Origin of the sequence: Lentzea sp. NPDC051208 (assembly GCF_040682435.1) — a bacterium.
Taxonomy (GTDB): domain Bacteria; phylum Actinomycetota; class Actinomycetes; order Mycobacteriales; family Pseudonocardiaceae; genus Lentzea; species Lentzea kristufekii.
The window spans coordinates 278,304-320,137 of record NZ_JBFBAW010000008.1; the positions used below are offsets into that span (position 1 = coordinate 278,304).

The window sequence follows — 41,834 nt, forward strand, 5'->3', positions numbered from 1 at the left end:
TGCCGGCTTTCACCCGGACCTGCCCGGCCCGACTCCGGTCATCGGCCGTCGGGCCGGGCAGCCGGTCACTCGACGTCCGCGGCACCCAAGCCGATGCCGTCGTTCTCCGGCGGATCGCTCGGTGGCCGCTTCGACACCTCGACCTCGGTCTCGGTCAGGGGCGCCCCGCTCGCCTCCTCAGCGGCGCCACGTTCCGTCTGCTCGTTCTCGCTCGGTTCAGTCACTGCACACTCCTTCCCGGACGTGTCCTTCGTGCGTGCGGCATACCCGGCGCCGACGCTTCGAAGCCGGCCCGCGGAAGTTCACACTGCGGCATGTCCCAGCGGACGCCGGGTGCTCGCCGCCATCGCGTCCCGCTTCATGAAGGTGGTGCGTGATGGTGCGAGTCCATGTCGGTGCGACGTCTGCGATCTGACCTCGGCCACAGGCGACCGCCCGTCCGGGTGACTCACCCGGACGGGCGCAAAACGGCCAGTGCTCACCTGAGAGGAAATGCCGCCTGGCTGGCACGACCGGGTTCACGCGCGGTGCTGTGCCGGCTCACTCCCGCAGCGAGCGGGAGCCCTCCAGCGGGCTCCCGCTCGCTGCCCTGAGCATCGCCATCAGGAGGGCCGGGCTGATCGTGCCCGCTCCGAGGCCGATCTCGACGAGGTCGTCGAACGCGCGCCGGCCGTCGCGTGCCGCGCTCGTGGCCAGATCCACGAGCGCCGGTGTGCGGGTGAGCCGGGCCAGTGCGTCGGTGTGCCGCAGGTGCTTGCCGAGCACGCGGCGCAACGCCCGCCGGTAGCCGCTCGCGGGATCCGCTGTCATGGCGGCCGCACCGGCGAGGGATCCGGACAGGACGGCGTAGTAGATCCCCTCGCCCGTCAGCGGGTTGATCAGCGAGGCAGCGTCCCCCGCCAGCAGCACACGATCATGACTGATGTCCGGTCTGCCCGGCGACAACGGCAACCGGTGGCCGCGCAGCGTCAGCGGCGGGCAGTCGGGCAACAGCGCGTGCAGGCGCTCCGTCAAGTGCGCTCGTGTCGGCGGCTTCTGACGGATGAGCTCGCCGTAGCCGACGTTCGCGGTGCCATCGCCGACGGGGAAGACCCAGGCGTACGCGGGCCAGTGTGCGGTGGACATGACGAGTCGCTGTTCCGCCGCGGGCCACGGGTCCGCACTCGTGTATCCGCGCAGTGCGATGGCGGTGCTGCCCGCCTTCGCGCTCTTGGCGCCGCATTGCCGTCGCACGACCGACTCCGCGCCGTCCGCACCGATCACCGTGCGGGCGTGGAACCTGCCGTCGATGTCCACGCCATCCTCCGTCGGAGTGAGCGAACGGATCCGGTGCCGCCGAAACTCGGCACCCGCCGTGCACGCGGCCACGACGAGTCGGGCGTCGAGCAGCGCGCGGGGTATGACGCAGGCAGGCCGAGCGAACCGGCGGACGGCTGTCACGCCTCGCGGTGAGGTCAGCCGCAGATCGAGGATCGGGGCTGTGCCGGCCGTGAGGGCGCAGACGTCCACACCGAGTCCGGCCAGGACGTCCAACGCGTGCGGCGCGACGCCGTCACCGCAGACCTTGTCGCGCGGGAACTCCGCGGCGTCCAGCAACAGCACGCGAGCGGCCGGGTTCGCGCGCAACGCCGCGAGGGCGGCCGACGAGCCGGCGGGTCCGGCTCCGACGACGGCGAGGTCCCAAGTGTCGTGCCCGGCCATCAGCGAGCCAACTGGTGGACCGCGGCGGCGAACAGCCACGGCGCATGGATGGCGGCCGGAACGATCCGGCGCCCGAGCGCGGGCCTGTTCCTGGCCCACAGCAGGGACTCCGTCAGCCAGCGCGACCGGCGCGACGTGCGCACCCAGGCACGGTCGTAGTCCGCCGGCCGTCCGGCTCGCAGGCAGCGGACGAGCTCGGCCGCGGTGCTCAGCGACAGCGCGAGCCCTTCGCCGGTGAGCGCGTCGACGTAGCCCGCCGCGTCTCCCGCCAGCAGCACACGCCCGGCCACCCTGCCGGTCGTCCGCTGCCGCAACGGTCCGGCGCCGCGCACACGGGAGACCGGTTGTGCGTCCGCAAGTCGCGCCACCAGTTCGGGAAACGCGGTGAGCTGCTCGGTGAAGCCGCCCCGGACCGATGACAGGATCGCGACACCGATCATGTCCGGTGCCACCGGTGTCACGTAAGCCTCCGACCTCGGCGCCCACGTCACCTCCACCCCGCCGCTCCACGGCGTGAGCGCGAAGTGGCGGCGCAGTCCCCACCGCGGCGCGGAAGGCCTGCCGTGGGCGCCGAGGCCGACGAGATCGCGGATCGGCGAGTGCAGACCGTCCGCGGCGACGAGGTAGCGCGCCCGCAGCGCACCGGCTCGCACGTGGTCGTCGTACTGGAAGACCTCGGTGACCGAGGTGCTCGACACCGGCACCCCGGCGCGGCGGACCGCTTCGCTCAGCGCGTCGTGCAGCTGAGTTCGCCGGACGCCACGTCCGCTGCCACACCGGAACGGCGCGTGCACCGCCTGAGTGCCCTGCCGGTAGGTGATGCCGTCGATCGGATGTCCTGGCGGGTCCACGCCGAGTGCGGCCAACGCCCGCACCGCACCGGGCATCAGCCCTTCCCCGCAGGCCTTGTCGAGCACACCGGGCCGCTTCTCGCACACCACCACGTCCATGCCGGCCTGGGCGCAGCCCAGCGCGACGGCGAGCCCTGCCGGACCTCCTCCGGCCACCACGACGTCGTGCATCCGGTCAGACATCCAGGGACCTGAGCGCGTCGTTCTCCGCGCGGATGCGGACCGTCAGCAGAGCTGCGTTCAGCACGGTGAAGACCAAGGCGGTCAGCCACGCGTCGTGCACCAGTGGCAGTGCGAAGCCCTCGACCACGACCGCGACGTAGTTCGGGTGCGGGAACAGGCGGTACGGGCCACCGGTCACGCGGGGCAGGTCCGGCACGACGACGATCCGGGTGTTCCACTGACGTCCGAGCACCCGGATGCACCACCACCGCAGTGCCTGCGACAGCACCACGAGAGCAAGCATCGGCCAGCCGAGCAGCGGAACGAAGTCCCTGTCCGCCAGCCAGACCTCGGCCAGGCACCCGGCCAGCAGGCCGGTGTGCAGCACGACCATGAACGGGTAGTGCGCGAAACCCGTCTCGAGACCGCCGCGGGCGAGGCTCCACGCCAGGTTGCGCTTCGCCACGACCAGCTCGGCCAGCCGCTCTGCCGCGACCAGGCCGACCAGCACCGAGTACCACACCTGGCTCACCACCTCAGCAACACCAACTCGGCGCAGAAGCCCGGTCCCATGGCCATCACCACACCCCAGTCGCCGGGAGAGGCGGGCCTGGCCGCGAGCGTGTCGGCGAAGACGTGCAGCACTGACGCGGAGGACAGGTTGCCTATCTCGTGCAACGACCGCCACGTCATCGCGAGGTCGTCTTCGTCGAGGCCGAGCACCGACTGGATGGCCTCGATGACCTTCGGCCCGCCGGGGTGACAGATCCAGCGCGCGATGTCATCGATCTCAAGCCCGTGTGGTGATAACAGGCTTTTGACGTCATCGGCCAGGTGCTCGCGCACCAGCTCGGGCACTTCGGCGCCCAGCACGACCTTCAGGCCCGTGCTGCCGACATCCCACCCCATCGCGCGTTCGGAGTCCGCGTACAGGTGGCTCAACGAGTCCACGACCTGAGGACCGGCTGCCGCGCCGGGGTGCTCGGAGCCGACGGCGACGACCGCGGCAGCGCCGTCACCGAAGAGACCCGAGGCGATCATGTTGGCAGCACTGGCATCCTGCCTCTGCACGGTCAGCGAGCACAGCTCGACGGACACGAGCATCGCCACCGAGTTCGGCCAGCCGCGCAGGAAGTCGTGCAGCCGCGCGACGCCCGCGGCGCCGGCCAGGCAACCCAGGCCGATGATCGGGACTCGCTTCACGTCCGGCCGCATGCCGATCCGGGCCGCGATCCGCGCGTCGAGGGAGGGAACCGCGATCCCGGTGACCGTCGTGGACACGATCAGGTCCACATCGGACGGTCGAAGGCCTGCGTCCGCCAACGCGGCCAGTGCGGCCTCACAGCCGAGATCGACCGCCACGGAGAGAAAGGCGTCGTTCGCCGCGGTGAAACCGTCGAGCTCGTCGTACCGCTCGATGGCCAGCGCGAGGTGCCGCGAACCGACACGGGCACTGCTGTGGAACCGGGCGGCCACCGCGCGGGAAGCGGAATCCGGTAAACACAACCGCGCGAACAGGTTTGTCAGCCGCGCTTGTGGGTAGCGGTGCGGCGGAAGAACGCCGTGTACGGCCGAAATTGTCGTCACCTCCTTCACGGTACGGCTTCCGCCTACACTCGGCAGATGAGCGGCACAGCGGTCCACCGCGGGAAGTCGTTGCAATTGCTGCAAGGTCTCGCGCAGGCATGCCATCCCCTGCCCAGCCTCGCCGTCACGACGGTGGCCGTCCTGCTGGGATCGGGCGGCGGCCTCGACGTTCCGGGCACCGTGCTGCTCGGTGGCGCGGTGCTCACCGGGCAGCTCTCGATCGGCTGGTCCAACGACTGGATCGACGCGGCACGCGACCGTGCGACCGGACGCGCGGACAAACCCGCTGCCACCGGAACGGTTCCGGTGCGAGCTGTCGCGACAGCGGCCGTCGCGGCCGCGCTGGCGACGGTTGTGCTGTCGTTGCTGCTGGGCTGGTTCCCCGGCGTGGTCCTGATCCTGAGCGTCGCGGGCGGCTGGGCGTACAACCTCGGTCTCAAGGCCACGGTTTTCTCCGGCGCCGCCTACTTGTTCGCGTTCGCCGCGCTGACGATCGGCGTGCACGCGGCCGGGCAGGGTGAGCCGTGGCCGCCGTGGTGGGTACCCGTGGTCGGCGCGCTCCTCGGGTTCGGGGCGCACTTCGCCAACGTGCTCCCGGACCTGCGTGCGGACGCCGAGACGGGTGTGCGTGGTCTCCCCCACCGGCTCGGCCCGCGCACCGGGGTGATCGTCATGGCGTTGGCTCTCGCCACGGCGTCGATCGTGCTGGGCCTCGCCCCCGCCGGAGCGTCGGCGCTCTACTCGGCGGTGGTGGTGACCGTCGGCATCACGTTGGCCGCCGCCACCACCGTGGCCGCGATCCGCGCACCGCACACCGCGATCGCGTTCCGGCTCACCGTCGCGATCGCGTTGCTGGACGTGGTTCTGCTCATCACTGTCACCGCTTGACGGGGCCACCGTCCGTACGACGGGCCTTCGAGCGGTGCGCTGGTTGCCGACGATCAGTGCCGTGTTCCGCACTCAACGGCTTGCAGGTCACGCGCTAGCCGGGTTGCCGTCATGCCGGTGCACCCCACTGCCCGGGGTGCGGCAAGCACCTCGCGTCGTCAGACTCCACTGCGTGCGAAAGGATGCGAAGACTCATCGCGCTCCTGGCGCCGCACAAAGCTCCGGTGCCGCGTACGGTCGCCGCAACGCTGCTCTGGCCGGAAGCCACTGCGCGCCGGGCTGCAGCCTGCCTGCGGTCCTCGTCGTGGCGTCTGGGAAAGCCGGCACCGGTGATCATGGTGGTCGATGACCGGCAGGCACTACTTCGCGCACTCGAGGCGCTCAGCGAGCGTTACCTGGCCCGTGGCGATCACCACCACGCACACCAGGCCGCTCTGGCAGCCGTGCAGACCGACCCACTGAGGGAGAGCGCACACCGCACCCTCGCCGAACTGCACCTCGCCGACGGCAACCCCGCCCAGGCCGTCCGCCAATACCAGAGCTACCGAACCCTTCCGCGCGCCGAACTAGGCCTCGAACCGTCTCCCGGCGAGACAGTTGCACCGGGACGAGATCCCGGATAGGTCGCCCGTAGCCGGGTACTCGAAGCGGCATGATGAAACGCGCGTTGTGGGAAGGGCTGCTCGCCGGTACCGCCGGGGTGCTGGTGATGACGCTGGGAGAGAAGGCGGAACAGCGCCTGACCGGTCGCCCCGACTCCCACGTCCCGGCACGGGTCTTGCAACGGCTCACCGGCATGCGGGAACGACCCGGTGGCCGGCAGCCGGTGCCGGTCAACCTGGCGATGCACTTCGGCCAAGGCATGCTGCTCGGCGTGCTGCGCTCGGTCATGGCGCACGCCGGTCTTCGAGGCCCGTGGTCCTCAGCGAAGTTCGCCGTGGTCCGGCTGACCAACGACCAGATCCTGGAGAACGCCACCGGCGTCGGCGCGCCGCCACCCACCTGGCCCCGCCGCGAACTGGCGGTGGACCTGCTGCACAAGACCGTCTACGCCTTCGCCACCGGTGTCGTCGCTGACGCCTTGGCCGCCCGCTCCGGTCCCGGGCCCGGACAACGCCACGCCGCGATGCGGCCCGGCCGCCACGCCGGCGTCGGCCCACTGCCCCGCACGCGTGCCCATTCCCGGTAGCGACAACGGCTCACCGCATCACCGACTGGAGGACTGCTCGCCTGATGGCCGAATCCGCGGGGCACGCCCTACCGCCCTCTGCACCTGAACCCGCAACCCTGCCCGGAAGATCGATGGCCGTGTGCGCGTTGATCGGCGCGGCGCTGATGGCCGCGGTCGACGAGATCGTGTTCCACCAGATCCTGGCCTGGCACCACTTCTTCGACCGGTCCACCCCGGCGGCGGGGCTGGTGTCGGACGGGTTGCTGCACACCGCGGAGCTGCTGGGCTTGGTGGCCGGGTTCGTCCTGTACGCCGACCTGCGCCGTCGTCACGCACTCGCCCGGCCGCACGGCTGGGCCGGACTGTTCCTCGGGTTGGGCGGCTTTCAGCTGTTCGACGGGATCGTCGACCACAAGCTGCTGCGCCTGCATCAAGTTCGTTATGGCGTGGACTTGCTGGTCTACGACCTGGTGTGGAACGGCGCTGCGCTGGCGCTGTTGGCCGTGGGCGTCGTCCTCGCCGTGCGCGCGCGTCGAGGGGCCGGCTCGTGAGCGGTCCTCACCTGCACCACGCGCCCGCCGCGGCGCCTCCAGGACTGATCGGGATGGTCATCGCGGTGACGGCACTGCTGGCCGCGTCTGCTTACCTGGCAGGCAGCACCCGTCTGCGCCTGCGGGGTGACGCCTGGCCGAGGTGGCGAGACGCCTGCTTCACCGCCGGGTGCGCCGTCCTGGCATACGCGCTTCTGGGACCACTGCCAGGTGGCCCGTTCACCGCCCACATGGCCCAGCACCTCGTGATCGCCATGATCGCACCGGTGCTGGTGGTGCTGGCCCGCCCGCTGACTCTGCTGCTGCGGGTGCTGCCGGCGCGGCCTCGGCGCACGCTGCTGGCCGTGGCGCACTCGGTTCCCGCGACCGTGCTGGTCTTCCCTCCACTGGCGGCGACGCTGGATCTCGGCGGTCTGTGGCTGCTCTACCGGACCCCCCTGTTCGCCGGCATCCACCACCAGCCGCTGCTGCACGCCGCGGTTCACGTCCACGTCGTGGTCTCCGGGCTGCTGTTCACCTTCGCCGTGTGCCAGCTGGACCCGGTCAGGCGCCGCTGGAGCCTCGCCTGGCGCGCCACCGCCCTGCTGACCGCCGGTGCCGCCCACGCCGTCCTGGCCAAAGCTCTCTACGCGAAACCTCCGCCGGGCACCGCCTTCACCACCACTGACCTGCACACCGGAGCACAGCTGATGTACTACGGCGGCGACCTGGCCGAACTCGCCCTCGCCGCGATCATCGCCGTTCAGTGGTACACCACCAGCGGCCGCGCCCGCACCCACCAGCAACGCCGCGCGGAGTCGCCACCGCGCCGGTCAGCTCCGCGTTCCAGTGACCATGGCCGCCCAGATCCGCAGCGCACCTCGTCTCGAGTGGGGTGAAGCCCAAGCGGCAGAGCACCTGTTCTGCGTTTCCACGCCACGTGCAGGTGGCGTTCGATGGCGATTTCGTACATCCGCCCGATCGTCCCGGACACGACGTCGGAAAAGGCTACCGCCACGTCCAACGATCCTGTTGGAACGTCTACGCCGCCGAGGACCGGCCAAGCAGAATCTGATCACCGCAGCTCAGCGTATGAGTGCGGAGTTCTGGCACCCCACAGGCGGCGGTGCGCGGGACCGGTGTTCGGAATCGCGGTGTGCGGCGGGAACGCGACGGGCGCCGACGTCGTCCGATGGACGAACACCTGAGCAGGTCCTGGGGAGCGGAGGAGCCATCAGCAGGTCGAGCGTGCGGGTGCTGGGCCCTCTGGAGGTCTGGCGGAACGGCCGCAGGGAGAAATTCGGCGGCGTCAAACAGCGGGCCTTGCTCGCGCACCTCGCGCTGCACGCGAACACCGACGTCTCGCTCGACCAGCTGATCGAGGCCCTGTGGCCCGCGACTCGGCCGCGGTCGGTGGTGCAGAACGTCCGGACCTACGTCTGGCGGCTCCGGCAGCTGCTCGACGAGCAGCTGCGCACCCACGGCACCGGCTACGTGCTCGAACTCGAGGCTGACGAACTCGACGCGCTGATGTTCGACGAGCTTGTCGCGCAAGCCCGGCGGCGACCTGACGCGGCGCTGGGGTTGTTGCGGCGGGCGGAGTCCCTCTGGCGCGGCCGTCCGTTGGAGGACCTGCCGGGCCACGACGCGTGGGCGCCTGCCCTCGCCCGGCTCGACGAGGCCCGGCTCGCGGCTACCGAGCAGCGGCTCGGGTTGCAGGTGGCCTCGACTGGGTGCGCCGAGGCGATCCCTGAGCTCCGGGCGTTGCTGGCGGAACATCCTTACCGCGAGAGCGTGTGCGGGCAGCTCGTGCTCGCCCTGCATCAGGACAACAGGCGTGCTGAGGCGTTGCAGGTCTACGCGGACATGCGCGTGCGGCTCACCGACGAGCTCGGGCTGGAGCCCGGATCCGCGCTGCGAGAGGCCCAGCTCGCGGTGCTGCGCGACGAACCGGCGCCCGCTCCCCTGCGTCAGCTACCGCCGACGGTGTTCGACTTCTGCGGCCGCGCGGGAGAGATCGCGGTGCTGACGACGGCACTGCGGCAGGGCTCCGCACCGGCCGCGGTGACCGGGCCTCCCGGTGTCGGCAAGTCGACACTCGCGATCCGGGTGGCGCATCAGGTCGGTGACCACTTTCCGGACGGACAGCTCTACGTCGACCTCGGCGGCACCTCCGACCACCCGCGCGAACCGGGCGAGGTGCTCACGGAGCTGTTGCACGCCTTGGGGATCACGGGTGCCGGCCTGCCCGCGCAGGTCACCGCGCGTGCCGCGCTGTTCCGCTCCAAGCTCGCCGGTCGGCGGGTGCTGGTGGTGCTCGACGACGCCGCCTCGGTGAGCCAGCTCGTGCCCCTGCTCCCGGCCGACGCGGGCTGCGCGGTCCTCGTGACCAGTCGACGCAGGCTGTCGGAGCTGCCCGGCGCGCTGCAGGTGGAGCTGTCCCCGTTCTCCCCGGAGGAGGCGGCGGAACTGCTCACCGCCATCGCGGGTGAGGACCGGGTGTGGGCCCAGCCCGCCGAAGCGGCGGCGATCGCGGCGGCGTGCGGGCACCTGCCGCTGGCGATCCGGGTGGCGGGCGCGCGGCTGGCCGGGCGCGGGCGGTGGTCGATGCAGGTGCTGCGCGAGCGGCTCGTCGACGAGTCGACGCGGTTGCGCGAGCTCACCTCCGGTGAGCTGGCCGTGCGGGCGAGCTTCGACCTGAGCATCCGGCAGCTGTCCCCGCGCGAGTTCCAGGCGTTCGTGCGGCTGGCGTTGCTCGGTCCGCACGACTTCCCGAGCTGGGTGGTCGAGACATTGCTCGGCGAACCGGGCACCGAGCACCTCGTGGACGGGCTGGTCGACGCTCATCTGCTCGAGACCTTCGGCGCGGACGGCATCGGCCAGCCGCGCTACCGGCTGCACGACCTGTTGCGGTGCCACGCCCTGAACCACTCACTGCCGGACGGCCGGGCCGCGCTGGAACGGACGTTGCGCGCGTGGCTCTGGCTCGCGGTCACGGCCGCACGGCGGTTGCCCGTCACGTTCGGCACGACCATCGCCGACGTCGCGCCGGTCGTGGCACCGGAGCACCTGCTCGCCGAGCCCGTCGCGTGGTTCGAGGCGGAACGGCGGACGTTGTGCGGCGCGGTCGACATCGCGGCGGACGCGGGCCTCGACGAGGTGGCGTGGCAGCTCGCGGCGGCCTGCGTGCCGTTCTTCGACCTGCACAGCCACTACGAGGACTGGGCGCGCACCCACGCGCGGGCGTTGCGGAGTGTCCGCGCGGCCGGCAACGAGGTTGGCGAGGCGGCGTTGCTGCGCGGCCTCGCCCAGGTGCACATCTACCGCAGCGAGTTCACGGAGGCCGAGCAAGGACTGCTTGCGGCACAAGAGCTTTACCGCTCGCTATGCGACGACCGCGGCCAGGGCATCTCCCTCGCGGGCATCGGCGTGGTGTACCGGCTGCAGGCGGAGTACGAGCGCTCGATGGAGTTCTACGGCGAAGGCCTGCGGCTGCTGGAGCTCGCGGGCGATCTGCATTCCGTGGCACACGTGCGGGCGTCGATCGGCGGGGTCCACAGCTCGCTCGGCAGGCCCGAGGAGGCGCGGAAATGGCTCACGAACGCCCTGCGGCTCGCCGCGGACCTCGGTGACGCACACCGCGAAGCCCTGGTGCTGGTGCGACTTTCCGCGCTCTGCCGCAGCACGGGCGAGCACGAGCAGGAGCTGGTCAGCGCACGCCGGGCCGTGACGATCCTGACGGACCTGACCGACGAGCGGTGCACGGCGTTCGCCCAGGTCGAGCTGGCCGAGGCGTTGATCTCGAACGGCCACCCGCAGGAGGCGCACGCCCTCCTGCGGCAGGCGCTGGAAACCTACCGCCGCACCGGAAACCGGGAAGGCGAACCCGCCGCGCGGCGAGCTCTCGCACGCGCGGCGGGATCACTGGATCAGTTGCTGTTGCCGGGCTTCCAGCCGAGGTAGTTGCGGAAGTAGCCGGTCGAGCTGGCGTGACCGATCCTGCCGCCGACGCTGGTCGACCAGAAACCGCCGTTGCCGTCCGCGATGCCCACATGGCCGTACTGACTGATGTTCCAGAAGACGAACGCGCCCCTGGGCGGCGTGCCGGTGGTGCGGCGGGCGCCGTCCGAGGACCGCCAGTGGTCGATCGCCGACGCGTGGTGCGTCGCGCGGTCCCACGCCAGGCGGACGGCGCGCTCGCAGTAGCCCTCGTACGCCGTGCTGCCCCGGCGGTCGGACATCCACTTGATGGCGCCGGCCACCGTCTGCTGGATGGCGACGTCGCCTTCGACGGCGGACGCGGTGGCCGTGTCGTCGAGCCACGGCTGCGCGATCTCGACGTTCGGGCTGAACGCTTGCCCGCCGGCCGCGCCGGCCGGAGCGGCGGTGCCGATCAGGGCCGCGCCGAGCAGGCCGATGGCAGCGACCGTGACTTTGGTGAACCGCATGAGATCCCCTTTTCGCATGTCTGTACGTCCCCCACAGCATCCGGAGGTCTCATACACCGCTGATACATCGCCGATACACGGCGCCAGAGCGGGACGGGGCTTCCGTGACCGCGTTCGAACCAGGCTGCCGTCGTGGCACCGGGACGAGCAGGGCACTCAGACCCGGCTCGTCATCGGGGCCGTCGGCGCGGTCATCGGCGGGCATTTCCTGATGTGGGAGCTGCTGCTGCCAGGGCTAGGTGACCTGGTGGGACTCGTTCCCGTCGTCTCGACGGTCGCGGGCTGGCTCTTTTGCGGCGGCGCCATCGCGGCGACCGGGCCTGCCGAGCAGCATCGCTTCCGACGTGTCGCTGCCCCTCGACTACTGGGCGGGCCTGTTCGCGGGTGCCCGGGGCCTGCTGTCGCTGCCCCTGCTGGCGGGGTTGCTGGCCCTGGCGTGGGTGGGGATCGCAGGGTTGCTGCGGCGCAAGGCCCGGTGCTCCCGCACCACGGCGGGGTGGTTGTTCGTGGCCTACTCCGTCGTTCTGCTGTTCTGGGGTGCGACCTTTCTGCGCATGGTGTGAGGTTGGAGGCAGGGACACGTTCCCCAGCACCTACGGAAAGGCATGTCATGCGCGCGCTGGTCCAGCAGAAGTTCGGTGACCCCGCCGAGGTCCTCGAGGTGCAGGAGGTGCCCTCTCCGCAACCCGGTCCCGGAGAGGTCCTGGTGCGGGTGCTGCTCTCCCCCGTCCACAACCACGACCTGTGGACCGCGCGCGGAACCTACGGTTTCAAGCCCGAGATGCCCGCACGCTCCGGCACCGAGTTCGTCGGGGTCGTCGAGACGCTCGGTGAGGGCGTGGACGGCCTCGCGGTGGGCCAGCGAGTGGCGTCGGGTGGCACCTTCGGCGCCTGGGCCGAGTTCGTGGTCGCGACCGCCCAGACGCTCATCCCTGTTCCCGACGCCATCGGTGACGAGGCGGCGAGCCAGCTGGTGTCGATGCCCTTCAGCGCCATCGCGCTGCTCGACTCGCTGGAGCTCGCCGAGGGTGACTGGTTCGTCCAGAACGCCGCCAACGGAGCCGTCGGCAGGCTCGTCGCCCAGCTGGCGGCGGCCCGCGGCGTCCACGTCCTCGGCCTCGTCCGCCGTGCCGACGGCGTGGCCGAACTGCGTGCGCAGGGCATCGGCGATGTCGTCGCCACCGACGACGACGGCTGGCGCGACCGGGTTCGGGAGATCGTCGGCGACGCGCCGATCAGGGCTGGGGTCGACTCGGTCGGCGGTGCGGCCGCAGGCGACGTCGTCTCGCTGCTCGCCGAGGGCGGGCGGCTCGTGGTGTTCGGTGCGATGGCCTCCCCCACCCTCGAGATCAGCTCGGGTGACGTGATCTTCAAGCAGGTCACCGTCACCGGTTTCTGGGGAAGCAAGGTCTTCCCCGCGATGGCGGCCGGCAAGCGAGCCTCGCTGCTGGGCGAACTGGTCACGGGCATCGCCTCGGGCGCGCTCACCCTGCCAGTCGAGCACGTCTACTCGCTGGAGCAGATCGCCGAGGCCGCGCGTGGCAACGCGGCCCCGGGCCGGCGGGGCAAGATCCTTCTGCGTCCCTGACAGGTCCGGACCGCTGTTCGTGCGACGCGGAGCCGGATTTTTGGTCGAGCGCGTCGCGACCTCGTTCTCGAAGTTCCCGCGGTCAGTTCGGCAGCACGAGACGGTTGGCGATGTCGTACAGGTCGGCCGGTGGTACCTGGCCCGCGATGACGACGGGGGCTCCCTCCAGCGCGCCGAGGACCCACAGCCGGTGGTAGCCGTTCTCGTCGGTGTAGCGCGTCGCGCGGCCCTGCACCGGCTGTCCCGGCGTGCCCTCCGGTTCGCCGACGACGGCGCTGTTGACGTGGACCGTCGGCTGAACGGTGCACGTGCCGAGCGAGTAGCTCGTGGTGGCCCGTGGCCCGGGCCGGTCCGCGAGCTGCTGGACGTTGAAGGCGCAGATCCTCATTCCGGCGGGCAGGTCGCGCAGGCCGAACGCCGGGGTGACGGTCGTGGTGCCCGGGAACTGGATGTTCTCCGCGATCCGGCGGCCGTTGTCGACGAGTTGCTGCGCGGGTGCGGTGCTGCCGTACGCGGCGGACACGTGCACGTACATCGAACCGCCGTCGGGGTGCTCCACGTACAGCTCGTACCCCCCTGGCCCGGTGGACACCGAGCTCTCGACGGCGCGCTGTCCCTTGATCGTCACGGGGGAGCCCGGGCCCGACTTGAACATCGCCTGGTCCACCGGCACCATCCGGAACTGCTGGACGCCGACCTCCAGGACCTGGCCGTCGGCCGTGACGGTCAGCATGTACTCGCCGCCGTACAGAGGCGCTTCCGGGTTGCTCGCGCTGAACCCGACGTTGATCCGTTGTGCGCGGTAGGCGACCGCGCCCGGCGGGAGCCAGCCCAGGGTGTAGGGCATTTGCAGACCCGCCGGGGCCGGGGCGGTGGGGACCGAGGTCTGGCTCTCTTGGGAACCGTTGGCGGTGACGACGGTCTGGGACTGGTCCACCGGGTCCGGCCGGTTCAGCGCCACGGCGGTGACCGCGCCGAGGGTCAGCACGGTCGCCCCGGCGGCGACCGCCAGCGGCCGGCTCAGCCCGGAGCGCCTGCTGTCGATGCGTTGGCGGGCCGCGGCCAGCACCGCGTCGCTGTCGGGCGCGTCATGTTCGCGCGCCGTGAAGGTGTCCTTGATCAGGTTCTCGATGTTCATGTTGTCTCCCTGGCCTCCGCCATCTGCTCGACGGCCAAGCCGTTTCGCAGCGAGGCCAATGCTTTGTGGGCGTGTGCGCGGACGGTGGCCTGGGCGCAGCCGAGCAGCCCGGCGATCTCGTTGTCGGGCAACTGCTCGTAGTACCGCAGCACCACCACGGCACGTTGGCGCTTGGGCAGCCGCGACAGGCGCTGCCACATGTCCTTGCGCGCGGCGTGGTCCGACGCGAAATCGTCCGCACGTGCCTCCTCGGGGAGGTCGCCCGAGGCGATCACACGCGCGGACCGGCTATGTCGCCAAGACAGGTAGCCGTTGGTCACCATCCGCAGCACGTACCTGTCGGGATGATCCGCGCCGCTGATCCGGGACCAGTGCCGGTACACCTTCACCAGCACGTCCTGCACCAGATCAGCCGCCTGCTCCCGCTCGCCGGTGAGCATCGTCGCGTACCGCAGCAACCGCGGCAGTTGCGCTCGGGCGAAGTCGTCGTAGTCAGCCATCACCTTGGAAGACTCGCCTCGACGGCGATCCGTTTACCCGTCTCCCGAATGAACAAGTTGATCCACTTGACGAGTCGTGGGGGCAGGGAAATACCAGACGACGATCGGCCCGGACACAACATCACGGAACTGATCACCATGAAACGCCCGCTCGCACTTCAGCGTGTGCGGCGCTGTCTAGCGCGACGCCGAACAGCGGAAGCCCATCCACACTCCCGAACCTCGCGGCGCGCCTCGTGGCGGTTCATACTGGATGCTTCCGGGCTGGCTCATCGAGGCTGGTGGATCACATGCGGATTCCGGGACGTCGCCCGCGGCGAAGCGCGGCCGTGGCAGCTGCGAAGGACTCCGCCGCCGCGCGTCTGGTCGCGCTGCGGTCGCTGCTGGAAGTAGCCACCCGTGCGGTCGCACTCCAGCCCGCCGCCGAGCAGATCATCGGCGCCTGCGCGCAGCCTGGCGACGTCCCGGCGCAAGTGGCCCGCCGGGGCGGCCGGGTCGCGTCCGACTACTGCCGGCTGCACGGGTGGGCGATGGACCTCATCGGTGACGCCGACCGGGCGTCGCTGGAGTTCCGGGTGGCTCAACTGCTGCACTACCACGCCGAGATGATCGACACATGCCTCAAGCTCGCCTTCCCGAAGTTCCGCAGCCCCAGGCTCGAACAGCGGCGGCTGGCGTTACGCGGACTCGGCGAGCCGTCACGCACCCTGCGCGACGCGCAGGCGGCGCTTGCCCTGTGGATCTCCGACCTCGAACAGGCCGACGGCGTCGTGCCGCCACCCTGAACCGCCAGCCGCACTTCTTGCCGGCGAGCAGCAGACGCTTGGCGGACAGGCTCGCCTGCGTGGTGACCTATCTCGTGGGCGTGCTGTTCGACCTACCCGGCCTCGCGTCGAAGCTGCCCCAAAACTTGCCCGCTTTATAGTTGCGAGCCTTCCGTCAGTGCGGGGTCTGCTGCACGAGCGGCTTCAGCCAACGGGTGGTTCCAACAGTGCGTTCATGATCGGCCCCTGGGGTACGAGCACCACTGGCCACGCTCGCCTCGCCTACCTGGTGGCTGCGTTCGTGGAGCCCCGCCGCCTCGCTTCCGTTGACCGGTAAGCCGACGTTTCAGTTGGCGGTGGAGCAGGTCACGGCCGGGCGAGGGGGTTCAGGACCGGCGGCGACGAACCCGAACGAGGTGGTTGCCCCGGCAGCGAGCACGGCGTTGTGGCCTGCGTTGGTGACGGTCACCGCGGTCGCGTTCTGGGTCAGGGTGCCGTTCCACAGGTTGCCGATGGTGTGGCCCGCAGCCGGCTGCCACGTGATGGTCCAGCCGGTCAGGCCGCGTGCGCTGGTGTTGCCCACGGTCACCTCGACCTGGTAGCCGCCCGGCCACGAGTTGGTCACCTCGTAACGGGCAACGCAGGCGGTCGCGGTCGTGACCGTGGTCGTCACCGTGGTGGAGTTGGTCTGGGCGCTGCTGCTGGGCCGGTCGCCCTGCGCGACGGTGCCGATCACGACACCGGCGGCGACCAGGACGGCCGCACCGGCGACCATCGCGATCACCCGGCGTGGCAGGTGGCGCCGGACGAGCAGCATCCGCGTCCCGTTCTTCGGGGGCGCAGCGGGCAGCGGCAGTCCCTCCGCGACCGCCGCGAGCAGCTTGTGGGCCTCGGCCATCGTCGGCCGTCGGGCCGCGTCACGATGCAGGAGGCGCAGGAGCACCTCGCCGAGCGGGCCACCCGACCGCGGCGGCTCGAACTCCCCCCGGACCACGCGTTGCAGGAGCGCGTAGGGGTTGTCGTCCACACCGAACGGCGGCCTGCCCTCCAGCGCTGCGTAGAGGGTCGCGCCGAGGGAGAACACGTCCGAGGCGAACGTCGCCGCCTCGCCCGCCGCCACCTCCGGCGCCAGGAAGGCCGGCGTGCCGACGATCAAGCGGGCGTCGGTCACCGTGCCCTCGCCGACCGCGCGGGCGATGCCGAAGTCGGTGATCTTCGCGATGCCGTCCTCGGCCAGCAGGACGTTGAACGTCGAGACGTCCCGGTGCACGATGCCCTCTGCGTGCGCCGCCGCCAGCGCGGCGGCGACCTGCCTGCCCACGGCCGCGACCACGCCCGGCGGTAGCGCGCCCCGTTCGGCGATCAGCGCCGCAAGGCTGCGGGAGGGCAGGTACTCCAGCACCAGACAGGGCTTGCCGTCGTGCTCGACGACCTCGTACACGCTGATCACGTGCGGGTGCCGCAGCCGACCGGCGACCCGGCCCTCGCGCAGCATCTGCGCCACCGCGTCCGGGGACCGCCGGTCCGTGTTGAGCAGCTTGACCGCGATCACGCGGTCGAGCTGCTCGTCGCGCGCCTGCCAGACCACCCCCATGGATCCTTGCCCGATCGACGACACCAGCCGGTACCGCCCGGCGATGACCTCACCCTCTTCTGGCACATGCCGACGCTACTTGGCTGAGCCGGCCATCGGCCACCTTCGACTTCGCGCGAGCTGGTGTCGTTGTCAGCCAAGATCGGTACCAGCCAGCATTTCGTCAGCTTGCCGGAGGGCCGTGCACGCAGGCATCCACTCGCGACGATGACTTCACGAGCCCCACAGCCCCAGAACAGGTCGCCGGGGTCAGTCGCGATCAGCCAGATGGATTCCCAGGTCGGTGCGGCCGGGCGCGAGGTCCTCCCGCAGTGCGCGCGTGTTCGCGTAGTCACCGTCGCGCAGCCGCCGGAACCGACGCGCGTGTTCGCCATCGACGCCGCCGATCCTGGTCACCAGACGCTCAACCTGGTGTTCGACCTCTTCGGGACCGAGCGAATCGGCGTCGTGGACGACGTGCAGGTCCAGGGCCTCGATCCCGACGTACCAGAGCACGCCGTGGGTGATCGAGAAGAGCAGGGAATCGAGGTCCCCGCTGATCCCGCGCGGGCCGATGGAGCGCTCGTCCTCGCCCGCGGTGACCACGATCAACGCCTTGCGCCCGACCAGCCCGCCATCGCCGTACCGGCGCGGCACGCCGAGTTCGGAGTCGAGATCGCCGTAGGCGAACCCACTGGTGAGCACCCGGTCGAACCATCCCTTCAGGATCGCGGGCGGCCCGTACCACCACAGCGGGAACTGCAGGACGAGCAGTTCGGCCGCGGCGAGCTTGGCCTGCTCCTCGCGCACGTCGGCAGGCAGTTGGCCGCTGGCGTAGGCCTCCCCCGCCAGCTCGGCGATGTTGCCCGGACGTTCCGCCAGATCTCCCAGGTCGCGCTTGGACAGCACGGGGTCGAAGCCCTGGGCGTAGAGATCCGACACCGTTACCTCATACCGCTGCGACAAGGCCTTGGCCCCGGCTTGCAGGAGACGGTCGTTCAGCGAGTCACGGCGCGGGTGCGCGTACACCCACAGAGCGTTCCCCGGCTTCGGCGGATGAGCGATGGTCATACTTCACCTCGGTCTGCTGGTGACCTTGTGGTCGTACTCGCATTGAAGCCGCGAACGACGGGATCAGAAATAGGCGAACGTCCAACGTTCATACGTGCGCATCCACAGGGCTCTCTGGATCTACGAGGACTTCTCCTCGAGTGGGAACGAAGGGGTTGACGCTCCCCGCGTCGTGGACAAGCTCGTGGCGAGTTCGTGATTCCCGATGAGCCGAGGCCGCTGGCGGTCGTCGGGGAACCCGCCTGCAACCCCTGTCGCCGCACGAGTTCCCGGCCGGGCCCTGGTGTGGCCGATCGTCGAACCGTTCGTTGGCGCATTTGGGGTTGCGGCCAGTCTTTGAGGACAGTGCAATGCGTTCGGGGCCGTGCGCGGCACCGGTTGAGCACGGCTCGACGACGTCGTCGGTGGAAGGACCCGTGACAGTGGCGATCGGTTCGTACCTCGAACTGCTGTTGGCGTCGGACCCCGACGTCGGGGATTTCGACGAGCCCCTGGTTCGGGCCCGCGCGGACGGTGCGCCGCCGGACCGGTTGGCCGGTCTGGAACGGGAGCGGGCGCTGGCGCTGCGGGTCCGCGAGATCCTGATCGGGCACCGTCGCCACCAGGCAGAGTTGCAGTTGCTCAACGACACGGCCCATGACCTGGCCGCACTGCACGACCTGGACGCGATCCTGCAGGCGATCTCCGATCGGGCGCGCCGTCTGCTGGACTGCGACGTGGCCTACATCAGCCTCAGCGATCGCGACCGCGGAGACAGCTACATCAAGGCCGCGTCAGGCAACATATCGGGGCTGCTGCGCGAGTTGCGGTTGCCCAGTGGTGCCGGCGTGGGCGGCATGGTCGCCCGCACCGGCGCGCCTTACAGCGTGCTGTCCTACCACGACGACAAGTCGATCATCCACACGGCGGAGATCGACCGGACCGTGCGCGCGGAGAAGATGGTGTCGCTGCTCGGGGTGCCGGTCGTGCTGGGGCAGCACGTGATCGGCGTGCTCCTGGCCGCGCACCGGGAGCAGCGCACGTTCAGCGGCCGGGACGTGGGCGCGTTGTCGATGCTGGCCGCGCACGCCGCCGTGGCCATCGACAACAGCCGGCTGCTGGGTGAGGCGCGGTCTGCCGCGGACGAGTTGCGGGTGGCCAACGCGACCATCCGGTCCCACGCCGAGGACCTGGAGCGCAGTGCGGCGCTGCATGAACGCCTCACGCGCCTGGTCCTGGACGGCAAGGGCGTGAACGAGGTGGTCCAGGCCGCGGCGCACTCGGTCGGCGTGGGCGGCGTGGCACTGGTGAACCGGGACGGCGCCGTGGTGACCCGCGAAGGTGACGTCGCCGCGGTGGAGGCGGCTGACCTGGTCGCACTCGACCGTGCCGCGCGCGAGGCGGGGCACACGGTCGTGGGCGACACGACGTGCGCGGTGCCGATGATCACCGAGTCCGACTACCTCGGCACGATGATCCTCGTGGGCCACACCGTGGTCGGCGACATCGACCGGCGCACGCTGGAGGCGACTGCATTGGTGGCCTCGCTGGTGCTGGTGACGCGCCAGCGCGTGGCCGAGACCGAGGCGCAGGTTCGGGGCGAACTGCTGGAGGACCTGCTGTCCCCGTCGCCGGGCCGGGACGACCTGCTGCGCCACCGTGCCTCACTGCTGGGTGTGGACCTGGACGCCCGGCACGTCGTCGTGGTGGCCCAGGTCTGCGGGAACGGGCGCGAGCGGTATCACGCCGCGGCGGCGGCGCTGGCTCGCCGCGGCGGTGGTCTGGCGACCTGCCGCAAGGACGAGGTGGTGCTGTTGCTGCCGGGCGCCGAGCCTGGGCAGCAGGCACGGGTGGCGAGTCGTGAGCTGTCCACCGCGACACGGCCGGTGACCGCGGGCGCGGCGGCGGTGGAGAGCATCGAACGGGTCGCCGAGGCGTACCGGGAGGCCGCGGACTGCGCACAGGCCATGCTCGCGCTGGACCGCGTGGGAGAAGGTGCCGATACCTCGGAACTGGGTGCGGTGGGCGTGCTGTTCGGCAGCAGGCGCGATCTCGGTTCGTTCGTCGACTCCGTGCTCGGCTGCCTGATCGACTACGACAAGACGCGTGGCGCGGACCTGGTGCGCACGCTCAGCGCTTACTGCGCGAGCGGGCAGAGCGTCTCCACCACGGCGCAGGAACTGCACCTGCACGCCAACACCATCGCGCAGCGCCTGTCCCGGATCGGACAGCTGCTGGGCGGGTCGTGGCGCGAGCCCGGCCGCCTGCTGGAGGTGCAGATCGCGTTGCAGCTGCTCAGGATCAGCCGGCCAGAGCTGGTGCGGTGAACGGGCACGGCGTGCGGTCCCGCTGTCGGACGGGAGGACGCACGCCGGTTCAGCCGCAGCGGGCTACCTGATGCAGACGTAACTGCGCGCGGAATCGGGATCGCCCATCCCGACGTAGCGAGGCCACGTCGGGTACTGGCACAGCGGCCGGGTGCGTTGGCCCGCAGCCGGGTTCTTGTCGGTCACCACGGGCCGCAGGGGCGGCAGGTGGCGCTCGACCCAGTTCTCGAGTGCGGTCACCGAGTCCCAGCCGGCGGCGAACGCGGCGTCGACGTTGACGTGGTTGGCGCCGGGCACGACGTAGAAGCGGGCGAACCGGTGGGTGGCCGCCCGGCCCAGCCGCTGCTGGACGCGTTCGAAGTACTCGGCGGTGGAGCGGTGGCTGACGAGCTCGTCGGCGGCACCGTGCACGAGCAGGAGCTTGCCGCCTGCAGCGGCGAAGGGCCGCAGATCTGGATCGTTGACGTCCTGCAGGGCGGACAGCGCGCTGATGCGCTGCCGCCACGGCCCCGGATCGAGCGGATCGATCGCCAGCGGGTCGTGCGCGGGGTCACGGGTGACGAAGTGCTTGACCCACTGGTCCCAGAACTGCACGCCGTAGCCCGCGGTCTTGGGCATGGGGTTGGCAGGGGCAGCGGTACCGAGGCCCAGCAACGGTGTGGTCATGTCCGCCCCCGACAGGAACGGGAAGCCGGGGTAACCACGTTCACCGCTGGCGATGTCGTAGTCCCAGTGCAGGGGTGCGGACATCTTCCGCACCACGTCGATCTGCAAGTCGGACAGGCACGAGTCTCCGGTGTCACCGCCGCCGGGGCAGCGCAGCACGACGGGGTCGAACCGGCAGCCCGCCTCGTCGGAGACGACGCCGTCGCGGATGCCGTCCGCACCGTCGCAGGCGCTGATGACGTTGCGGTACAGCAGGTCCTGTTTCGCGGGACCGGGGAACGCCCCCGGTTGGGACAACAACCGCGCTTGGTGGCCGAAGAACAGGTCCAGGCTGGCGGCGTTCCAGGCCGGGTAGGCCGAGAGCACGCCATCGAAGTCGGCGGGCCAGCGCTGGGCCACCGCGAGCGCCTCCCGGCCGCCACTGGAACCACCGGCGAAGAAGCTGTGCCGCGGAGCGGCCCCGTAGCGCTTGCCGATGACGAACACGGCGGCGTCGCGGGTCTTCTTCAGCGCGTCACCGGCGAAGTTGCGCAGTGCCTCGTCGTTGACCGCGAAGGAGCCGTCCAGCGACCGGGCCGGGGTGAAGTCCGGCGCGGCCTGGTGTCCGGAGTCGCTCGCGAACGTCGCGTACCCGCGCCCCAGCGGGGTGGGACGGTCGGCGGGCGCGTACGGGACGTTGCCCGCGACGTCGGGGATCGTGCCGTCGTACCCTCCGCCGCCGAACATCATCGCCTTGCGGTTCCACCGCGCCGGCAGGGCGATCCGCAGCAGGATGTCCGGTGCGGCCGGGTCGACCGGGTGCAGCGCCGCGTCCACCCGGCAGTGCTCGCCGACCGCGGTGGCCCCGTCGCCCGCGGGAGCGACCAGCTGCGCCGCGGTGACCTCACCACCGGTGGTCGGCAATCCGATCACCGCAGCCGGGATCACCATGCCACGCAACGCGGTGCAGCCTGTCGGTCCGGTCTGCGCCGATGCCGGAGGTGCGATGAGCGCCGCACCGCACACCAGTGCCACAACCGGGGCAACGCCCTGACGTCTTCTCATGGTGTCTCCCTGGGCTTCGCATCGTCGCGGGAAAAACAGGCTAGGCACGGCCGGTGGCCCTTCACGATGTGCGCGGGCACATACCGGCGGCCTTCGCCGTGTGGCCCGGCACCGGGTTCGACCACCGTCACGCGCGGATGCCGGCGGTACACCGGAAAACGACAGACAGGCCGACCGGCCGGCGGCGCGGGCGGGGCGGTGGCCTCCCGCAGCCAGTCGTCGAAGGCGCTGTCGATCGTGGGCAGCTCGCGCAGCTCACCGAGGTGGACCCCACGGGTCATGTTCGCCCACACCACACCGAAGTCGCCCGGTTCGGCAGGTGCCGGCCGGTGTGCGAGACGGCGCACCGCGTAGCCGGTGGCGACCCACCGCTCCCGCTCCCACGAGAAGCTGTCACCTGTCACCTGCCAGGTCCTTTCCGGATCGTGTTCAGGCGCGGGTGACGGCCGGGAGCATGGCCCTCGGATCGGCGGGCACGAGCAGATCGGGCTCGCTCGCCGCCCTCACGTCGGCGACGGTGACGCCGGGCGCCAGCTCGCGCAGGACCAGGCCGTCCGGGGTGACGTCGAGAACGGCGAGGTCGGTGATCACCCGGTGCACGACGCGGCGGCCGGTGGTGGGCAGCGTGCAGGTGCGAACGACCTTGGGTGAGCCGTCCCTGGTGGTGTGCTCCATCAAAACGATCACCCTGCGGGCGCCGTGGACGAGGTCCATCGCGCCGCCCATGCCCTTGACCACGGCGCCGGGGATCATCCAGTTGGCCAGGTCGCCTTCGGCGGAGACCTGCATGGCGCCGAGCACGGCGACGTCGATGTGGCCGCCGCGGATCATGGCGAAGGACAACGCCGAGTCGAAGAACGAAGCGCCGGGTGCGACGGTGACGGTCTCCTTGCCGGCGTTGATGAGGTCGGGGTGCTCCAGGCCGTCGACCGGGTAGGGACCGACTCCGAGGATGCCGTTCTCCGAGTGCAGCACGACGTGCCTGTCAGCGGGAACGTGGTCGGCGATGAGGGTGGGCAGGCCGATGCCGAGGTTGACGTAGCCGCCGTCGGGCAGTTCGCGGGCGGCTCGGGCGGCCATCTGGGCGCGGGTCAGGCTCATCGGGCGGACACCTCGGCAAGGTCGCGGTGGCGGGTTTCGGTGGCGGCCAGCACCCCGGCCGTGGAGATGACGGCGGCGACGACGACGTAGATCGTGATCGGTGTGGGGCTTCCGTAGTGGGACAGCAGCGCGGTGGCGATCAAAGGCGCCAGCGAGCCCGCGATGATCGAGGTGACCTGGTAGCCGATGGACGTGCCGGAGTAGCGGACGTCAGTGTCGAACTGTTCGGCGAAGAACGCGGCTTGAGGCCCGTACATCGCCGCGTGCGCGAGGAGGCCGCCGACCACGGCCAGGATGATCAACCAGCTGTCGCGGCTGTCGAGCAGCGGGAAGAACAGCAGCGCCCACAACCCCATGCCGATGGTGCCGGCCAGGTAGACCGGCCGGCGGCCGATCCGGTCGGACAGCGCGCCGAAGGCCGGGATGGCGACCAGGTGGACGACGTTGGCCAGCAGCAAAGCGTTGAGCACCACCGTCTTGTCCAGTTTGAGATGAGCGGTGACGTAGGTGAGGACGAACGCGGTGATGATGTAGTAGGAGATGTTCTCCACCATCCGCGCCGAGATGCACACGGCGATCTGCTTGGGGTGGCGACGCAGCGCCTCCAGTGCCGGAGCGCGTCGAGCCGTGCCGCCGGCGGCATCGGTGCGGGCGCGGGCCTCCGCGCGGGCACGGGCCTCGGTGAACACCGGAGCGTCCTCAATGGACGAACGGATCCAGTAGCCCAGCCCGATCAGCACCGCGGACAGCAGGAACGGCACCCGCCAGCCCCAGTCCAGGAACATCTCATCGGGCATGGTCGCGGCCAGCAGCGCGAGCACCGCGGTGGCCAGCAGGTTGCCGACCGGGACGCCGGCCTGGGGCCAGCTGGCCCAGAAGCCGCGCCACCGGGGGGATCCGTGCTCGCTGACCAGCAGCACCGCGCCGCTCCACTCGCCGCCGATGGCGAAGCCCTGTACCAGCCTCAACACCGTCAGCAGCACGGCCGCCCACACACCGATGGAGGCGTAGGTCGGCAACAGGCCGATCGCCGCGGTGGCCACGCCCATCATCACCAGGCTGACCATGAGCAGCTTCTTGCGGCCGAGCCGGTCGCCGAAGTGCCCGAACACCAGGCCGCCCAGGGGGCGGGCGACGAACCCGAGCGCGTAGGTGAGGAAGGCCAGCATGGTGCCCACCAGCGGGTCGCTCTGCGGGAAGAACAGCTTGTTGAACACCAGGGCGGCGGCCGAGCCGTAGAGGAAGAAGTCGTACCACTCCACGGCGGTGCCGACCAGGCTCGCGGCCACCACACGGCCCATCCGGGTCTGTGGCGCGGCGGCTGTGCTCATCAGGACTCCTTTGTCATGCCGTGCCGGATGCACCGTCCGGGAAGGTCACCGGCAGGCGGTGTGCACGGCGGCAAACGCTAAGCCGGGAGCTCACGCCGACCAATGTGGCCGGACACGTAAAACACGCCTCGCTCATGTGTGCGGCCACATTGTCGGTCGCACCGGAGTTCGCCCAGTGTTGATCCGCACGACATCGGCGGAAGGGACGGAATGGACAAGCTGGTTTCGACGGTCGCGGCGGCGGTGTCAGACATCCCCGACGGGGCGAGCCTGGCGGTCGGCGGGTTCGGTCTGTGCGGCATCCCCGTGGAACTGATCCGGGCGCTGCACGCACGGGGCACCACCGGTCTGGACGTCGTGTCCAACAACTGCGGGGTGGACGACTTCGGGCTGGGCATCTTGCTCGCCGACCACCGCATCGCGCGGATGACCAGTTCCTACGTCGGCGAGAACAAGGAGTTCGCGCGCCAGTTCCTCGCCGGTGAGCTGGAGGTGGAACTGGTGCCGCAAGGAAGCCTGGCCGAGCGGCTGCGCGCCGGCGGGGCCGGCATCCCCGCGTTCTACACGGCCACCGGGGTGGGCACCCAGATCGCCGAGGGTGGCGTGCCGCTGCGCTACTCCCCTGACGGCCGGGTCGAGAAGACCGCGCCGGCCAAGGAGGTCCGGCACTTCGACGTGGTCGGCGCCCCGCACCCGTTCGTCCTGGAGCGCGCGATCACCTGCGACTACGCCCTCGTGCACGCCGCTCGCGGCGACCGGCACGGCAACCTGGTGTTCCACCGGTCGGCACGCAACTTCAACCCGCTGTGCGCGATGGCCGGCCGGATCACCGTCGCCGAGGTCGAGGAACTGCTGGCGCCGGGCGAGTTGGATCCCGACGAGGTGCACCTGCCCGGCGTGTTCGTCCAGCGGGTCGTGCACGTGGGCACCGACGTGGAGAAGCGGATCGAGCGGCGCACCGTGCGGCCCGCCGCGGGTTGAGAAGAGGAGGAGGCGCATGGACGACGTCGCCTTCCGCCTGCTGGAGTTGCTCGCCGCAGGCGCGCGCGGTGACGAGCTGGCGCTCATCGCCGTGGACGATCCCGGCGCGGGCCCGGCGGTCGAGCTGGCGCTGCGCATCAACACCACGATGCGCGGCCACCGGCGGCGGGAGGCCGAGCTCAGCGCCCTGTTCGACACCGCGGGCGACCTGGCCCGCCTGCGCGACCCGAACGCGGTGCTGCGGTCCATCGTGCACCGGGCTCGGCGGCTGCTCGGCGTCGAGCTGTCGTACCTGACCTTCAACGACCCGGTCACCGAAACCACGTCCATGCGCGTCACCGACGGCTCGGTCTCCGAGCTGTTCCCGCGAGTCCGGATGGACATGGGCGTGGGCCTGGGCGGTCTGGTCGCGCAGACCGCCCGGCCCTACGCCACCCCGGACTACCTCACCGACGAACGCTTCCACCACAGCGAATCCGTGGACGCGGCGGTGCGCGACGAAGGACTGACCGCACTGCTCGCCGTGCCGCTCACAGTGGGAGACAACGTCATCGGCGTCCTCTACGCCGCCGAGCGCAGCCCCCGCGACTTCACTCCCGACGAGATCGCGCTGCTGTCGTCGCTGGCCGACCACGCCGCCGTCGCACTGGACAACGCCAGGTTGCTGGCCGAGATCAGTGCCCACAGCCAAGCCGTGGAACGCGCCGAGGAAGCCCACGACAAGCTGATGGACCTGGTGCTGCGCGGCGGTGACCTGCCCGCCGTCGCCGCCGCCGTGGCCGACGTGCTGGGCGGCGGCATCGGCATGTTCACCGCCGACGGTGCCGAACTGACCCGCATCGGACCGCCAACCCGAGCCCCGGAGCCTCGTGATGTCGCCGCCTCCCACCACTCCGGCCGCGCCGTGTCCACATCGGACGGCTGGGTGTGCGCGGTGCAGGCCGGGCCCGAACTGCTGGGCAGCATCGTGCGCAGCGCCGGCACCGGGGCGGTCGACCTCGTCGACGCCGACCGGCGCCTGTTCGAACGCGCCGCCGTCGTCACCGCCCTGCTGCTGTTGTTGCGCCGCTCGGTGGCCAAGGCTGAGGACGAGGTGCGCGGCGAACTGCTCACCGACCTGCTCACCGCACCCGACCGCAATCCCTCCGCCCTGCTCGACCGCGCACGTCGCCTGGGCGTGGACCTCGCCGCACCCCACGCCGTGCTCATCGCCCACGCCACCGCCATCCCACGCCGCCGGCTGGCCACCGCGGCCGCCCAGTTCGCCACGCTGATCGGGATCCACGCCGAACAGGTGGTGCTGCTCGTCCGCACCGACTGTCCCGGCACCCTGGCCGGCCGCGTCTCGACGGCGCTGGGCGCCGCGACCGGCTGCCCGGTCACCGTCGCAGCCGCCGGCCCGGCCGGTGGCCCCGCGGAGCTCGCCCGCGCCCACGCCGAAGCGAGCCGCTGCCTCCGCGCACTGCTGCGCCTGGGCCACGAGGGCGCGGGCGCCTCGATGGCGGAGCTGGGCTTCATCGGACTTCTGCTCGCCGACCACGCCGATCACACCGCGTTCATCCGGCGCACCCTCGGCCCGGTCTTCGACTACGACCGCGAACGCGGCACCGAGCTCCTGCGCACCCTGGACGCTTACTTCGCCACGGGCGGAAACCCACCACGGGCCAAGGACCTGCTGCACGTCCACGTCAACACCGTCGCCCAGCGCCTGGACCGCATCGGCAGGCTGCTCGGAGCCGACTGGCAGTCCCCCCACCGGATGCTGGAGATCCAGCTGGCGCTGCGTCTGCACGCATTGCAGGCGGACTGACCACATCGGCCACGCACCTCCTTCTCACATTCGAGCAAAGGACATCCATGGCGCTATTCGGCATAGTCGGCGCGGGGCTCATGGGCCACGGAATCGCCGTTGCACTGGCTCGAGCGGGCCACCACACCCGGCTCCACGACCCGGACCCCGCGGCGTTGGCCGACCTGCACGACCGCGTCGAGAAGGCACTGGAGCTGACCGGGACATCCGGGCCGGCGAGTGCGGCCGTGCAGGACCTCGTCAGCGCCACATCCGACCTCGACAGCGCGTTGCGCCAGGCCGATGTCGTCGTGGAGGCGGTGCCGGAACGGATGGCCGTCAAGCACGAGGTGATGGCGTCGGTGGAAGCCGTGGTGCCCGCGCACGTCCCGATCTGGTCGAACACCTCGGTCCTGTCGATCACCGGCATCGGTGCAGGCATGCGGCACCCCGAGCGCCTGGTGGGCGTGCACTGGTGGAACCCGCCCCACCTCATCCCGCTCGTGGAGATCGCGCCGGGTGACGCGACGAACCCGCGGCTGGTGCACGAGGCGGAAGAGCTGATCCTCTCGCTGGGCAAGACCGCGGTCCGGCTGCAGCGCGACGTCCCCGGCTTCATCGGCAACCGGCTGCAGTTCGCCCTGGTGCGCGAAGCACTGCACCTGCTCGACGAGGGCGTCTGCGACGCACAAACCCTCGACACCGTGGTGCGAACGAGTTTCGGCCTGCGGCTCGCGGCTGTCGGCCCGATGGAGAACGCCGACTACATCGGGCTCGACCTCACCCGTTCCATCCTCGCCAACCTGGCGCCGCACCTGTCCACGGCCACCGAGTCGTTCCCCGCGCTGGACAAGCTCCTCACCGACGGGCACCGCGGCCGGGCCACCCGTCAGGGTCTGCTCACCTGGACCGATCATCGCGCCATCGACGTGGCCGGTCGCCTGGTCGACGGCATCCGCCGCAATCTCGCCGCCACGGAGGCCGCCGTCCGCTGAGACCGCGTCGAGCCACGGGCGTACGAGCCTGACGAGGGCGGCTCGTACGCCCGTTCCCATGCGCTCGGCCGGGGGACTTCCGACGAAAAGGCGAAGGAATGCCGAGCCACATCATAGAAATACGAAGTGTTGCCAGCGACATGCGAATGGCACTCAAGAGTGTGGACGGGCACATGGTCCAGCCCTTTTCACATTCGTAACATCAGCAAAACAGCGTGACCCCGATCACCTGTTCACCCTGCACCATTCCCTGTCCAGGAGGCTGTCCGATGTCCACAATCCCACTCCGTGCCGCATTCCGCGGCCGCGGCACGGCAGTGCTCGCGGCGTTCGCCGCAGCATCGGCCGTCGTGTCGCTGGTCGCGTTCTCGCCGCAGGTGCGCGCGGACCTGGCCGCCACCACGGCGGCGGTCGAGCACGACCCGGTGATCATCATCCCGGGCATGACCGGCACGACCCAGTACATGGAGCCGATGAAGACCAAGTTCGTCTCCGCCGGCTGGCGCGCGGACCGCGTCGACACCTGGACCGACAGCACCAGCATGACCGGCGACCTCACCAAGGCCGGCCAGGAGATCGGCCAGAAGGTCGACAGCGTGCTGTCCCGCACCGGAGCCCGCAAGGTCGTCCTGGTCACCTGGTCGGCCTCCACCCTCGCCGCCCGTTCCTACCTCAAACACGTCCCCCGCGCGCAGGACAAGGTCTCGCTGTACTTCTCGATGGCCGGGCCGCACCACGGCACCACCGCTGCCGCGCCCTGGTGCCAGAACCTGTATCCGTCGTGCAAGCAGTTCGCCATCGGCTCGCCGTGGCTGGCCGCACTGAACTCCGGCACCGAGGTCCCCGGCTCCCCCGCCGTCCGCTACACCACCCAGCGCTCCACCTGCGACACCAACGTCAGCCCCAGCACCTCCGCCGAACTCGCCGGCGCCACCAACCTCCAGACACCGACCTGCATCACCCACAGCAGCTTCCCCAGCGACACCGGCGTCTTCAACCAGATCAAGAACATCATCATCGACCAGGAGAACAAGCCCACCACCACACCGACGACCACCTCGACCACCACGAGCGGCTCGACCACGACCACTACCGCGCCGCCGACATCCCCCTGCAAGTCGGTCAACGGCCAGTGGGCCACCGCCGGTCCCTTCACGGTGACCTCCGCCTCCAACGGCCGCGGCACCACAGTGTTCCGCCCCACCGCCCTGGGCACCCTGGGCTGCACCACCCACCCCGTGGTGCTGTGGAACAACGGGGCCCGCTCCGGACTCGACCGGTACGTGCCCCTGCTCAACCACCTGGCCTCCCACGGCTTCATCGTCGCCGCAGCGGAGGGCAACGCCGGCAACGGCGGCCCCATGCTGCAGGGCCTGGACCATCTGACCACCGAGAACAACCGCGCCGGCAGCCCCCTGCAAGGCAAGGTGGACCTGACCAACGTCGGCGCCACCGGCCACTCCTTCGGCGGCGGCGCAGCGATCGACGCCGGAGCCGACCCCCGCGTGGACACCATCGCCCCGATCTACCCGCTCGCGACCACCAGCGGCAGCCGGGTCCGCGGTCCGGCGCTGTTCATCGCCGGCCAGAACGACACGATCGTCTCGCCCATCGTCGTCCGCACCCCGTACAACCAGGCCACCCAGGTCCCGGCGATCTTCGCCGAACAGCGCGGTGCCGACCACTACGGCATCCCCGCCCTGCACGGCACCATCACCTCCTGGTTCCGTCTGCACCTCATGCAGGACGAACAGGCTCGCGGCCTGTACTTCGGCACCAACTGCACCTACTGCACCTCCGCGTTCTGGTCGGTCTTCGAACGCAACGCCAAGGCACAGGCCGTCGCCGGCCCCTGACCACCCGCACACGACAACGGGGAGCCCGGCATCGGCCGGGCTCCCCGTTCCTGTGCTGGAGAGTTCTACGCACCAGCGGCGCGATGACCGCCGTCAGATCCGGTCCACCGCAGGCTTCTGCTGTGGCAACGGGCCTGGGCGAGCTCGTCCGCTGATGCCGGGATTGGATAAGCCGTTCCTGAGCATCAGAGAGCCATGGAAGCCGACACGTCCAATGACTTCGGGGTGCCGGCCGCCGAGGCGCTCGCGTACGTGCGGGCGCGCTACGACCACGGGCGGTCGAGACGCCGTGGCAGCGCCGCTACGTCGCCCGCTTCGAGGCGTCGTAGGACCGTCCCGGACGGTCAGGCGCGCTCGACGGCATCGGCCTGCGGGCCCCGGTCGCTCTGCCGGATGCGGAAGCGCACCCGCTCGCCGGCCACCAGGGGCTCGCCGGAGACCACCGAGACGTGCACGAAGAGGTCGGGCCCGCCCGCGTCGGGGGTGATGAAGCCGAAGCCGCGGTCGGCGTCGTAGCGGGCCACCGTGCCGTCGCCGGCGCGGGCTGCGGGCCGGGTGACCGGACGGGCCTGGCTGGGAGCCGCGGCGGCCTCCACCGGCTCGCCGGTGGCCACGAACCGCACCTCGCGCGCCTGACGGCCCTGGTCCATGGTGACCGTGGTGAACGAGACCCGGTCGCCCTCGGCCGGCAGGTACCGGTCGTCGACCAGGGCGCGCACGTGCAGGTAGACGTCACCCGCCCCGTCGTCGGCGGCCACGAAGCCGAACGACTTCTCCTCGTCGAACCACAGGACGGAGCCGTCGGCACCGTCGCCGGGCGCGACCAGAGGGGCCTGGCGGACCCCGGCGTCGAAGCTCAGCGGCACCAGGTGCTGGGCCTGCGGCCCCTTCTCCCCGGCGATGACGACGAAGGCCACCCGCTGCCCGGCCGCGAGGACGCCCCCGGTGACGATGGCGGAGGAGTGCACGAACACCTCCGCACCCCCGCCGTCCGGCGCGGCGAACCCGTAGCCCTTGGCCGGCTCGTACCAGGAGACCGTGGCGAGCACGCCCAGGGTCGCGTCGGACGCGACGTCCCCGGTGACGGCGACGTGCAGCGCCTGCGGACCGCGGGGTCCCTCACCGATCTCGAACTCCACAGTCTGGCCCTCGCGCAGGGCCCGGGCCGCGCCCTCGCCCTGCACCTGCGAGACGTGCACGAAGATGTCGTCGCTGCCGTCGTCGGGGGCGAGGAAGCCGAAGCCGCGCTCGAGGTCGTACCAACGGACGGTTCCCTGCTGCACGGTGCACTCCTGGTCTAGCGGGTGGTCGGGGGTCCAGTGTCCCAGGCGCCGTATGTACATCCTGATCCCGGCAAGCCCTTCGCCCTCTCGCGGGCCACGGCATGCAGGGCATGAGGCAAGGATGCTTGTCGGCGCCACCACAGTCGACGCACTTCGTCGCCGGCCGCGTCGAGAACGGGCGCGGCCACATCCCGCTACAGCCAGTCGAGCGTGCTCCGCTGGCGCAGGGCAAGCGTGGCGCGGGTTGATCTGGCCAGGCGCTCTGGGTGAAGGTCGAAGCCGGGCAGCATGTCCGCGCGGGTCGTGGCGATCCAACCGGGAGGGTTCCGACCACGGCGGCCGGTGGTCGCCAGGAGACCGGGCGGTGTGGTGCGGGCGCGACACGCTGCGAATCGGCCCGGCCCTGGTTGACGCAGCGCACCACGAGGGTGATGCCGCCGGTTCCCCATCCTCTCGGCGCGGGCGCAGCGCTTGACCGTGTTCAGCGCCCGGCTCGTCCACTGGGCGCACTCCAGCGGCCCGGCGCCCTCGGCGAGCAACTCGTGCACGGCGGCGAACCGCTCAGGCGTGCGCAGGCGGCCGAGCCGTCCCGGCACACCACCTCCACCCGGGATGCGCACCCAGCCACGCCGGGCGCGGCCCGACTCGGCCGTCGCCGGCACGATGTGCTCCATCATTCTGCGGCACAACGACATCCGGCTCGCATGCGTGACGGTCAGGTCATGGCGGCTGTGGCCAGGCGCGGCCCGCTGTCGCAGGACGGGCAGGCACCGTCCTGCGACTTGACACGCGCCCACATCGGCACGCCCGATGCGGTCCGCTCGACCACCACACCTCTCCGGTGCGGCACCAGGACGTCCACACGCTGATGGTCACGATCACAAACGCCTGCTGTCGTCCCGAATCCGGCGCAGTCAGTCGATCACGCGATCATGGACGGAGCCGAACGTTGGACGGTCTTTCAGACGGCGCTGTCGGCGAACACCGACGCCGGGCTCAGTTCGAAAGCCTCACGCAGTCCCGCGATCACCCTCGGGACGACGTCCGCGCCGACGACCGCGCCGATGCGGCCGGACTCTGCGGAGACCGACATCGGGACCGCGCCGGCCCGGCACAGCACCTCGCAGAAGGTCGGTACCAGCGCGGGGTCTCCGCGCAGTCCGGCGCCGGTGAGGACGACCCGCACCGCGGGCTCGGGCCGCCCCGCGCCGGGGAGGTGGGCGATGGCCGGGGCGTCGGCGGCCGCCACGCCCAGCAGCACCGTCCCGTCGGACAGCAGGTCCACCGCCTCCGGGGTCACGCCCGCCGCGGTCACCGCCCGCAGCACCTCGGTGAGGCCGCCGCGCATGCCGATCCTGCAGAGGCCGCCGCACACGTCGAGGTCTCCGATGATCGCCTGTTCCACGTCACTCCCCCTCCAGGTCGGTGTTCGCAGACTCGATGATGGACGTGACGACACCGGCGAGGACTCCCACGTGCGGTTCGCGCATGACCCCGAAGTGGTCGCCGGGCACGCGGTGCAGATGGACGTCGCCGACCAGCTCGCGCCACCGGCCGAGGTAGTCGTCGGCGGTCTGCCCGTCTGCGACCTCGTGCTCGCCGTCGGCCAGCTCGTCGGTCATGATCAGGTGCAGGTCGCCGGTGAAGCGGCGGTGGCGGTAGGTCAGGTCCATCTCCATGACCTCGCGCCAGGTGCGCACCGCCCTGGGCCACATGTCGCCGACGCCGTCCTCCGGCAGGGTGATCCCACCGTCGGGGGCGTCGTCGACCAGGTGGGTGAGCAGCTCCATGATCTCCTCGCGGCGGGCAGGGGTGTTCTGCTCCGGCCCGCCCTCGGCGATCGCGGTGACCAGGTCGTCCAGGCGCTTGATCAGGGCGAACTCCGACCAGCCCGCCGGGCGGGTGTGCACGTCCAGGCCGGGGTCGAGCAGCATGAACGTCACCTGTTCGCCCTCGTTGACCAGGCGGTGCGCCATCTCGGTGGCGATACCGCTGCCGCCGCACCAGCTGAACAGCCGGTAGGGGCCGTGCGGCTGGGCCGCGCGCAGCTCGGTGAGGTAGCGGTCGGCCATCACCTCCGCGGTCGGGACGGCGCCGGGGTGCGGGCCTGGCCACTCGAAGGCGATCACGGGCACGTGCTCGGGGATGTGCGGGGCGAGCCGGGAGTACCAGTGCGCGCTGCCTCCGCCGGGATGCACGCACACCAGCGGGATGCCGGTGCCTTCCTGCCTGATCCAGAGCAGCGCGCCGGCGACGACGCCCCCGCCTTCGACGGTGGCCGCAATCCCGGCGATGGTGCGGTGCTCCATGAACGTGCGGAACCGCAGTTCGACGCCCACCCTGGTGCGCAGGGCGGCGATGACCCGCATCATGGCCAGCGAGTGCCCGCCGAGGTCGAAGAAGTCGTCGTGCACCCCGACCCTGGCCACGCCCAGCGCCTGCGCCCAGGTGTCGGCCATCAGCCGCTCCAGGTCGGTGCGCGGGGCGGTGTAGGGCATGTCGAGCACGGGGCGCTCGTCGCCGGGGGCGGGCAGCGCCTTGCGGTCGATCTTGCCCGCCGGGGTGGTCGGGAACTCCTCGACGCTGATGTAGTGCGTGGGCACCATGTGCCGGGGCAGTCTGCTGCTCAGGTGTTCGCGCAGTTCGGCGCCGGTCACCGGGGTGTCGGCGGGGCGGGTGTAGGCGACCAGGGTCGCGTTGCCCGAGGCCGGCGTGTGGACGGTGACGACGACCCCGGCGACACCGGGGTGACCGGCCAGCGCCTCCTCGATCTCGCCCAGCTCCACGCGCAGCCCGCGGATCTTGACCTGGTGGTCGGCGCGGCCGAGGTACTGGATGGTGCCGTCGGCGTTGCGGGAGACCACGTCGCCGGTGCGGTAGAGGCGGGCGCCGGGCTCGGCGGAGAACGGGTCGGGCAGGAACCGATCGGCGGTCAGGCCCGGTTGGCCGAGGTAGCCGCGGACCACGCCGGGGCCACCGACGTACAGCTCGCCGCGGACGCCGGCGGTCAGCGGGCGCAGCTCGGCGTCGAGCACGTAGCACTTGACGTTGCCGAGCGGCAGGCCGATCGATGGCGCGGCGGGCGTGCCGGTGGCGGGGATGGCGGCCAGGGAAGCGCACACCGTGACCTCGGTGGGGCCGTAGGCGTTGACGAACGTCGCCGCGTCCGCCCAGCGCGCCACCTGCTCCCCCGTGCACGCCTCGCCCGCCGAGACCACCACGCGCAGCGCCGGGAAGTCGGCGGGGGCGTAGCGGTCCAGGATGGACGGCGGCACGGTCATGTGGGTGACCAGGCCCGCGGTGGCGCGCAGGTCGCCGGGGTCGGTGTCCGGCGGGGGGAGCACCAGTTCCGCGCCGTTGGTCAGCGCCATCAGCAGCTCCCACACCGAGGCGTCGAAGCTCGGCGAGGCGAACTGCAGGACGCGGTCGCCGGGGCGTACGTCCAGGTGCTCCAGCTGGGCGTGACGCAGGTTCAGCGCGCCGCGGTGAGGGACGGCGACGCCCTTGGGCCTGCCGGTGGAGCCGGAGGTGTAGATGACGTAGGCGAGGCTGTCGAGGGTGGGTGTCCGGTCCACCGCCCGGTCGTGCCCTGTGGGACCGGGCTGGGTTGGCCGGTGTGGGTGGTCGTCGATCTCCAGGAGTCGGACGCCTTCGGGGAGCACGGGGCGCGGAAGGGTGGAGAGGGTGACGAAGGTGTGGACGGCGGCGTCGTCGACCATGTGGTCGAGCCGGTCGGCGGGGTACTCGGGGTCGAGGGGCAGGTAGGCGGCGCCGGACATCAGGACGGCCAGCGCGGCGGTGGTGAGGTCGACGCCGCGGGGCAGGTGCAGGCCGACGACCTTCTCCGGGCCGACGCCGGTGCTCGCCAGATGCGCGGCCAGGGCCTCGGCGCCGGCGACGAGCTCGGCGTAGGTGACGGTGACCTCGCCTTGGCGCAGGGCGATCGCGTCCGGTGTGGACTCGGCCTGGGCGCGGACGAGGCCGTGGATGGTGGTCTCGGTGGGGAAGGGGCGGTCGGTGGCGTTGCCCGCGGCGATGGCGGTGGCGGCGTCGGCGGGCGGCAGGCCGATGGCGGTGGCGTCGCCGTCGGGGTCGGCAGCCATGGCCTCCAGGACGTGGCGGTAGAGGCGGGCCAGCAGCTCCAGCTGCTCGGCGCCGATGCGCGACGGGCGCCCGCCCAGGCGCAGGATGCCGGGGAAGGTCCACACCTCCAGCGGCAGCTCGCTGGGGCTGAAGTCGTCCATCATGCCGACGGAGTCGGAGTTCCAGTCCATGACGTGGAAGTCCAGGAAGCCGAAGGCGACCTCGATGAGCGTGCCCTCGCCGCCCCACTCCCGCTGGATGGCGGGCATCGGGTAGCGGCGGTTCGGCCACAGTTCGGCCTCGCCGGCGAACACCCGCGCGACCAGCTCGCGCCAGGTGGCGGTCGAGGTGTCGGCGGCGAAGGGGACGGTGTTGAGGTACATGCCGCGCACCTCGTCGCCGCGGTCGTGCTCGGGCCTGCCGTTGCAGACCAGGCCGCCGAAGAAGCGGGTGCGGCCGGTGGCGACGCTCATCGCCTTGAGGTGCGCGGAGTGCAGCACGCTCTTGAGCGAGGCGCCCGCGACGGCGGCGAGCGCGCGCAGCCGGGGCAGCAGGTCGGCGTAGCGGACCTCGACGATGGTGGCCTTGCGGTCGGCGGCGTGCGCGCACCACGCCTCGGGCAGGGTCAGCCGCTCGTCACCGTGCACCTTGCCCGCCCAGAAGGCGCGCTGCTCGGCGGAGGCGAGCGCCTTGCGTTCCAGTGCGACGAAGTCGGCGAAGCGGACCTTCGGCACCGGCTTGAGGGCGAGGTCGCGGTCGTGGCGGATCGCACGGTAGGTGTCGATCAGCTCGGCGACGACGGAGGTGTGGCTCCAGCCGTCGAGGATCGCATGCGCCTCGGTGTGGGTCAGCCAGAACTCCGTCTGGCTGATCTGGTGCGCGTGGTAGCGCAACTGCGGCGCGCGGGCGATGTCGACCGGCTTGCCGCGCTCGGAGAGCAGGAACTCGTCCACGACCCGGCGCTGCTCGGCCGGGTCCAGCCCGGTCAGGTCGGTCCACTCCACCGGCAGGTGCGCCTCGGCGTGCACCAGCTGCAGCGGCTCGGAGTAGGTGACCAGGTCGAAGGACGTGCGCAGGATCTCGTGCCGGGCGACGAGCGACTCCCCCGCCGAGCGCAGCGCCTCGACGTCGAACGGCAGGTCGTCGCGCACGATGTAGCAGGAGACGTTCTGGTAGACGGCGCGGGTGTCGGCGGCGAGCATCTCGTAGGTCATGCCCGCCTGGGTCATGGCGAGCGGGTAGGCGTCGACCACGTCGGCGGGCAGCAGCGCCCGGTCCTCGGGAGTGAGCTGGGCGAAGCGCTCCACGATGAGCTCGTCCACGGCCGTGCCCGCGCCGCGCTCGACCAGCGCCACCAGCGCGGCGGTGCTCTGGTGGGTGAACATGTCCTGGACGCTGACGGTGATGCCGGCCGAGCGCAGCAGGCCGACCGCGCGGATGGCGCGCATCGAGTCGCCGCCGAGCTGGAAGAAGCTGTCGTGCACGCCGACGGCCTCGATGCCCAGGGCGCCCGCCAGCGCGGTGGCGACGGTGGTCTCCAGCTCGGTGCGCGGGGCGACGAACTCCTGCCCGGTGGCGCGGCCGCGCTCGGGGGCGGGCAGCGCCCCGCGGTCGGTCTTGCCGCTGGCGGTCAGCGGCAGGGCGGCCATGGCCGTCCAGTGCGCGGGCATCATGTGCTCGGGCAGGCGGGCGGCCAGGTGGGCGCGCAGCGCATCGGTGTCCGCGGTGCCCACCACGTAGGCGACCAGCTGCTCGTCGCGCACGGCGACGGCGGCGTCGGCGACGTCCGGGTGCTCGGTGAGCACGGCCTCGATCTCGCCCAGTTCGACGCGGTGCCCGCGCACCTTGACCTGGTGGTCGAGGCGGCCCAGGTACTCGACCGCGCCGTCGGCACGCTGCCGCACGAGGTCGCCGGTGCGATAGAGGCGGCCCCCTGCCTCGGCGGCGAACGGGTCGGGCACGAAGCGCTCGGCGGTCAGTGCGGGTTTGGCCAGGTAGCCGCGAGCCAGCTGCACGCCCGCCAGCACCAGTTCGCCGGGCGTGCCCAGCGGAACCGGGCGGAGGTCGGCGTCCACGACGTAAGTGCGGGTGTTGGCCACGGGCCACCCGATGGTGACCGGCTCGCCTGGGGTGCACGGGGTGTAGGTGACGTCGACGGCGGCTTCGGTGGGGCCGTACAGGTTGTGCAGCGGGCAGCCGATCAGCTCGGCGACGCCGGTGACGAGGTCGGCGGGCAGGGCCTCACCGCTGCACATCATGCGGCGCAGGGACGGCAGCTCCCCGATCTCGTCGGCCAGGAACGCGCGCAGCATCGACGGGACGAAGTGCAGCGTGGTGACGCCCTCGGCGCGGATCAGGTCGGCGAGGTAGGCGGGGTCGCGGTGACCGCCGGGGGCGGCCACGACCAGGGTCGCACCGGTGATCAGCGGCCAGAAGAACTCCCACACCGAGACGTCGAAGCTGTACGGGGTCTTCTGCAGCACGCGGTCGGTGCCGTCGAGGCCGTACTCGTCCTGCATCCACAGCAGCCGGTTGACGATGCCGCGGTGCGGGACCAGCACTCCCTTGGGCTTGCCGGTCGACCCCGAGGTGTAGATGACGTAGGCGGCGTTGTCCTGGGTGATCGCCGGGGCCGGCGCGGTGGCGGGCAGCGAGGACCGGTCCTGTCCGATGAGGACGGTGTGCTCGACGTCGTCGCGGACCGCGTCGGCGACGAGGACCCTGGCGCCGGAGTCGGCCAGCATGTGGGCGAGCCGGTCGGCCGGGTAGCCGGGGTCCAGCGGCAGGTAGGCGCCGCCCGCCTTGAGCACGCCGACCAGCGCGGTGACCAGCCCGGCCGAGCGCGGCAGGCAGACCGCGACCACGGATTCGGGGCCGACGCCGAGGGCGGTCAGCTCGTGGGCGAGCCGGTTGGACTCGGCGTCCAGCTCGGCGTAGGTCAGCGACCGGCCCGCGAACCGCACGGCGACCGTGTCGGGGGTGCGGGCGGCCTGGGCGGACAGCAGCTCGGTGAGCGTCGCCGCCGGGTACTCGGTCGCGGTGGCGTTCCAGGTGTGCAGGACGTCGCCCAGTTCGGCGTCGGGGAGCACAGCGAGGTCGGCGACCGGGGTGTCCGGGTGCCGGACGGCCGCGGTCAGCAGCGTCACCATCCGGTCGGCGACGCGGTGCATGGTGGTGGCGTCGAACAGCGCGGTGGCGTAGGTGAACGCGAAGGCGATGCCGCCGTCGGCGCGAGGGGTGGCCGAGACGGTCAGGTCGAACTTGGCGGTGGTCTCGCCCACCGCCACCGGCTCGAACGAGAGGCCGTGGGCGGGCCCGGCCGCGTCGGCGTCCTGCCACAGCACCATGGTGGAGAACAGCGGCGTGCGCGACGGGTCGCGCTCGGGGGACAGCTCGTCGACCAGCTTCTCGAACGGCACGTCCTGGTGGGAGTAGGCGTCCATCGCGGTGGCACGGACGCGGTCGAGAACCTCGCCGAACGTGGGCGCGCCGGACAGGTCGGCGCGCAGCACGATCGTGTTGAGGAACAGGCCGACGACGTCCTGTGTCTCCGCGCGGTCGCGCCCGGCGACCGGGGTGCCGATGGCGATGTCGGTGCTGCCGGTGTGCCTGCTCAGCAGCACCGCCACGGCGGCCGAGAGCAGCAGGAACGGCGACGCGCCCTGGGCCCTGGCGCGCTCCAGCAGCGGTTGGGCGACCTCGGCGCCCAGGGTGAAGCGCAGCAGTTCTCCCGCGGCGTCGCGCACGACGGGCCGCGGCCGGTCGGCGGGCAGTTCGACCGGAGTGACGCCGGCGAGCCGCTCGCGCCAGTAGCCGATCTCCTCGTCGAGGCGATCACCGCTGAGCCTGCCCGCCTGCCAGGCCGCGTAGTCGGCGTACTGCACGGGCAGGCTCGGGTGCGGGGCGGGCTTGCCCGCCAGCGCGGCGTCGTAGCCGGTGCGCAGCTCGCGCAGCAGGATGTCCTCCGACCAGCCGTCGGCGGCGACGTGGTGCACGGTCAGCACCACCACGTGCTCCACATCGGACAGCTCGGCCAGGGTGGCGCGCAGCATCGGCCCCACGGACAGGTCGACGGGCACGCGCTCGGTGCTCGAGATGGCGGCGACCCTGGCCTCCTGCTCGGCGCGGGGAAGCGCGGTCAGGTCGACCACGTCCAGCGAGGCGGGCGACGGCGGGTCGATGACCTGCACCGGCTCGCCGTCGACCAGCGGGAAGCGGGTCCGCAGCGTCTCGTGCCGGGCGACGAGGCCGTCGAGCGCGGTGCGCAGGGCGGCGACGTCGAGCGGGCCGCGGACGCGGCGGGCCGAGGTCATCAGGTACTCGGTGGAACCGGGGCGCAGCTGGTCCAGGATCCACATTCGCTGCTGGGCGGGCGAGAGCGGCAGCGGGCGGTCCCTCGGCTGGATCGCGATGCCCGCGGCCGGTGCGGCGACACCGCGCAGCCTCCGGCGCAGCAGTTCGGCGCGCAGCGCCGCCGAATCCAGTGTCCCCGTCATGACGCACCATCCTTGGCGAGCAGTTCCTGGATGTCCTCATCGGACAGCGAGGCCACGTCGGCGGTGACCGCGTCGGCGACGGCGGCGGCCAGGTCGGCGAGCGTGGCGGTCTCGAAGAGCAGCCGCAGCGGCAGGTCGACGCCGAAGGCGGCGCGCAGCTGGGCGAGCACCCTGGTGGCCAGCAGCGAGTGGCCGCCGAGAGCGAAGAAGTTGTCGTCGATGCCGACGGCCTCACGTTCCAGGACCGATGCCCAGATCCCGGCGACGGCCTCCTCGGCGGGGTCGCGCGGCGGCCGGAACCCGGTTTCGCCCGCGGCGACCGGGTCCGGCAGCGCCTTGCGGTCGATCTTCTTGCTGGCCGTCATCGGCAGCTCGGGCAGCGTCGTCCACAGCGACGGCACCATGTATTCCGGCAGCAGGTCCCGCAGGTGCTCGCGCAGCTCCCCGATGCCGGGGTCGCCGGCGGGGCAGACCAGGTAGGCGCACAGCCGCTTGTCGCCGGGCGCGACGTCGCGGGCAACCACCACCGCCTCGCGCACGGCCGGGTGGCGCACCAGCGCCGCCTCGATCTCGCCCAGCTCGATGCGGAAACCGCGGATCTTGACCTGCTGGTCGATGCGGCCGAGGAAGGCGATCGTGCCGTCCGGGCGGTGCCGCACCAGGTCGCCGGTGCGGTAGAGGCGGGTGCCGTCGCCGTCGGGATCGGGCACGAACCGGTCGGCGGTCAGCTCCGGGCGGTCCAGGTAGCCGCGGGCCAGGCGGACGCCACCCAGGCACAGCTCGCCGGGTACGCCCAGCGGGACCGGACGCAGGTCGGCGTCGACGATGACCGCGCGGGTGCCGGGGATCGGCAGGCCGATCGGCATCGCTGCGGCGCGGTCCCCGGTGAGGTCCGAGGGCACCGGCCAGTGCAGCACCGAGGTGATGGTGGCCTCGGTCGGCCCGTAGTTGCAGACGAAGCGTCCGGGCAGGCCCGAGTCCGACCAGCGGTTGACGTCGTCCACGGTGACCACGTCGCTGCCGACGTTGACCAGCCGCAGCGTGGACAGCCCTGCTGGCTTGCCCGCCATGATCTCCCGGTAGTACGCCGGGGTCAGCTCCATGACGGTCGCGCCGTGCGCGGCGGCGTGGGCGGGCAGGTCCTCCGGGGTCCAGAACACCGGGTCGCTGACGATCAGCGTCGCCCCGGTGGCCAGCGTGCCCGCCACCTGCTCCATGGCCGCGTCGAACGTCAGCGCGGACAGCAGCGCCACCCGGTCGTCGCCGGTGATGCCGAACGCCTCGGCGATGAGGTGGCTGTGGTGGGCGTAGGCGCGGTGCTCGATCATCACGCCCTTGGGCCTGCCGGTCGAGCCGGAGGTGTAGATGACGTAGGCGAGGTTGTCCGGCCCGGCGGTGCGCTCCAGCGCGGCGCCGTCGTGGGCGGCGATCTCCTCGGCGTCGGCGTCGACCCGCACCAGGTGGTAGGCGTCGGAGACGAGCCGCTCGGCGAACCCGGCGTTGGTGACCACGACCTGGGCGCCCGCGTCGGCGAGCATGAACGCCAGCCGCTCCCCCGGGTGCGCCGGGTCGAACGGGGTGTAGACGCCGCCTGCCCGCATCACGCCCAGCAGCGAGACCACGGCGTCGAGGCCGCGCTGCAAGCAGCAACCGACGATGACCTCCGGGCCGACGCCGAGGGCGCGCAGGTGGCGGGCCATCCGGTTGGCGCGGGCGTCGAGCTCGGCGTAGGTCAGCTCGCTGTCGTTGAACACGACGGCGGTCTTGCCGGGGTTCTCGGCCGCGCGCAGGGCGACCAGCTCCGGAAAGGTCAGGTCGTGGGGGGGGGGGGGGGGGGGGGGCCCCCCCCCCCCCCGGCCGCCGCGCGCCGCCGCGCCGGGCCGGCCGCGGCCCGGCCCGGCGCGCGCCCGCGCGGGCCGTCGGCGCGCGCC

At 71.5% G+C, this 41,834-nt stretch carries 33 protein-coding genes and 2 pseudogenes; 14 read left to right on the plus strand and 21 right to left on the minus strand.

Annotated elements, in window-relative coordinates; translation table 11 throughout:
* Nucleotides 1–65: 65 nt before the first annotated feature.
* The 5 genes from AB0M48_RS21800 to AB0M48_RS21820 form a co-directional block, all read right to left on the minus strand.
* Nucleotides 66–224, minus strand: a complete 159-nt coding sequence (locus tag AB0M48_RS21800) for a hypothetical protein (RefSeq protein WP_363844815.1) — start codon at nucleotides 222–224, stop codon at nucleotides 66–68.
* A gap of 316 nt (nucleotides 225–540) precedes the next feature.
* On the minus strand, nucleotides 541–1,701 hold the full coding sequence (locus AB0M48_RS21805; RefSeq protein WP_363844818.1) for a geranylgeranyl reductase family protein: 1,161 nt from the start codon (nucleotides 1,699–1,701) through the stop codon (nucleotides 541–543).
* Nucleotides 1,701–2,735 carry an NAD(P)/FAD-dependent oxidoreductase gene (locus AB0M48_RS21810; RefSeq protein ID WP_363844821.1) on the minus strand — a complete coding sequence of 345 codons (1,035 nt, stop codon included), beginning with the start codon at nucleotides 2,733–2,735 and terminating at the stop codon, nucleotides 1,701–1,703. Before AB0M48_RS21810 ends, AB0M48_RS21805 begins: the two co-directional genes overlap by 1 nt.
* Nucleotides 2,728–3,246 carry an isoprenylcysteine carboxyl methyltransferase family protein gene (locus AB0M48_RS21815; RefSeq protein ID WP_363844824.1) on the minus strand — a complete coding sequence of 173 codons (519 nt, stop codon included), beginning with the start codon at nucleotides 3,244–3,246 and terminating at the stop codon, nucleotides 2,728–2,730. The genes AB0M48_RS21810 and AB0M48_RS21815 overlap by 8 nt, the downstream gene beginning before the upstream one ends.
* Nucleotides 3,243–4,301 (minus strand): 3-oxoacyl-[acyl-carrier-protein] synthase III C-terminal domain-containing protein, encoded by a 1,059-nt coding sequence (locus AB0M48_RS21820; RefSeq protein ID WP_363844827.1) that lies wholly within the window; start codon nucleotides 4,299–4,301, stop codon nucleotides 3,243–3,245. The genes AB0M48_RS21815 and AB0M48_RS21820 overlap by 4 nt, the downstream gene beginning before the upstream one ends.
* 36 nt (nucleotides 4,302–4,337) lie before the next feature.
* Here AB0M48_RS21820 and AB0M48_RS21825 point away from each other — a divergent pair, with 36 nt between their 5' ends.
* The 6 genes from AB0M48_RS21825 (at nucleotide 4,338) to AB0M48_RS21850 (ending at nucleotide 10,853) form a co-directional block, all read left to right on the plus strand.
* A complete protein-coding gene (locus AB0M48_RS21825) occupies nucleotides 4,338–5,189 on the plus strand; it encodes a UbiA family prenyltransferase (RefSeq protein WP_363844830.1) in 852 nt (283 codons plus the stop codon).
* A 182-nt stretch (nucleotides 5,190–5,371) separates the two neighbouring features.
* Nucleotides 5,372–5,812, plus strand: coding sequence for a bacterial transcriptional activator domain-containing protein (locus AB0M48_RS21830; protein ID WP_363844833.1), 441 nt, complete (start codon nucleotides 5,372–5,374; stop codon nucleotides 5,810–5,812).
* A 29-nt stretch (nucleotides 5,813–5,841) separates the two neighbouring features.
* On the plus strand, nucleotides 5,842–6,378 hold the full coding sequence (locus AB0M48_RS21835) for a hypothetical protein (protein WP_363844836.1): 537 nt from the start codon (nucleotides 5,842–5,844) through the stop codon (nucleotides 6,376–6,378).
* A 119-nt stretch (nucleotides 6,379–6,497) separates the two neighbouring features.
* The gene (locus tag AB0M48_RS21840; RefSeq protein ID WP_363844839.1) at nucleotides 6,498–6,911 is read left to right on the plus strand and encodes a DUF2243 domain-containing protein; all 414 of its coding nucleotides are present in this window, start codon (nucleotides 6,498–6,500) and stop codon (nucleotides 6,909–6,911) included.
* Nucleotides 6,908–7,789 carry a cytochrome c oxidase assembly protein gene (locus tag AB0M48_RS21845; protein ID WP_363844842.1) on the plus strand — a complete coding sequence of 294 codons (882 nt, stop codon included), beginning with the start codon at nucleotides 6,908–6,910 and terminating at the stop codon, nucleotides 7,787–7,789. Before AB0M48_RS21840 ends, AB0M48_RS21845 begins: the two co-directional genes overlap by 4 nt.
* A gap of 355 nt (nucleotides 7,790–8,144) precedes the next feature.
* A complete protein-coding gene (locus tag AB0M48_RS21850; protein WP_363844845.1) occupies nucleotides 8,145–10,853 on the plus strand; it encodes a BTAD domain-containing putative transcriptional regulator in 2,709 nt (902 codons plus the stop codon).
* Here the strand turns inward: AB0M48_RS21850 and AB0M48_RS21855 are convergent.
* The gene (locus AB0M48_RS21855; RefSeq protein WP_363844848.1) at nucleotides 10,820–11,338 is read right to left on the minus strand and encodes a hypothetical protein; all 519 of its coding nucleotides are present in this window, start codon (nucleotides 11,336–11,338) and stop codon (nucleotides 10,820–10,822) included. The genes AB0M48_RS21850 and AB0M48_RS21855 overlap by 34 nt on opposite strands.
* Before the next feature lie 344 nt (nucleotides 11,339–11,682).
* Here AB0M48_RS21855 and AB0M48_RS21860 point away from each other — a divergent pair, with 344 nt between their 5' ends.
* Entirely contained in the window at nucleotides 11,683–11,901 is a 219-nt protein-coding gene (locus AB0M48_RS21860) for a hypothetical protein (RefSeq protein ID WP_363844851.1), read from the plus strand.
* 47 nt (nucleotides 11,902–11,948) lie between these two features.
* Nucleotides 11,949–12,926: a zinc-binding dehydrogenase gene (locus AB0M48_RS21865; protein WP_363844854.1), complete on the plus strand. Its 978-nt coding sequence runs from the start codon at nucleotides 11,949–11,951 to the stop codon at nucleotides 12,924–12,926.
* Between the two features lie 82 nt (nucleotides 12,927–13,008).
* Here AB0M48_RS21865 and AB0M48_RS21870 read toward each other — a convergent pair whose 3' ends face one another.
* On the minus strand, nucleotides 13,009–14,064 hold the full coding sequence (locus AB0M48_RS21870) for a hypothetical protein (protein ID WP_363844857.1): 1,056 nt from the start codon (nucleotides 14,062–14,064) through the stop codon (nucleotides 13,009–13,011).
* Entirely contained in the window at nucleotides 14,061–14,564 is a 504-nt protein-coding gene (locus AB0M48_RS21875; RefSeq protein ID WP_363844860.1) for a SigE family RNA polymerase sigma factor, read from the minus strand. The genes AB0M48_RS21870 and AB0M48_RS21875 overlap by 4 nt, the downstream gene beginning before the upstream one ends.
* 329 nt (nucleotides 14,565–14,893) lie before the next feature.
* Between AB0M48_RS21875 and AB0M48_RS21880 the strand changes: the two genes are divergently transcribed.
* Nucleotides 14,894–15,349, plus strand: a complete 456-nt coding sequence (locus AB0M48_RS21880; protein ID WP_363844862.1) for a hypothetical protein — start codon at nucleotides 14,894–14,896, stop codon at nucleotides 15,347–15,349.
* Nucleotides 15,350–15,674: 325 nt separating this feature from the next.
* Here AB0M48_RS21880 and AB0M48_RS21885 read toward each other — a convergent pair whose 3' ends face one another.
* Complete coding sequence (locus tag AB0M48_RS21885; RefSeq protein ID WP_363844865.1) at nucleotides 15,675–16,988, minus strand: protein kinase; 1,314 nt, start codon at nucleotides 16,986–16,988, stop codon at nucleotides 15,675–15,677.
* 183 nt (nucleotides 16,989–17,171) lie between these two features.
* Nucleotides 17,172–17,972 (minus strand): NAD(P)H-dependent oxidoreductase, encoded by an 801-nt coding sequence (locus AB0M48_RS21890; RefSeq protein WP_363844868.1) that lies wholly within the window; start codon nucleotides 17,970–17,972, stop codon nucleotides 17,172–17,174.
* A gap of 416 nt (nucleotides 17,973–18,388) precedes the next feature.
* Between AB0M48_RS21890 and AB0M48_RS21895 the strand changes: the two genes are divergently transcribed.
* On the plus strand, nucleotides 18,389–20,278 hold the full coding sequence (locus tag AB0M48_RS21895) for a GAF domain-containing protein (RefSeq protein WP_363844871.1): 1,890 nt from the start codon (nucleotides 18,389–18,391) through the stop codon (nucleotides 20,276–20,278).
* A gap of 63 nt (nucleotides 20,279–20,341) precedes the next feature.
* Here AB0M48_RS21895 and AB0M48_RS21900 read toward each other — a convergent pair whose 3' ends face one another.
* From AB0M48_RS21900 to AB0M48_RS21915, 4 genes are read right to left on the minus strand one after another with little or no spacing between them, the layout of a single operon-like run.
* A complete protein-coding gene (locus tag AB0M48_RS21900) occupies nucleotides 20,342–21,988 on the minus strand; it encodes a tannase/feruloyl esterase family alpha/beta hydrolase (RefSeq protein WP_363844875.1) in 1,647 nt (548 codons plus the stop codon).
* Nucleotides 21,985–22,392: a hypothetical protein gene (locus AB0M48_RS21905; protein ID WP_363844878.1), complete on the minus strand. Its 408-nt coding sequence runs from the start codon at nucleotides 22,390–22,392 to the stop codon at nucleotides 21,985–21,987. Before AB0M48_RS21905 ends, AB0M48_RS21900 begins: the two co-directional genes overlap by 4 nt.
* A 25-nt stretch (nucleotides 22,393–22,417) precedes the next feature.
* Nucleotides 22,418–23,089: a 3-oxoacid CoA-transferase subunit B gene (locus AB0M48_RS21910; protein ID WP_363844881.1), complete on the minus strand. Its 672-nt coding sequence runs from the start codon at nucleotides 23,087–23,089 to the stop codon at nucleotides 22,418–22,420.
* On the minus strand, nucleotides 23,086–24,420 hold the full coding sequence (locus tag AB0M48_RS21915) for an MFS transporter (RefSeq protein WP_363844884.1): 1,335 nt from the start codon (nucleotides 24,418–24,420) through the stop codon (nucleotides 23,086–23,088). The genes AB0M48_RS21910 and AB0M48_RS21915 overlap by 4 nt, the downstream gene beginning before the upstream one ends.
* 210 nt (nucleotides 24,421–24,630) lie before the next feature.
* Here AB0M48_RS21915 and AB0M48_RS21920 point away from each other — a divergent pair, with 210 nt between their 5' ends.
* From AB0M48_RS21920 to AB0M48_RS21935, 4 genes are all read left to right on the plus strand, one after another.
* Nucleotides 24,631–25,401, plus strand: a complete 771-nt coding sequence (locus tag AB0M48_RS21920; RefSeq protein WP_363844887.1) for a CoA transferase subunit A — start codon at nucleotides 24,631–24,633, stop codon at nucleotides 25,399–25,401.
* Between the two features lie 16 nt (nucleotides 25,402–25,417).
* Nucleotides 25,418–27,211 (plus strand): GAF domain-containing protein, encoded by a 1,794-nt coding sequence (locus AB0M48_RS21925; protein WP_363844890.1) that lies wholly within the window; start codon nucleotides 25,418–25,420, stop codon nucleotides 27,209–27,211.
* Nucleotides 27,212–27,258: 47 nt separating this feature from the next.
* Nucleotides 27,259–28,185 carry a 3-hydroxyacyl-CoA dehydrogenase family protein gene (locus AB0M48_RS21930; RefSeq protein WP_363844893.1) on the plus strand — a complete coding sequence of 309 codons (927 nt, stop codon included), beginning with the start codon at nucleotides 27,259–27,261 and terminating at the stop codon, nucleotides 28,183–28,185.
* Nucleotides 28,186–28,454: 269 nt separating this feature from the next.
* On the plus strand, nucleotides 28,455–30,041 hold the full coding sequence (locus tag AB0M48_RS21935; RefSeq protein WP_363844896.1) for a hypothetical protein: 1,587 nt from the start codon (nucleotides 28,455–28,457) through the stop codon (nucleotides 30,039–30,041).
* Nucleotides 30,042–30,385: 344 nt separating this feature from the next.
* Here AB0M48_RS21935 and AB0M48_RS21940 read toward each other — a convergent pair whose 3' ends face one another.
* From AB0M48_RS21940 to AB0M48_RS21970, 7 genes and pseudogenes are all read right to left on the minus strand, one after another.
* Nucleotides 30,386–30,907: a cold shock domain-containing protein gene (locus tag AB0M48_RS21940; protein WP_363845184.1), complete on the minus strand. Its 522-nt coding sequence runs from the start codon at nucleotides 30,905–30,907 to the stop codon at nucleotides 30,386–30,388.
* A 9-nt stretch (nucleotides 30,908–30,916) separates the two neighbouring features.
* Nucleotides 30,917–31,096 (minus strand): annotated as a pseudogene (locus tag AB0M48_RS21945) (cold shock domain-containing protein); the annotation flags it as partial.
* A gap of 42 nt (nucleotides 31,097–31,138) precedes the next feature.
* A pseudogene (locus tag AB0M48_RS21950) lies at nucleotides 31,139–31,324 on the minus strand (cold-shock protein); the annotation flags it as partial.
* Between the two features lie 194 nt (nucleotides 31,325–31,518).
* Nucleotides 31,519–31,986 carry a hypothetical protein gene (locus tag AB0M48_RS21955; RefSeq protein ID WP_363844899.1) on the minus strand — a complete coding sequence of 156 codons (468 nt, stop codon included), beginning with the start codon at nucleotides 31,984–31,986 and terminating at the stop codon, nucleotides 31,519–31,521.
* 299 nt (nucleotides 31,987–32,285) lie between these two features.
* Nucleotides 32,286–32,729 carry a hypothetical protein gene (locus AB0M48_RS21960; RefSeq protein ID WP_363844902.1) on the minus strand — a complete coding sequence of 148 codons (444 nt, stop codon included), beginning with the start codon at nucleotides 32,727–32,729 and terminating at the stop codon, nucleotides 32,286–32,288.
* Nucleotide 32,730: 1 nt separating this feature from the next.
* A complete protein-coding gene (locus AB0M48_RS21965; RefSeq protein WP_363844905.1) occupies nucleotides 32,731–39,903 on the minus strand; it encodes an amino acid adenylation domain-containing protein in 7,173 nt (2,390 codons plus the stop codon).
* Complete coding sequence (locus AB0M48_RS21970) at nucleotides 39,900–41,717, minus strand: non-ribosomal peptide synthetase (RefSeq protein ID WP_363845186.1); 1,818 nt, start codon at nucleotides 41,715–41,717, stop codon at nucleotides 39,900–39,902. Before AB0M48_RS21970 ends, AB0M48_RS21965 begins: the two co-directional genes overlap by 4 nt.
* Nucleotides 41,718–41,834 lie beyond the last annotated feature (117 nt).

Bases quoted from the DNA above. Each gene is read 5' to 3' on its own strand.
- AB0M48_RS21890 (WP_363844868.1), bottom strand. From the start codon at position 17,972: ATGACCATCGCTCATCCGCCGAAGCCGGGGAACGCTCTGTGGGTGTAC.
- AB0M48_RS21805 (WP_363844818.1), bottom strand. From the start codon at position 1,701: ATGGCCGGGCACGACACTTGGGACCTCGCCGTCGTCGGAGCCGGACCC.
- AB0M48_RS21810 (WP_363844821.1), bottom strand. From the start codon at position 2,735: ATGTCTGACCGGATGCACGACGTCGTGGTGGCCGGAGGAGGTCCGGCA.
- AB0M48_RS21900 (WP_363844875.1), bottom strand. From the start codon at position 21,988: ATGAGAAGACGTCAGGGCGTTGCCCCGGTTGTGGCACTGGTGTGCGGT.
- AB0M48_RS21835 (WP_363844836.1), top strand. From the start codon at position 5,842: ATGATGAAACGCGCGTTGTGGGAAGGGCTGCTCGCCGGTACCGCCGGG.
- AB0M48_RS21875 (WP_363844860.1), bottom strand. From the start codon at position 14,564: ATGGCTGACTACGACGACTTCGCCCGAGCGCAACTGCCGCGGTTGCTG.
- AB0M48_RS21855 (WP_363844848.1), bottom strand. From the start codon at position 11,338: ATGCGGTTCACCAAAGTCACGGTCGCTGCCATCGGCCTGCTCGGCGCG.
- AB0M48_RS21915 (WP_363844884.1), bottom strand. From the start codon at position 24,420: ATGAGCACAGCCGCCGCGCCACAGACCCGGATGGGCCGTGTGGTGGCC.
- AB0M48_RS21930 (WP_363844893.1), top strand. From the start codon at position 27,259: ATGGCGCTATTCGGCATAGTCGGCGCGGGGCTCATGGGCCACGGAATC.
- AB0M48_RS21830 (WP_363844833.1), top strand. From the start codon at position 5,372: ATGCGAAGACTCATCGCGCTCCTGGCGCCGCACAAAGCTCCGGTGCCG.
- AB0M48_RS21825 (WP_363844830.1), top strand. From the start codon at position 4,338: ATGAGCGGCACAGCGGTCCACCGCGGGAAGTCGTTGCAATTGCTGCAA.
- AB0M48_RS21870 (WP_363844857.1), bottom strand. From the start codon at position 14,064: ATGAACATCGAGAACCTGATCAAGGACACCTTCACGGCGCGCGAACAT.
- AB0M48_RS21925 (WP_363844890.1), top strand. From the start codon at position 25,418: ATGGACGACGTCGCCTTCCGCCTGCTGGAGTTGCTCGCCGCAGGCGCG.
- AB0M48_RS21935 (WP_363844896.1), top strand. From the start codon at position 28,455: ATGTCCACAATCCCACTCCGTGCCGCATTCCGCGGCCGCGGCACGGCA.
- AB0M48_RS21965 (WP_363844905.1), bottom strand. From the start codon at position 39,903: ATGACGGGGACACTGGATTCGGCGGCGCTGCGCGCCGAACTGCTGCGC.
- AB0M48_RS21865 (WP_363844854.1), top strand. From the start codon at position 11,949: ATGCGCGCGCTGGTCCAGCAGAAGTTCGGTGACCCCGCCGAGGTCCTC.
- AB0M48_RS21920 (WP_363844887.1), top strand. From the start codon at position 24,631: ATGGACAAGCTGGTTTCGACGGTCGCGGCGGCGGTGTCAGACATCCCC.
- AB0M48_RS21910 (WP_363844881.1), bottom strand. From the start codon at position 23,089: ATGAGCCTGACCCGCGCCCAGATGGCCGCCCGAGCCGCCCGCGAACTG.